Source organism: Xanthomonas hortorum, from assembly GCF_040279205.1.
Taxonomy (GTDB): Bacteria; Pseudomonadota; Gammaproteobacteria; order Xanthomonadales; family Xanthomonadaceae; genus Xanthomonas; species Xanthomonas hortorum_F.
Genome location: NZ_JBEOLS010000010.1, coordinates 56,675 through 110,377 on the forward strand (window position 1 = coordinate 56,675; position 53,703 = coordinate 110,377).

Consider the following 53,703-nt stretch of genomic DNA (forward strand, 5'->3'; position numbering starts at 1 on the left):
GCTCGGCGCGCCCGGGTCGATCTGGTTCTTGATGCCGTCCAGGCCGGCCATCATCAGCGCGGTGAAGGTCAGGTAGCCGGACTGCAACGGATCGGGGAAGCGCATCTCGATGCGGCGTGCCTTCGGGTTGGTGACCCACGGAATGCGGCACGAGGCCGAGCGGTTGCGGGCCGAATAGGCCAGCATCACCGGCGCTTCGTAACCCGGGACCAGACGCTTGTAGCTGTTGGTGCCGGAGTTGGAGAAGGCGTTGATCGCACGGGCGTGCTTGAAGATGCCGCCGATGTACCACAGCGCCATCTGCGACAGGCCGCCGTAGCCGTCGCCGGAGAACAGGTTGACGCCGCCCTTGGTCAACGACTGGTGCACGTGCATGCCCGAGCCGTTGTCGCCCACGATGGGCTTGGGCATGAAGGTCGCGGTCTTGCCGTTACGATAGGCGACGTTCTTGATGATGTACTTCATCGTCAGCAGTTCGTCGGCCTTTTGCACCAGCGAGCTGAACTTGGTGCCGATCTCGCACTGGCCGGCGGTGGCCACTTCGTGGTGGTGCACTTCGGTCTCGATGCCGACCTGTTCCAGCGTCTTGATCATTTCCGCACGCAGGTCGTGCAGCGTGTCGGTCGGCGGAACCGGGAAGTAGCCGCCCTTCACGCCGGGCCGGTAGCCGCTGTTGCCGCCGTCGTACTTGGCGCCGGTGTTCCAGGCGGCCTCTTCCGAGCCGACCTGGAAGAAGGTGTGGCCCATGTCGTTGGCGAAGCGCACCGAATCGAAGATGAAGAATTCCGGCTCCGGGCCGAAGAACGCCTGGTCGGCGGTGCCGGAGGACTTCAGGTAGGCCTCGGCACGCTTGGCGATGCCGCGCGGGTCGCGCTCATAGCTCTGCATGGTGGCCGGATCGAGGATGTCGCAGGTCAGCACGATGGTCGGATCGGCGAAGAACGGATCCAGATAAGCGGTGCCTGCGTCCGGGAGCAGGACCATGTCCGACTCGTTGATGCCCTTCCAACCCGCGATGGAGCTGCCATCGAACATCTTGCCTTCTTCGAACAACGCCGGCTCGATGATATTGGCCGGAAAGGTGATGTGCTGCTGTACACCACGCATATCGACGAAGCGCAGGTCGACGAACTCGACCTTGTTGTCCTTGATCAGCTTTTCAACATTTTCCACGGACATCGGAAGAAACCTCAGGGGAAGTTAAGTGGCTCGTGGGCGGTACTACAGCAGGGACCGTGCCAAGCGTCATACTTTCACAAGTCGTTGATTTTGCTTGCATCGCTAGAGGTCGCTCAGGCTTCAATAGCACCCTGGTGGTGCTAATTGATCGCAATGCGCACCGATATGGTGCATGCCGCAATGCACTATCCTGACGCCTCCCCCACCCTCTCCCCAGTCCGATGTCCGATCTGATCTCCGCCCTGCTGTTGGGCATTCTCGAAGGCTTGACCGAATTCCTGCCGATCTCCAGCACCGGCCACCTGCTGATCGCCGAACAATGGCTCGGCCGCCGTTCTGACTTCTTCAATATCGTCATCCAGGCCGGCGCGATCCTGGCGATCTGCCTGGCGCTGCGGCAGAAGCTGTGGACCCTGGCCACCGGCCTGGGCCAACGCGACAATCGCGACTACGTGCTCAAGATCGGCGTGGCCTTCCTGGTCACTGCAGTAGTCGGGCTGATCGTGCGCAAGGCCGGCTGGCAGCTGCCGGAAACCGTACATCCGGTGGCCTGGGCGCTGCTGATCGGCGGGCTGTGGATGCTGGTGGCCGAGCACTTTGCCGGCAAATTGCCCGAGCGCGACGTGGTGACCTGGAAGGTGGCCATCGCAGTCGGCCTGGCGCAGGTGGTGGCCGGCGTGTTTCCCGGTACCTCGCGCTCGGCCTCGGCGATCTTCCTGGCCATGCTGCTGGGCCTGAGCAAGCGCTCGGCGGCGGCGGATTTCGTGTTCATGGTGGGCATCCCGACCATGTTCGCGGCCAGTGGCTATGCGCTGCTGGAGATGTACAAGGAAGGCGGCTTCGGCAGCGAGAACTGGGCCGATGTGGCGGTGGCCTTCGTGGCGGCGACCATTACCGGTTTTGTGGTGGTGAAGTGGCTGCTGGGCTACATCAAGAAGCATCGCTTCACGGTGTTTGCGGTTTATCGCATCGTGCTTGGCGCAGCCTTGCTGTTGTGGCTGCCGGCTGCGGCCTGACGCCTCAACTGCCGCCGCGCGGCAAGCCTGTTCAAGCGAGCGCGACAGGCGTGGCACGCTCCAGGCAGTGACGCCCGTCATTGCCCTGGCCGCGCGGTGGCGGTATCACTGAGGCATTGATCACCGGGAGCCGCCCATGCGTGCCGTGTTCTTCGCCCCTGCACTGCTGGCGGCGGGCGTGACGGCCTGCGGGTCGGGCGCTTCGCCGGATGCACCCGGCTCCTCCCCCAGCGCTGCCGCGCAGGCCGATGCGGTAGCCGCACCGGCCGCCGACAATGCCCCGCTGCGGGCCGCCCTGCGCGCACAGCACTGGCAGTTGCAGCAGGCCAGCGATGCGCACGGCACCGCGTTGCGCAGCCTGTTTGTCGAGGGCACTGCGCCACTGCAACTGGATTTCAGCGATGAACGCATCCAGGTCAGCCAGACCTGCAATGCGCTGGGCGCCAATTACAGCGTGGCCGAGGCGCAGTTGCAGATCGGCCGGGTGGTGTCGAGCAAACGTCTGTGTGCCGAATCACGGCGGATGGCGCAGGAACGCGCCGCCAGCGAGCTGCTGTCCGGCCGCTTCGCGGTGGCGTTGAATAGCGCGCAGACCGCGCCGCGACTGACCCTGACCCGCAGCGATGGCACCCGCCTGGTCTTCGGTGGCATCGCCACCGCAGACACCCGCTATGGCGGCCCCGGCCAGACGGTGTTGATCGAAGTGGCCGCCGAGACGGTGGCGTGCGCCTCCGACCCGTCGCGCCAATGCCTGCAGCTACGCGAGCAGGATGCAACGGGACAGCCCGTCACCCAGCGCTGGCAAACCTTCGAGGGCAAGATCGAAGGCTTCGAGCACGAAACCGGCATCCGCACCTTGCTGCGGGTCACGCGTTATCCCGCTGCTGCAGGCGCAGACGGCGCACCGGTATATGTGCTCAATCAGATGATCGAAGCCAGCGGTTAGCAGTCGAGTTTTGACTGCGTGGCGTAATCGCGTGATCGCCGATGCGATCAACGCGCGCAGATGCGACGTGCAGATGCAGGCTACTGACAGTAACTACCAACAGATAGCGAGCGGTCGTCAGGTCGGACGCGGACGTCATGCAGGAGTGAAGTGATCGATTGATGGATGCCGCGACCGAGCCGCCGGGCAACGTGTGAACCGGCAGCTCTCCTCGGCAGCGACGGCGCCCGCATGACGACGGCACAGCCGTTGTTAGGCGCTCTTAGCGCAGCGACGGATTCAACGTATAGGTGCCATGCAACGCCGCTTCGGCCAGCACGTGGCCCTGGATCGCCGACAGCACATCGGCCGCGGTGAAGGTCTCGGGCAGGCTGAGCTGCGCAACATCCAGCGCGAAGACGCGGAAAAAATAGCGGTGCACGCGCAAGTCGTTGAACGGCGGATACGGCCCGTCGTAGCCCAGGTAGTTGCCGGCCATGTCGGCACTGCCGGCAAACCATTCGGTGTACGAATTCAGACCCTGACGCGCCCCGGCCGGGCCGGCCGGCTGCGGCTTGCCCTTGGGCACGAAGCCGTCGCTGCAACTGGCTGCGGCGATCTCGTGCACTTCAGCGGGGATGTCGGCCATGGCCCAATGCACAAAATCGGTGCGTGGCTGGTCGACCGGAATCTGCACATCGTCGCGGCCCACGGTTTCCGGCACGGTCGGTACATCCGGGTCCAGGCACAGCAGCGCGAACGAACGCGTGCCTTCGGGCACCTCGCTCCAGGCCAGATGCGGGTTGCGGTTGGGCGCAAAGCCCTCCGGCGTGCCGGCCGCAAACTCCACCGCGATGGGCTTGCCGTTTTCGATGCTGTTGCTGGTCAGGCGCATGCAGGGTCTCCGTGGGAATCGATGCAGCTCAGGGTGCCCGCATCCGCGCAGCAGTGGAAGCCATCGCAATGGAACCCTCTGATGCGCTCGGTTGGGTGTATCGCTGCCGGTTCATCACGCCAGCGAACAATGCCGCGCCCACCCGACAGTGAGCGCAGCCATTTCGGTCGCCGCTCAGTCCTGCGGATAACCGAAGCGCACTGCAATCAGGGTGAGCAGATCGAATTGCGCGCCCAGCACGCTGCGATAGTTGCGCCAGCGGCCCGATGCCAGACGTGCGGGGCCGCGCGGCTCGATCAGCGGGAAGCTCAGCCCGAAGGCCTGTTCCAGCGCGGTGGAAATACCCTGCGGGTCGCTCTCGATGCCGTCCAGGCGGATGATCCGGTGCGGATACAGATCGCGCTCGTGCAGCACGGCGAGCTGCTCCAGCGCCGCCAGCAACCAGTCGGTGGCCTGCTGCGGCGATTGCACGGCCAACGGCGCAGGCGCACCGGCCGACAACCAGTCCAGCAGCATGTCGCGCGGGTCGCGCAGCGCGATTGCCAGCCGGCCTTCGGGCAGGTGCGGGCGCAGTGCAGTGAGTAAGGTGTTGTCCCACCACAGCAGCCAGTCGATGACGTTGCCGTCGTCGATACCGCGCCGCGGCAACTGCGCCTTCCAGCCTTCCACCAGCGCCAGCGGCGCCAGTTCGCCGGAGGCCAGCTGTTCGACGCTGCGATAGCTCTGCAGCGCGTCGGACGGCGGAGTGGTGCCGTAACGGTCGTCGCGCACCAGCGGGGTGGCCGCGCCCATCACTGCGATCAGGCGTTCGACATGCGAGCCGGGCACGCCCCAGACGAACAGCGGGCGCGCGGTGACGGTGTCGGGAATGGTGCCCAGCGCCGGCCACTGCATCGGCTGCTTCGCGGCCTGCGGCGGCAACGGCAGACGGTGCTGGGCCTGCTCGCGCTGGAACTGCATCCAGGTGGCCAGCGCCGCATCGGGCTGGCCGGCGCGGTCCTGCACATTGCCCAGCCACGGCCGCAGCACGGTCTGCTGGTTTTCGGGCAGCGAGTCGATCAGGGATTGGACGCAGGCGATCGCTGCCGGCGGGTCGCGCTCCAGCAGGGCTTCAACGATGCGCTGCTCGCCGCTGATACGACCCGGCTCCACCGCCACGATCTGCCGCGCCACCATTTCGGCTTCTTCGGCATGGCCTTGCATGTCGTGCACACGCATCAGCGCTTCCAGCGCCGGCAGATGCTCGGGCATGCCCAGCAGCCAGCGCTCGATCACCGCCTGCGCCTGCGGTCCGCCGACCGGCTCCACCGCCAGCCGCGCCAGCCATAGATCATGCGCACCGACCGAGGTGGCCAACGCCGCGTCCAGGGTGTCGCGTGCGTCGTCGACCGCGCCCAATCGCTCCCAGGCGGTCAGTAGCGCGTGCAGCGTGCGCCGGTCGGCCGGCCAGTGCGCAAGCGCCAGGCGCAAATGCGCCACGGCCTGGTCGGGGCGACCGGCCTGCAATTCCATTTCGCCCGCGAGCCGGCGCATCGCCGGGATGTCGCCACCGGGCTGGGCGAACACACCCTGCATCGCGGCCAGCGCATCGTCCAGGCGACCCTGCCGCTGGGCCAGCTGGGCGATGAAGGCGCGCAGCGCGGTGCCCGGCGGATTGAGCTCGACCACGCGCTCGAAGGCGCGCTCGGCGAACGCGAAGTGTTCTTTCTGCAGGTACGCAAAGCCCAGCGCGAACAGCACCCGCGGGTCGTCCGGCAACTGCTCGGCGGCACGGGTGAGCAGCGACAGCGCGTGGTCGCTCTGGCCGCGGCGCAGCTCCACCACACCATCGACGGCCAGCAGCTGCGGATGCTCCGGCGCCAACCGCGCTGCGGTGCGGCTCAGCCGCTGCGCATCATCCAGATCGCCGCGCGCCACCGCCAGATGCGCCTGCACCACGTAGGCGTTGAACTGGTTCGGGTCGAGTGCGGTGGTGCGCGACAACGCGGCATCGGCCGCAGACAGATCGCGCGTGGCCAATAGCAAGCCGGCGCGCAGCAGATGCAGGTCGGCATCTTCCGGCGTCAGCGTCAACGCGGTTTCGATACTGGCCAGCGCCAGCGCTGGCTGACCCTGCTGCTGCAGGGCCAGGCCAAGCCAGCGATGGGTGGCGGCATTATCCGGCGCGCTGATGACCCACTCGCGGGCCAGCGCCACCGCATCGTCGGCCGCATTGCGGCGCAGGGCTTGAAGAATGGCGTCTTGCATGGCGGCGGCGTGTCCAGGACAAACGCCTATTGTAACGATGCGCGGCGGGACGCCGACTCGAAGCGGCTATCAACACTGCTGCGCAGCCGCCAGGCGCGCGCGGCCGATGCCCGTTGGCAGGTGCCGCTCGTACACTGCAGTTCGGAGTGCGCCATCCGCGTCCACCTGACGGCTGCTCGCGACGGTTGTCGCCGCTCTCAGGCCTGCGCGGTCAGCCGCTCGGCCACCCAACGTTCGGCGAAGCCATCGCCACGGGCATTTTCCAGAAAGCCGCAGTGGCCGCCCCAACGCGCGATTTCCAGCTGCGCGTGCGCGGGCAGATGCCAACCGGCGAAATCGGCGAACGGAATCACCGGGTCGTCTTCGGCCATCAGGATATGGACCGGCACCTGCAAGCCGGCCAGGCGTTCGCCGGCAATCGAATAACTGTCGAAATACGCCTGCAGCGAGCCGTGCCCGGTGTGCTGCTCGGCCAACCAGGCCATCAAGCCGCGCATGTCCAGCGCCAGGGTGGCATCGTCGTAGCCGTGCTGATCGGGAAACAGCTTGCGTTTGCGCAGCAGCGATTCGCGCCAGCGCCGGCGGAAATACCAATCGTAGAACTGCGGGCCTTTTTCCAGCTGCAGCATGGTGGCGGCCGGATCCAGCAGCGGACACACCGCTGCGACCCGCGCCACCGGCAGGCCGGCCGCCGGCGCGCGCAAGGCGAGCCGCAGTGCGAAATTGCCGCCCAGCGAGTAACCGGCCACCAATAACTGCGGTGCGGGAAAGCGCCGCCACAGATCGCCTGCAGCATTGACCACTTCATCGATGCGATCGGAGTGAAACAGATCCACATTGAGGTGATGGGTGCCGCCGTGGTCGCGGAAATTCAGCCGGAACACCTGATAGCCCAGGCCCAGCAGGCGCGCAGCGGTGAGCCGCATGTAATTGGAATCGGCGCTGCCTTCCCAGCCGTGCAGCAGCAGCACGGTGGCGCGCACCGGTGTATCGCCGGGCGGGATACTCATCCAGCCCTGCAGGCGTACGCCGTCGCCGCCGTCGAGAATATGTTCGCTGGTCACCGCGCCGCTGGCGGCCAGCAACTGGCGGCTACGGATCCGGCGCAACGCACTGCTGCCCAGCAGCGATTGCACATGCGGATTGCGCAACCAGCGGGGCGGCGAATAGTCGGAGACGTTCATGCGCTCATCGGGCCAGGCACTGTCGCGTCGGCCGCAGGAGTGATGAGCATACGCATCGCGGGCTAGGACTCCATGGCCGCAATGATGCGTTGACGCGAGGTGTCGGCCAGGCGGCGACGTCCGTCGATATCCAGCGCGCGGATCGGCTCGAGAAAATGCACTTCGGCCAGCCGCGCCGGCTCGCCGAGCAGACGCACGATGTTGTCGAAGAAGCTCTCGCGCTCGCCGAACGCCACCACCGCCTGCGCATTGCCGCGCTCGCCGTAACGCAACGCCACCGGTTGTACCGGCACGCCGGCCTCGACCGCGGCCTGGAAGATGCGCGCATGGAACGGGCCGACCTCGGTGCCGCCGCGGGTGCGCCCTTCCGGAAACACGCCCACCGGCTTGCCGCTTCGCAGCCGCGCCAGCATTTCCTGCAGCACGCCGCCCAGCGATTCGGTATTGCCGCGCTGATGGAAGATGGTCTGGCCCTTGGCCGCGAGCCAGCCCACCAGCGGCCAGCCGGCGATCTCGCGCTTGGCCACAAAGCCCATCACGCGTTGGCTGTGCAGCATCGAGATGTCGATCCAGCTGACGTGATTGGCGACGAACAGCGCAGCGCCCGGCAGCGGAGTGCCGAAATGACGCAAACGAAATCCGAAGATGCGCATCAGATTGCCCTGCCACCAGCGGATCATCCACTCGTCCAGGGTGTCGTCGTGGCCGGTACGGATGCGCGCCAGCGGCGGCGCCACCACGCACAGCATGGTGATCGGCAGACAGATGCTCAGGTGCACCAGCAGTAGCGGTACCCGATACAGGTACCGGAACCAACGCACGCCGCCAGCATCGCGCGTGGCGTCCAGGGATGACTCGCTCATTGCAGGAACGGGACCGGTACCAGGGGAAGGAAGCGCGACTATTGTGACAGCAGCTTGGCACGCGCGCAGTGCCGGCAGCGGGTGGCGCTGTTCCACCCATGTGCTTGCACGGCGGGCTCAGCCATTGCTGCGCGGGACCACGGCCAAGGTGAGCCGCGAGACGCACACGCGCTTGCCGGCCGGGTTTTCGATGGTGATGTCCCACACCTGCGTACTGCGCCCGATATGTACGGCGCGCGCGGTGCCAGTGACCACGTCCTGATACGCCGCACGCAGATGGTTGGCGTTGATCTCCAACCCCACGCACATCTGGGTGGTCATATCCACGCACAGATTGCCGGCGCTACTGCCCAGGGTTTCGGCCAGCACCACCGACGCACCGCCGTGCAGCAAGCCGTACGGCTGCTTGGTGCGCGAATCCACCGGCATGGTGGCGCGCAACCAATCCTCGCCGGCGTCTGTGAACACGATGCCCAGATGTTCGATCAAGGTGTCGCGGCTGGAGGCGTTGAGGGCGGCTAGATCGACGGGTTCGCGGAAGGTCATAGGCTGGGGATTGGGGATTGGGGATTGGGGATTGGGGATTGGGGATTGGGGATTGGGGATTGGGGATTGGGGATTGGGGATTGGGGATTGGGGATTGGGGATTGGGGATTGGGAATCGGGAATCGGGAATCGGGAATCGGGAATCGGGAATCGGGAATCGGGAATCGGGAATCGCAACAGCATCTGCGCCCGGAGGATCTGGTTCAACTGTCGCTGACTGCCCTGATTGATCCAGGCGCAGTTCCGTCTCCGCGCCAGAGACATATCGTCACGATAGCGGCCAGTGAGCGGCGCGCCTATGCGATCACAGAATCGGCACCAGGCCGGCACCGAAGGCGGTCAGCATCCGCACCAGCAACCACTTCGGGCCGACGTTGACCTCGGGGAAGTCGCCCACCGCCACATAGCACTGCCGGAACTGCGGGTCCTGGCGCTTGAGTGGAAACGGGCAGCCGGGGCCAGGCTGGAATTCGTAATTGGTGGCATAGCGCCAGGGCCAGAAATCCAGCACCGGCAACGATTCGGACACCTTGCCCACGCTGTAGTTCAGTCCGCTCAGCACCGGCGGCTTTTCGCGCGAGGCCACGGTCCAGGCATTTTCCGGGGCGATGTCGCGCTCGATGCTGGCGGCCAGCGCCTGCGCAAAGCGCGCATCGTCGATCACCACCGCCGCTTCGGTGTTGTAGTTCTCGCTGCGCGGGTCGAAGTTGTGCGTGCCGATCACGCCGATGCGCCGGTCCACCACCAACGACTTGGCATGCAGGCCCATGCGCGCGCCGGCGCGGGTGACCGGCAGCGGCTTGTTGACCGCACGTGTGCCCAGGAACGAGGGCCGCGTTTCGGTACGCAGCACACGCCGGTCGACCTCGCTGCCGCCGGGCGCACGCCCCGCGCCACCACCGCTGCCGCGAATGGCACTCCCCGGTGTTCCGCCGCCACTGTTGCTATTGCTGCCACCGCTGCCACGCACCGCGTTGCCAGCCGCACTGCCGCTGATCACGCGATTGATGCTGCTGTCGCCCTCGACCGGCTCGGCGGCCTGCGGATTGAGCGGGTCGGGCACCAGATTGGCGTAGTCCACCGGTGCATTCAGCGGAAATGGCTTGAATTCGTAGATGTTGAAGCCCAGCTCGCGCAGGTTGCGGCGTTTGAACTTGTACGACAGCGCATACACGATCGGGTTGTCGGTAGCCGCCAGGCTATTGCTCGAGACCACGATGCGTGGCGGCTGCGGGCGCGTGCGCAGTGCGCGGAAGATCGCCTGTGCCTCATCGGACAACACCAGATACGGCGTCTGCAGCAGCACTTCCTGCTGCGCACCGGCAATCAGACCGTCCAGCTCCGGCGCGGTGGACACCGCCTTGGCGGCATGTTCCTTGCGGTGTTTCTGCGGCAGATCGGCCACATACAGCACGCGCTGCACTGGCATGGCCGGGGTCACGAACGCATCGCGGATGAATTGCGCATCGCGCGCCTCACGGTCGACGCGCGCCACCCGCTCCGGTCGGCGGATGTCGGCCGGCGGCATTTTCGGCGCGCCTTGCTCCAGCAGCAGGCGGCCGACATCGTTCAAGCGCTCGGCCGGCACGCTGCGCTGCGCGCGCCAGAACGCGTCGAAATTGGCCGCCATCGCACGCACTTCCGGGCCGGCCAGAATCACGTCGCGGTCGCGGAAGTTGTATTCGCTGTCCCAGTCGAAATAGTCGTCCTGGTAGTTGCGGCCGCCGACTACGCCGAGTACATCGTCCACCACCAGCAACTTGTTGTGCATGCGCTGGTTGAAGCGACGGAAACAGCACACCACGCTGCCGGCATAGTCGAAGTAATTGAGTTTGACCTTGCCGAAGGTGGGGTTGTAGATGCGCAGCTGCAGATTTTCATGGGTGCTGGACAGCGCGCCGAGAATCTGCAGATCGGCGATCGCCGACAGCTGGTCGATCAGGATGCGCACCTTGACCCCGCGCTGCGCCGCGTCGATCAGTGCATCCAGCACCATGCGCGCGCTGTCATCCTTGTCGAAGATATAGGTCTGCAGATCGATGCTGCGGGTGGCGCTGCGGATCAGATTCAGCCGCGCGACCAACGACTCTTCGCCACGATCGACGATGGTGGCGTAGTGCCGCGGCGCAGCCGCAGTGGAGCTGGTGATCGCCTCGCCACCCAGCGCGCGCAGCGGCGAGGACAGTGCACAGCGATTGGCCTGGGGGCAGCTCACCAGCGTGCTGCGCGCGGCAGAAGCCACGCCTGCTGCACGGTTGCGCTCGATTTGCGACAGGCCGGCGCATCCGGTGCCGAGCAACAGCGTTGCCAGCACAAGCACCCTCAACAGGAAACTCACGGGCGCCGCGCCTCCTGCAACCGCCCACGCAGAACGAACGTCACCCTGTCGCCCAGGGCCATCTGCCACGCATTCATTCCGTAACGTCCACGCAGCACCGTCCCACGACTGATCACGTCGCAATCATAGCCCGGCCGCGCGCATTCAGCTGGCGCCACATGCAGGGTCTCGATGTGCGTGATTCCGCGAATGGTCAGGTTGCCGGTGATGTCGCCCCCCTGCTTCACGACCGCTTCGGTGTAGGGAAGCGACTCGAATTCCACCACCGGGTACTGGGCGACATCGAAGAAATCCTCGCCGCGCATCCACGCGGTGTAGCGGTCCTTGCCGGGGATTTCCACCTGGGTGGCGTCCAGACGGAAGCGCACCTGCTGGCGTTTGTCGGGCAACTCCACCAGTTCACCGCGAAAACGCGGGAAGAACCCCTCGATCTTCATGCCGAAGCGCGTTCTGATCTCGAACCCGAAGCGCGATTGCACCGGGTCGATGGAATGCACCTTCTGCTGCGCCATACAGGGCAGAGCGACCCAGAGCGCGAGCCAGGCGTACCAGCGCAGCGACGATGACACGGATCAAGGCCACCAGAAGGCGGTCAGGCGGGCGATTCCCGGTTCGATGGCGGCCTCCAGCGGCAGCGCCAGCAAAGCGATCGCGGCGGTGGGCATGCCACGGTAGTCGCCGGTCTGGCCGCTGTGCATCAGCGCTGCCAACCGCTCCAGCCCGGGGTTGTGGCCCACCAGCAATAAGCGCTCAGCGTCGCGGTGTTCGTCCACCAGGCTGGCCAGGGTGCCGGGCGTCGCTTCGTAGATGCGCTCGTCCAGGCGTTGTTCGATATAGCCGGTGAGCTCCAATACCGCTTCCAGCGTCTCGCGGGCGCGCCGGGCCGGCGAGCACAGCACGCGGTCGGGCACCAGGCGCTGCTCGCGCAGCCAGCGGCCGGCCGATTCCGCCTCGGCAATGCCGTGCGGGGACAGCGGGCGGTCCAGATCGGCCTGGCCAGTATCGGCCGGCTCGGCGTGGGCGTGTCGCAACAAGATCAATTCGCGCATAGAAACTATCCGGTTTAGGCCTTCTTGAGCCACTTGAACAGCGGCTCCCAGTCCTGTTGATGGTCGCGCACCTGCGCCGAGCGGTAATCGAACAAGCTGCGCCCCAGCCCGGCCATGACCACGTAGGCCTGGGTGTCGCGCAGCTGGGTCACCAGCGGATACGGCCAGGTGCCGATCATCTCGGCAGCCTGTTGCGAGGTCTGGGTCCACGGACGGGCGCGATTGAGCACCAGGCCCACCGGCAATTTGCGCTGGTGCACGCGCGGCACCTTGGCCAGCGTGTTGAGAAAGCCCACCACCGCTTCGATATCCAGTGCCGAGGACAGCACCGGCACCACGATGGCATCGACGTGGTCCAGAAATCCGCTCAGGTCGTCGGCCATTGCCCCGGCCGGGGCATCGATGATCAGCTGATCGGTGCCATCGGGCACTGCGGCCTGCCAGTTGCGACGGCGGGTGGCGTCGATCGGCAGCACCGCACTTTCCAGACTGGCGCGACGCTGCGCCCAGCGCGTGGACGAGCCCTGCGGATCGGCATCTGCCAGCACGGTGCGCTGGCCCTGCAAGGCCGCATGTGCGGCCAGATTGGTGGCGATCGTGGTCTTGCCTACGCCGCCTTTGGAGCCGGCCACCAGGACTGTCTTCATGCACGCCTCGCTTCCGGGAGCAAGCCGGCAGCGTACACCGCGACACGGTGAGGAAGTAGTCGAAAGACGTTAAACCGCTCGACTGCCAGCCGGGCGATCTTCCAACAGCCGTGATCCATGCTCGGAAAATCCCTGTGCTGCGCGCGCGTGCAGCAGCTTCTGCACGCCCTGCGCCTGCGTCATGACCTCGCGCGCTGTGGTGTCGATTGGCGGCTCTGCATGCAGCGCATTGTCATCGCACTGCAGCATTGGCTGCGAGGCTAACGCGGGTGCGCGTTGAACCTGCGATGCGGCAGTGCCGCAGTGGCAGCGCGAGTTCGCGCCTGGCATCACGCCACCAGACGTGCCAGCAACCAGGCCCAGGCAGGCAATGTCAGCAGCGACAGCAGGATGCTATAGCCGACCATCGCTGCGGCCAGGCGCGGTGCCAGCCGATGCGAGATGGCCAATGCGGCGGCAGTGATCATGGTGGGCATGGCCGATTCGAGGACGTTGGTCTGCAACATCGCCCCATGCAAGCCGAGCGCCCAGGACAATGGCAGCGCCAGGACCGGCATCAACGCAAGTTTGAAGACCAGCCCCACTGCCAGCGGTTTTAACTCGTCCGCAGGCAAGCGCAACTGCAGCGAAAAGCCGACCGCCAGCATCACCAGCGGCAGCATCGCATCGGCCAGACTCTTCAATCCCGAACCGATCCAGGTCGGCGGCTGCTCCGGCATCAACGTCAGTGCGAACAGCAGCGCCCACAGCGGCGGAAACCGCAGCACCCGCAGCAGGATCATCCGCGCGGTAGGCGGGGTGTCGCCGCTGTAGCGCGCCAGCACATACAACCCAAACGTGGACAGCAGCACGAAAGTACCGAACTGGTCGTAGACCACCGCATACGGCAGCGCGTGATCGCCGATCAACGCGCGCACCATCGGAAAGCCGATGAAGCTGGAGTTGGTGAAGACCACGCACATCAGCAGCGCGGCATATTCCTCGCGTTTGAATCCAAACACACGGCTACAGCCCCACAGCAGCGGCACGATGATCGCGGTCAACACCCACGGCGTGGCGATCACCCCACCCAGCGAGGCATCCAGATGCAGGCGCGGCACATAGGTCAGCACCGAGGCCGGCAGGCAGATATACAACACGATGCGATTGAGCACGTCGGCGCTGTTGTCCGGCAGCACCCGCAAGCGGGCGAACAGCAGACCCAGCCCCAGCATCGCCAGAATCAACGCAAATGCATCCACCGCCATGGCGTGATCGTGTCCGTTGGAAAGCGATGCACAGGATCGCATAGCGCGCAGCACAGGCATCGGCGGAGGGCTGGCTTGGCATCGCGCTAACCCGAAGCAGCGAAACTTCCATCGTTTGCCTATCCGAAACCAGTGTGTCGAGTGCGCGGTGTCCTCGCCAGAAATTTTGCCGGCTGTTTTATTGAAAACCATGCACACCAGCCCACTCGACTGGTCCTTGCCCGCTCACCGTCGCGGGACCTTACGCGGCATGGATGCCGCGTAAGAGCTTACAAGGACGTACTTGCAGCGTGTCCCGCGATGGTGAGCGGGCAAGGGCCCTGCAACCAAGCCACAGATCAGCAGAACAGCCGCACTACACCTGATCTATCCGCACTGTTCAAGCCCTCGAAGACAAGCAAAACTTCGCGTCATAGCGCTGTTTCGATGCAGTCGAAAACCTGGTCAGTCGAGCACGGGCTGCTTCTATGCAAATGCAGCCATCACCAGCGATGGCCTGTCGCAGATTCGGCTAATGCAGGGCATCGTGCTGCGGCGGTTAACTGCAGCGCGATGCCAAGACTCACGGAAACGCCGGCGGGTTCGCCTGCCAGGCGGCGAAAACCTCGGCCAGGCTGGCACGCTCTGCTTCGCGCCAGTCCGGCAGCAGGCTGGCGTAGTTGGCGGTGCTGCTCCAGCGTTCAGGCCAGGTGCGCACGGCGGCGGCATACCACTCGACCGCTTCCTGCTTGCGCCCGGCACGCCACAGCGCCAGCGCCGCCGTCGTGGGCAGCCATTGCGGCGCGGCCGGACGGCCGTTGGCCAGGTTGGCCCACAGCTGCAAGGCCTTGTCGGCCTTGTCGGCACGCAACAGATCCCAGCCGTAGTTCCAGGTGATGGCGCGATATTGCTGGCTACCACTGGAAACCAGGCCCAACGCCCCCTGGTAAAGCTCGTCGCCTAACTGGGTGCGCCCACCGGCATAGGCCAGCGAGGCCAGTTGCGCGCGCGGCTCGGCGGCACGTGCGTCACGCTGCACCATCGCGGCCAGACGGTCGACCACCGCATCGCCCTGCCCCTGCACGGCGACCACGGCTTTGGTGGTGCCGCGGTCTTCGTCGAAATAGAACTCCTTGGGCTTGGGCAGGCTCTGCGCTTGCGCCAACGACCACACGCTCCCGAGCAGGGCCAACGCAATGGCCCATGCGAACTTCGTTCTCACTGGTTTTTCCCCTTGCGACACACGACAAACCCCAACCCTGTCCCATCCTAACCTCAGTGTCGCTGCGATGCACACCCGGTGTGCCAAGCATGTGAATAGCGGCTGTTACAATTATTAGGCCGTTTTGGAGCCCTGGGTTCCAGCCACCCTTTCCGGGCAAGCCATGACCAGTACTGCTGCACTCTCTTCCCCCGACTCTGCCAACACGCCGGAGCTCGGCCAGGTGGATGCGGATTACACGCTGGAGCACAAGTACACGCGCGCCGATGGCCGCATCTACTTGTCAGGCGTGCAGGCGCTGGTGCGGCTGCCGTTGATGCAACGCCTGCGCGATGACGCCGCCGGCCTTGCGACTGCCGGCTTCATCAGCGGCTATCGCGGCAGCCCGCTGGGCGGTTTCGATCTGGAGCTGTGGCGCGCGCGCAAGCATCTGGACGCGGCCAAGGTGACCTTCACCCCCGGCCTCAATGAAGACCTGGCCGCCACCATGGTCTGGGGCACCCAGCAGACCAATCTGTTCCCCGGTGCCAAGGTGCAGGGCGTGTACGGCATGTGGTACGGCAAGGGCCCGGGCGTAGACCGCAGCGGCGACGTGTTCAAGCACGGCAACGCCGCCGGAACTTCGCCATTTGGCGGCGTGCTGGCGCTGGCCGCCGACGACCATGCCTGCCGCAGCTCGACCCTGCCGCACGGTTCGGAAGAAGAATTCGTCAGCGCGATGATGCCGATCCTCAACCCGGCCGGGGTGCAGGACATCCTGGACATGGGCCTGCTCGGCTGGGCGATGAGCCGCTATACCGGGCGCTGGATCGGCTTCAAGACCATTGCCGAGACGGTGGAGTCTTCCGCCTCGGTGGATGTGGATCCGTTCGCACGCACCATCGTGCTGCCAGAGGACTTCGCGTTGCCGCCAGGGGGGTTGAGCATCCGCTGGCCTGATCCGCCGGTGGATCAGGAAATGCGTCTGCACCGCTACGCGATCGCCGCCGCGCAGGCATTCGCGCGCGCCAATCACATCGACCGCGTCGTGCTGAATTCGCCGCACGCACGCTTGGGTATCGTCACGACCGGCAAGAGCTATCTGGACGTGCTGCAGGCGCTGGAATACCTGGGCCTGGATGCGCAGGCGTGCGCGCAGATCGGCATCCGCGTCTACAAGGTCGGCATGATCTGGCCGCTGGAGCCGGTGGGCATCAGCGCGTTTGCGCAGGGGCTCGAAGACATCTTGGTGGTGGAGGAGAAGAAAGCCTTCATCGAGCGCCAGATGAAAGAGTTGTTCTACAACTGGCCGGCCAGCGCCGGTGCGCGGCCGAGCATCGTCGGCAAATACGACGAGCACGGCGCGTGGATTTTGCCCTCCACCGGCGAGCTGACGCCGGCCACGATTGCGGCGGTGATCGGCAAGCGTATCCAGCGATTTGCGCTTCCATCCAGCGCGATGACCGACTCGATCGAACAGCGGCTGCGCTGGATGGACAGCAAGGAAGCCGAAATGGCCTTGCCGCGCGCGCTGTTTCCGCGCGTGCCGCATTACTGCTCCGGCTGCCCGCACAACACCTCCACGGCGGTGCCGGAAGGCTCGCGTGCGCTGGGCGGCATCGGTTGCCATTACATGGTGACCTGGATGAACCGCTCCACCGACACCTTCACCCACATGGGCGGCGAAGGCGTGACCTGGTCGGGGCAGGCGCCGTTCACCGAGACGCCGCATGTGTTCCAGAACCTGGGCGATGGCACGTATTTCCACAGCGGCTCATTGGCGATCCGCCAATCGGTCGCCACCGGCGTCAACATCACATACAAGATCCTCTACAACGATGCGGTGGCGATGACCGGCGGCCAGCCGGTGGACGGCACGCTCACCGTGCCGGACATCGCCCATCAACTGCGCGCCGAAGGTATCCACGCCATTGCGGTGGTCAGCGACGACATCGGCAAGTGGACGCGGCGACGCGATCTGTTTCCTGCCGATGTCGCCTTTCATGACCGTGGCGAACTGGACGCGGTGCAGCAGCAGTTGCGCACCATCAAGGGCGTATCGATCCTGATCTTCGATCAGACCTGCGCCACCGAAAAACGCCGCCGGCGCAAGCGCGGCAAGCTGGTCGACCCACCCAAGCGCGTCATGATCAATTCGCTGGTCTGCGAAGGTTGCGGCGATTGCGGCGAAAAGAGCTTCTGCGTGTCGGTGCTGCCCAAGGAAACCGAATTCGGACGCAAGCGGCAGATCGACCAATCCAACTGCAACAAGGATTATTCCTGCGTGTCGGGCTTTTGCCCGAGCTTTGTCACCGTGCATGGCGGCAAGCCGCGCAAGGGCAAACAACGCGATGCCACCGCGCTGTTCGACACGCTGCCCGCGCCGCCACAACGCACCACGCTTGAACAGCCCTGGAACATTCTGATCACCGGCGTCGGCGGCACCGGCGTGGTGACCATCGGTGCGTTGCTTGGCATGGCCGGGCACCTGGAAGGTAAAGGCGCCACCGTGCTGGATCAGACCGGCCTGGCGCAGAAGGGCGGCGCGGTGACCACGCATATCCGCATCGCACGCCAGCCCGGCGATATCCACGCGGTGCGCATCGCTGCCGGCGAAGCGGATCTGGTGCTGGGCTGCGACATGGTGGTGGTCAACGATTACTGGGCCTTGTCCAAGGTGCGCGATGGCCGCACCCAGGTGGTGCTCAACACCTATGAGGCAATGCCGGGCAACTTCACCACCCAGCCGGACCTGCAATTCCCCGCCGCCGAGATCATCGCCGGCGTGCGTACCGCATTGGGCGGCCAGGAGCCGTTACTGCTGGATGCCACGCAACTGGCCACCGCGCTGCTGGGCGATGCGATCGCCAGCAACCTGTTCGTGCTCGGCTATGCCTGGCAACACGGGCTGGTGCCGTTGTCGCATGCGGCGCTGATGCGCGCGATCGAGCTCAACGGTGCGGCTGTGGCGATGAATCAGCAGGCGTTCGCGTGGGGGCGATTGGCCGCGGTCGATCTGCCGGCAGTGCGGCGTGCTTCGGGCTTGCCGAGCGTGGGCGACTCGGCCATCGCGCATGGCGATGCGCCGCAAGCGCGTGCGCCCGGCAATTGGGAAGACCACGATCTCAGCGGTCAGAGCGCGCCACGTGCGTTGGCGCAAAGCACGGGCAATACGCTGCATGGCGATGTCGATGCGCCGACGCATCCGCTTGACGACGAGCAGCTGGCGCAGTCGCTGGATGAAGCCATCGCGCGCCGCGTCGGCTTTCTGACCGACTATCAGGATGCCGCCTACGCGCAGCGCTATCGCGCCCTGGTCGAACGCGTACGCACGCACGAGGCGCAACGTGCGCCAGGCAGCAGCGCATTGAGCGAAGCGGTTGCGCGTTATTTCTTCAAGCTGATGGCCTACAAGGACGAATACGAAGTGGCGCGGCTGTACACGCGCGGCGACTTCCAGCGCCGGCTGCAGCAACAGTTCGAAGGCGACTACACGCTGCGCTTCCACCTGGCGCCGCCGTTGCTGGCAAAGAAGGACGCGCACGGCAACCCGATCAAGCGCGAATACGGGCCGTGGATGTTCAACGCCTTCAAGCTGCTGGCGCGGTTGAAGTTCCTGCGTGGCGGCACGCTCGATGTGTTCGGCTACAGCGCCGAACGGCGCGGCGAACGTCAGCTGATTGCCGACTACGTAGCGACAGTGGACACGCTGCTGCAACGGCTGGATGCCGACAACGTCGGCCTGGCCGCGCAGATCGCCAGCATTCCCGAACATATCCGCGGCTATGGCCATATCAAGCACGCGCATCTGCACGAGGCCAAGGCACGCGAGGCTGCACTGCTGGTGCAGTGGCGCAATCCCAAGGCGCTGCATGTGGTGCAGGCGGCTTGATCAGACGCAGAGCCTGGTCTGTGCCTCTCCAGACAGGCAACTCATAGGTTGCTTTTATAAAAAGCAACTTATAGATTGCGCTTTCATAAAGAAAGCCATAGATTGCTTAATCCGACGATCAATACGCCAGCAACGATGGCTACCACTGTTTTTCCCATCCAGACGACGCAGCAACTGGGTCCTCTGCTCAAGGCGCTACGCAAGCAGCAAGGCCTAACCCAGGATCAGTTGGCCGAGCAGTTGGGCATCACCCGCCAAGCGGTCAGCGCACTGGAGCGCAAGCCTGAGGTCGCCACATTCGAACGCTTGATGCGGGTATGGGCGATTCTAAACGTTGAGGTTTCGCTGAACCTGCGCAACGACGGCACCGCGAATGCTTCCGAAGAGGCTTGGTGAGCCATGGCCGAACTGTGCGTATGGATGAATGGTTTGCGCGTCGCTCTTTGGCGAGAGGATATGCAGGGAGCGCGGCTGACCTACCTCTCCGAATGGCTCCACTCGCCCCAGGCGCGGCCACTGTCCCTATCACTTCCCTTGTTGCCCGAAGGGCAATCGCATCGCGGCGATGTAGTCACCCATTATTTCGACAATCTGCTGCCCGATAGCTCGGACATCCGTCGTCGTATGCGGGAACGTTTCAAAACCGACTCGGCCAGCACGTTTGACCTGCTTCAGGCTGTCGGCCGCGATTGCGTCGGCGCAATCCAGTTGCTTGCAATTGATGCCGAACCCGAGCATCTGCGCAGCATTCAGAACAGAGCACTGACCGATAACGAGGTTGCCGATGTGCTGCGCGGCGTCACCGCGCCCCTGCTACCCGGCCAGCATGGCGATAACGACAACTTTCGGCTGTCATTGGCAGGCGCTCAGGAAAAAACCGCGCTATTACATCATCAGCATCAGTGGTGCGTACCCATGGGGAGCACCCCGAGTACTCACATTTTCAAGCTACCGCTGGGGCTGGTCGGCAACATGCGCGCGGACATGCAGGCTTCAGTAGAAAACGAATGGCTGTGTGCGCAACTGCTCGCCGCATTTGGTATTCCCGTGGCTGTCACCACAATGGGAAGATTCCAAGAGCAGCGCGCCCTGATTGTTGAACGTTTCGATCGGCGTCTATCGCCGGACGGACAGTGGTGGATGCGCCTTCCCCAGGAAGACCTGTGCCAAGCATTCGGTGTGTCTTCGTCGAAAAAGTACGAGAGCGACGGCGGCCCCGGCATCGTGGCGATCATGGAGCTACTAAGGCAGTCGAGCCAGCCTTCCGACCGCGAAATCTTCTTCAAGACGCAGATCCTGTTCTGGCTGATCGCCGCGACTGACGGACATGCCAAGAATTTCAGTTTGATGATTGAGCCCGGCGGACGTTTCCGCATGACGCCGCTCTACGAGCGTTTTATCTGTTTATCCCATCCTTGGGCGCGGCGCACAGCAGCTGGATCCACATCGCGCGGCACTGGCGATGGCCGTGGTTGGCAAAAATCGGCATCGTCGCTTGAAAGATATTCGCCGCCGCCATTGGAACGACACTGCGCGTGCCTGTGGGGTACGTGCTGGTGCCGAACCCTGGATCGAAGAATTATTGGAACAGCTGGAAAGCGCATTGGATTTTGTTGCAAACACGCTTCCAGCAGAGTTCCCGATGTCCCTGGCAGATACCGTCTTCAGCGGCATGAGACAAGCGGCCAAGCATCTGCGTGAGATGCCACCGGATCGCTGATCGCAGCCGAACACGCCTTTGGTTGTTCAGACCTTGCGCTGCAACCTTACAACGGCCGCAACAAGCGAAGCCCGAACCAGTCCTTCGCATCGTTCCAACCATGCGTAACTTTCAATCCGGCCGCCGCAGCAAGTTCAGCGAAGCGGGCGTCGGTGTATTTGTAGCTGTATTCGACCTGCATCGCTTCGCCTTCGGCGAAGTCGAAGTGTTTGCCGCCAACGTGTACGCGCTGTGTGCGTTGGCTGATCAGGAAGGTTTCAATGCGGCCACGTTCACGCGCATAGACCGCGTGGTGGTGGAAGCCATCCAGATCGAAATCGCTACTGATCTCGCGATTTAACCGCGCCAGCAGGTTCAAGGTGAATTCGGCAGTGACACCGGCTGCATCGTTATAGGCAGCCTCGATCAAGGCAGCATCCTTGTCCAGGTCGATACCAATCAACGCGCAACCATCGCTACCCATGGTCTGGCGCATCGCGTCCATGAGTTCGATGGCAGCGGCGTCGGTGAAGTTACCCAGCGTGGAACCGGGGAAGAACACCAGATGCCGACGCGCCGGGCGCTGCGCATCGGGCAACCGCAATGGCTTGGTGAAGTCGGTGCACACCGGCAACATCTGAATCTGCGGAAATTGCTGGGCCAGCCGCGCGGTGCTGTCGAGCAAGGCGCTGCGCGAGATTTCCAGCGGGGTATAGGCCACCACATCGCGCAGGCCCTGCAGCAGCAACTCGGTCTTGCGGCCACTGCCGCTACCGTATTCGACCACATGCACCTCGGGGCCGATCGCCTGCGCGATCGCCGGCATGCTGGCTTCCAGCAGACGCAATTCTGTGCCGGTGAGGTAATACTCCGGCTGCTGAGTGATGGCTTCGAACAACTGCGAACCGCGCGCGTCGTAAAAATACTTGGACGGCAGCGTCTTGGGCGTCTGGGCCAAACCCGCCAGCGCATCGGCGGTGATGTCGTCCGGTTGCGGTTGCAGATCGGTCAGCGCGGCGTGGGCGCGTTGGGTGGCGTGGGCGGCGGCGTTCAAGGCAGATCCTTGGCAAGGCGCACGCCGGCAAACTGCCAACGCGCATCGGATGGGAAAAAGTTGCGGTAACTGGCGCGAATATGGCTGGCCGGTGTGGCACAACTGCCACCGCGCAGCACCCATTGCGCATTCATGAATTTGCCGTTGTATTCGCCCAGCGATCCGGGCCACGGCGCGAAACCCGGATACGGCAGATACGCACTGCCGGTCCATTCCCAGACATCGCCGAACAACTGCTGCAGGCCGGTATCCACCGCTTCGGCGCCACGTGGATGCAGCGCGTCGGTATCGACGAAGTTGCCTTGCACCGGCACACCGGTGGCGGCTTGCTCCCACTCGGCCTCGGTGGGCAGACGCGCGCCGGCCCAACGTGCAAAGGCATCGGCTTCGAAGAGACTCAGATGGCACACCGGTGCATGTGCATCGCGCGCGCGCCAGCCATCAAGCGTGAACTCGCGTCCATCTGCATCCCAGTACAACGGACGCTGCCAGCCCTGCGCCTGCACCATCGCCCAGCCATCGCTGAGCCAGGCGCCGGCGCTGCGATAACCACCGGCGTCGATGAATTCCTGAAATTCGGCGTTGCTGACCACGCGATTGGCCAGCGCATGCGCGCCGACCAGAACACGGTGACGCGGCGATTCGTTGTCGTAGGCAAACGCTTCGGATTGCGGCCACGCGGCTGCACCGATCTCCACGATCTGCTCGTCGCGCGCATGCCAGCGCAGCGTGCTGGCAATGGCGGCGGGCGGTGCGGGCGCATCGCGATAGGCCGGCTGCAACGGATTGCTCCACAGCGCATGCTTGATGTCGGTGAGCAGCAACTCCTGATGCTGCTGCTCATGCTGGATCCCGAGTTGCACGATGGTGCAGGCCTGGGCGTCTAATTGCCCATCGCGCAAGCGCTGCTGCATCTGTGCATCGACCGCAGCGCGGTAATCGCGCACCTGCTGCAATGAGGGCCGCGACAGCACACCGCGGCGTGCGCGCGCATGCATCGGGCCCACACTTTGGTAGTAGCTGTTGAACAAGAAATCCCAGGACGGATCGAACACGCGGTACGCAGGATCTGTCTGCAACACGAAGCGTTCGAAGAACCAAGTGGTATGCGCCAGATGCCATTTGCTGGGGCTGGCGTCGGGCATGCTCTGCACCATCGCGTCTTCGGCGCTCAGCGGTGCGGCGAGGCGATCGCTCAACGCGCGGGTCTGCGCGAAGCGTTCCAGCAGGGTCAGCTGCTGTTGCTGGTGGTCGACCAGCACGGGGGAGATTGCAGACATGGGCATATGCTTGAGGAGCGACCGTGAACGCGCCGTGTCGGCAGCGTGGCAGCCAGCGGTAAGCTGTAGTCATGTCCACGTCTTCCCTGTCCAGCCTGCTCCCCGCCCCCATCGATTGGGCACATCGGCAGCAGGCATTCGCGTTGCCTATCGACATCACGTATCTGGATGCCGCCTCGCGCGGGCCGCTATTGCGCGCCGTGCAAACGGTGGCGCATCAGGCCATCGACGCAATGGCCACACCCTGGCAGCTGCCGTTCGATGCGTGGCTGCACGACATCGAATGTTTGCGCGTGCTTGCCGCTGGCTTGTTCGACCACGACACCGATGGCGTGGCGATGCTGCCCTCGGCCGCGCATGGGCTGGCCACTGCCGCACGCAACCTGCCGCTGCAACGCGGCGAGGCGGTGTTGCTGCTGGAGGGACAATTCCCGTCCAACTTGCTGATCTGGCAACGGCGCTGTGTGGAAGTCGGTGCGCATATCGTGGCGGTGCCGACGGCTAGCGGCGACGCACTCACCGACGCGGTATTGCAGGCGATTGCCGACACCCCTGCATTACGCATCGTGACGCTGCCGCATGCGTACTGGCTGGATGGGCGGCAACTGGACCTGGACCGGATCAGCGCAGCGGTGCATGCATGCGGCGCGGCATTGGTGCTGGATCTGAGCCAGAGCCTGGGCGTGCTGCCGACCGATCTACCGCGCTGGCAACCGGATTTTGTGGTCAGTGTCGGCCACAAATGGCTGCTCGGGCCGATGGGATTGGCCTGGCTGTGGGTGGCACCGCAGTGGCGTGCGCACGGCGTGCCGATCGAAGAACACTGGATCGGCCGCGATGCGGGCAGCAGTTGGGACTTTCCGGTCGCCAAAGCGCCACCGTACCGCAGCGGTGCACGACGGTTCGATGCCGGCGGCGTTACCGATCCCTTGCGGATCGCGATGGCGACGGCGGCATTGCAGCAGGTTGCTGCATGGCAACCGGCACGTATTGGGCAGGCGCTTGGTGCGCTCACTGCGCAGTGGGACGCGGCCTTGCACGCACGTGGTCTGGGCGGCTGGTGCACGCCTGGGCATGCACCGCATCTCACGGCCTTGCAGCCGCCAGCAGATCAGCTGGATGCAGTGGCGGCAACGTTCAGCAAACTTGGGGCGATCTGCACACGGCGGCATGGACGTTTACGTATCGCACCGCACATGAGCGCCACCGAGAATGCGCTTTCACGCTTGATTGCGGCGCTGCCGGATGAGGCGGTAAGCCAGCGCTTGTAGGAGCGGACCTGGCCGCGAAGGGGCGTTACCGGGGTAATGCCTCATCGCGGCCAGGTCCGCTCCTAAGCGCTCAACCGCGCTGGCTGAGCCGCAACCCACGCGGCGTGACCCAGCGCTCCAGGCCTTCGAACGCCGCCTGCACCAGCAGTGCAAGCACCGCCGCAGGAATCGCGCCTTCCAGAATCAAGCCGATGTCGTCCAGGCGAATACCGGTGAGGATCGGCTGGCCGTAACCGCCAGCACCGATCAATGCGCCCAGCGTGGCGGTGCCGACGTTGATCACCGCTGCGGTCTGGATACCTGCCACGATCGTGCGGCGCGCCAGCGGCAACTCCACGCGCCACAAGCGCGTCCACGCTGGTAGCCCGATTGCCTGAGCGGTCTGGCGCAGCTCGCGTGGGATCGAGGTCAGCCCGGCGTGGGTGTTGCGCACGATCGGCAGCAGGCTGTAGAGAAACAACGCGGCAATCGCCGGTTTGGCACCGATGCCGAACAGCGGAATCATGAAGACGAACACCGCCAGCGATGGCAGTGTCTGCAACACGCCGGTCAACGACAGCACCACCTGACCGAGCCGTGGCCGCCGTGCCGCCAGCACGCCCAGCGGCAACGCAATCACCAACGCAAAGCCCAACGAGATGCCGACCAGGGCCAGATGTTCGCGCGTGTGCCGCAGCAGGCGCTTAATACGCGAATCGGCTTCGGATGCAGGCGTGACGCCCAGCCATTGCGCGGCCACCGCCGCCTCGGACTGACGCTCCAGCTTCACCTGCGCGTTGAGCCGCTGCATGGTCGCCTCGTCGATGCGGCCTTGCAGCCCCTGCAATGTCTTCAACATCGCCGGTGCGCGTTGCGCCAGGTCCTTGCGATACAGAAACACGGCCTGGTACTCGGGGAAATACCGGCGGTCGTCGCGCAGCACCTGCAACTGGTAATACGGAATTTCCGCATCGGTGCTGTACAGATCGGTGACTTCGATCGCCCCGCTCTGCAGCGCGCGATAGGCCAGATCGTGATCCAGCCCGATTGCGGTCTGCGGCAGCGCATACGCCGCGCGCACGCCCGGCCAGCCATCGGCGCGTTGCATGAATTCGTTGCTCAGGCCGATGGTGAGCGTTGGATGCCGGGCCAGATCCGACATCGTCGCGATACCGAGCGCCTGTGCGCGTTCGGCACGCATGCCGAAGGCATAGGTGTTCTGGAAGCCGAGCGAGTCGGTCATCGCCAGGCCGCGTGCATCGAGTGCGGCGCGCAATTCGGCCTGGCTGGCCTTGGGCAGCTGCAGCAGTTCCTGCGCCAGCGTGCCGGTGTATTCGGCATAGGCATCGATCTGCCCGGTCTCCAGCGCGCGCCACAGGATGCGGGTGCCACCGAGCTGCGCGCGGTGCTGCACCTCCACACCATCTCTCTGGCCGGCGGCAGTGGCGATCTCGCCCAGCAGGACCGCCTCGGTGAAGTTCTTCGAGCCGATCGTCACCTGCGCGGCATGCGCGCCGGCACTGCAGATCAGCACACATAGTGCGAGCAACACGCGCGCGATCATGCCGCCTCGCCGATGCTGCGTTGCGCAGTGAGAAAGCGTTGCACGAACGGATCGGCCGGATGTTCGAGCAAGCTGCGTGCACTGCCCTGCTGCACCACGCGGCCGGCGCGCATCAGCACCAGGGTGTCAGCCAGATACGCCGCTTCGGCCACGTCATGCGTCACCAGCACCACGGTCTTGCCGAGCTGGGCGAACAGTTCGCGCATCTGCGCTTGCAGGTCGTAGCGCACGATGGGGTCGAGCGCGCCGAGCGGTTCGTCCAGCAGCAAGGCCGGTGGATCCAGCATCAAGGCGCGGATCAAGCCCACGCGCTGGCGCTGTCCGCCGGACAGCTCGGCCGGATAGCGCTTCAATAATTCAGGCGGCAACTGGCACAGCGCGCACAAGATCTCCAGGCGCTCATCGATGCGTTGCCGCGTCCAGCCCAGCGTCTGCGCCAGCAACACCACATTGCTGCGCGCATCCAGATGCGGAAACAACCCGCCTTCCTGGATCACATAACCGATGCGTTGCCGCTGCGCCTGCAGGCTGGCGCGTTGCAGCGGCGTGCCGTCGAAGGCGACCGTGCCGCTGTCGGGCCATTCCAGCCCCACCAGCATGCGCAGCACGGTGGACTTGCCGGCGCCACTGGGGCCGATCAAGGCGGTGGTGATCCCGCTGGCGAATGTCAGCGTGACTGCATCGAGGGCAATGGCCTGGCCGTAGCGGCGGCTGACCTGGTCGAGAGTGAACATGTGCGCGAGCTTGCCGGGCCTGGCGTCAGGCGAGCGCGAAGGCAAGCGTGCCGGCGCACATCAGCGCGGCGGTGCCAGCAACTCACGCGCGCTCAGAGAGCCATCGCTGTTGGCATCCTGCCGTGCGAAGCGCTCGATCAGCGTGGCGCGATGGGCCGCGCGGGTGATCGGCTTGCCGCGACGACCCGGCAGTTCATCGCCCTGCAGCACGCCGTCGTGATCCAGATCGCGTTGGTCGAAGGCGTAACTCATCCAGACCAGATATTCGTCGCGACTGACCCGCCCATCGCCATCGGTGTCCATGCGTTGCAGATACTGCTGGCTGTCCTGTACCTGGGCCTGCGCGACAACCGCCGGAATGCACACACCACATGCCATCAGCATGCTGCGCATAATCGAACCATGCGATCCACGCGTACGCACATCGGCACGCGTGCCACTACGCTTAAGACCCACTCAGCGCATAACCCTTGAGCCTTGCCGCATACGCCTGCAAAGCGGCATTGCCGCTGGCTTCGGCCTCGTGACACCACTGCTGCAAGTGCTTGAGCCGTTCGGAGGCATCATGGCTGCGCGCCTCCAGCACGGCGGTCAAGCGCGCGCGGTACTCGACCAGCGTGCGCATGCGCGGGCGCTCGGCCACCCAGCGCTGCAACTGTTCGCGCGCGTCGGGCTTGAGCCAGCGCCCGTCGTCGACCAGGCCCTTGCGCAGGCGCCGTGGCAGCAACTGCCGCAACTTCGCGCCGGTGGCGGCAGCTTCTTCGCGCAATGCCGGCTTGAGCACGTTGCGCTGGTAGTCGGTCATGGCCTGGAAGCGATGCGACAGCAATGCCTTGAGTGTGTCGGCATCGGGCACGGCGATGTTGGGGCGGATATCCAGCGACGGCGCCACGCGCAGCACCTTGGCCAGGCCCAAGGCCTGCAAACCGCGAATGGCGACCCAGCCGATATCCAGCTCCCAGCGCCGCATCGAAAACCGCGCCGAGCTGGGGAACGCATGATGGTTGTTGTGCAGTTCTTCGCCACCGATCCACAACGCCCACGGCGTGAGGTTGGTGGAGGTGTCGGCGGATTCGAAATTGCGATAGCCCCACCAGTGGCCAAGACCATTGACCACGCCAGCGGCCCAGAACGGGATCCACGCCATCTGGATCGCCCACAACGCAATGCCCGGCAGACCGAACAGCACTGAATTGATGACCAGCAACGCGATCGGGCCGGCATTGGCATGCGGGGTGTACAGGTGACGCTCGATCCAGTCGGTGGGTGCGCCCTTGCCGTACTGCTCGATATCGGCACGCTGCGCGCGCGCTTCGCGGTACAGCTCCACGCCGCGCCAGAACACCTGGCCGATGCCCTTGGTCTGCGGGCTGTGCGGGTCTTCCTCGGTCTCGACCTTGGCGTGATGCTTGCGATGGATCGCCACCCATTCACGGGTGATCATCGAGGTGGTCAGCCAGGTCCAGAAACGGAAGACGTGCGCAACGAGCGGATGAAAATCCACACCCCGGTGCGCCTGGCTGCGATGCAGGTACAAGGTCACCGCAAAGATGGTGAGCTGGGTGAACACCAGCAGCACTGCCAGCATGCCCCACACGCCCAACCCGGCCACGCCGGAGGTCAGGAAGTCGATGATCGGATCAGACAACATCGGCAGTTCCACAGCGGCGCCATTTCTTTGGTCGATGCAGACATGATGGGGGCGATGGCGGCAAACTTCACCCTTCGGATGCGTAGGGTGCGCCCTGCATTCCTAAAGCGGTTCACACGTCTCCTTTCCCCACCTGGTTGATGTCATCCGTATGACTGTTGCTGCCGGTTTTTCTGCGACTTCTGCTATTGAAAATGCCGTCCCGTTGATCGAACTCGACCATGCCAGCGTGATGCGTGGCCAGGTGCGCGTGCTGCACGCCTTGAGCCTGCGCATTGCACTGGGGCAACACACCGCCATCCTGGGACCCAATGGCTGCGGCAAATCCTCCTTCATCAAACTGATCACGCGCGAGCTGTACCCGCTGGTGCGTGCCGACGGCCAACCGGCGGTGAAAGTGCTGGGCCAGACGCGCTGGCAAGTGGATCGGTTGCGCTCGCAGCTGGGCATCGTCACCGGCGATCTGAGCGTCAACCTGGCCGACATGCCGGGGCTGGATGTGGAAAGCGCGGTGCTGTCCGGCTTCTTCGCCAGCTACGTAGTGTCGCCGCATCGCGACGTCAGCGACGACATGCGCGCGCGGGCACGTGAGGCGCTTGCACTAGCGCGCGCACTGCCGCTGCTGGATCGGCAATTTGCCGAGTTGTCGGCAGGCGAAACCCGCCGCGTGCTGATCGCGCGGGCGTTGGTGAACCGGCCGCAGGCGCTGCTGCTGGACGAGCCCTCCACCGGTCTGGATCTGGTCGCGCGGCAGCATCTGCTCGACACCATGCGTCACCTCGCCCAGCAAGGCATCACGCTGGTGCTGGTGACCCACCACATCGAAGAGATCGTGCCGGAGATCGCACGAGTGATCCTGCTACGCGGCGGCAGCGTGGTGGCCGATGGCACGCGCGATGCGCTGCTCACCGACGCCAGCCTGTCGGCGGTGTTCGACGGCCCGGTGCGGGTGCAGCGCGACGGCGAGCGTTATTGGGCGACGGTTGGGGAAGGCTGAGTTGCGGGCACGTGTGGGCTTGGCTAGGGACATATATCGGGGAGACGTGCTCGAACCTTCATGAGATCAAGCACCTCTCCTTGCGGGAGAGGGGTTGGGGTGAGGGTACGGGGCGAAGCCACACTTGGAACGAGATGACGCGCGGCTTCGTCCGTACCCTCATCCGCCCCTGTGGGGCACCTTCTCCCGTGGGGAGAAGGAACAGCGGTTGATCGCGCGACGCGTGTATTCTCCCTCGCCATCCATCCAACATCCCGTCGCCATGACCGCGCTCCGCCGCCCACGCTTTCTCGCCCTGATGTCGTTGCTCGGTCTGCTTTCGGCCTGCGGCGGTGAACCGCGTCCTGCCATGCCGGCACCTGTCGTGCAGGCGCCATCTGCCAGCACTGCCAAGCCGGTGAAAATCGGCGTTGCGCTCGGTGGCGGTGCGGCCAAGGGCTTTGCGCATATTGGTGTAATCAAGATGCTCGAAGCCAACGGCTTTGCGCCGGTGGTGGTGTCGGGCACCAGCGCCGGCAGCGTGGTCGGGGCGCTGTATGCCAGCGGCATGGATGCGTTCCAGATGCAGGAAAAGGCCGTCGCGCTCGACCAGACCAGCATCCGCGATGTGCGGATCTTCTCCGGCGGCCTGGTGCAGGGCCAGAAGCTGCAGGACTACGTCAACGAGCAGCTAGGCGGCAAACCGATCGACAAATTGCGCAAGCCCTTCGCCGCAGTCGCCACGCGCCTGGAAGACGGCGAACGCACGGTATTCGTGCGCGGCAATGCCGGCCAGGCGGTACGCGCATCCAGCAGTATTCCCGGCGTGTTCGAGCCGGTGACCATCGGCCAATACCACTATGTGGACGGCGGCGTGGTCAGCCCGGTGCCGGTGGATGCGGCGCGCCAGCTCGGTGCGGAATTCGTGGTGGCGGTGGATATTTCCAGCAAGGCCAGCGGCAAGAATCCTGGCGATCTGCTGGGCACCGTCAATCAATCGATCTCGATCATGGGCCAGCGCCTGGGCGAGGCCGAACTCAAACGTGCCGATGTGGTGATCCGCCCCAAGGTCAGCGACATCGGTTCGGCCGATTTCAACCAGCGTGGCGCGGCCATCCTGGAAGGCGAGCGCGCCGCGATGGCGGCGATGCCGCAGATCCGCGCCAAGATCGCGCAGTTGCAGGCGCAGCGTAGTAGCGCTACCCGCACCGCCGCCGATCAGGCTGCCGCAGCGAAAGCAGAAGCGTATCGGCGCTGTCTGGAAGAGCGCTCGCGCTGGGAGAAATTGCGCGGCAAGGACGAGGCCTGCGTGGCGCCGTGATGCGGACAAGACCGCTCTTGTAGGAGCGGCCTTGGCCGCGATGCGTTACCTGTAACGCATCAGCATCATCGGCAACGCCTCAATACCGCCAACGCAACGACACGCTGACAAACCGCGGCTCGCCGTAATTCTGGTAATCCAGATTGGCCCAATAGGTTTTATCGAAGGCGTTGCGTACCGCCAGCGTGGCAGTCCACTGATCGCTGATGCGGTAGTTGGCGTTGAAGTGCACCAAGGCGTATGCGTTCTGCACCACGGTGACCGGTGTGGTGGCACCGCTGCCGTCGCCGGTGGGGCGCTCGATATTGAAACCGCGTACTGCGCTCTGCCAACTGACGCCACCGCCGATACTCAGGCGCTCCCAGGCGCCGGGCAAGCGCAGCTGCGTGGACAGCTGCAGATAATCCTCGGGCAGGTTGGCGTAGATCGCATCGGTGGGCGGGCGCGTCACCTTGACGTGGGTAAAGCCGGCATTGACGGTCCAGCCGGGCAGGATCTCGCCGTTGATATCCATTTCCCAACCACGGCTCTTGGTGCCGTTGATGCCGATGTAGGCCGAATTGCCGTCCGGCAGCGAGGATTCCGGCTGGGTCATGTCGCGCACGGCGAAGTTGTCCTGCTTGGCCTCGAACACGGCGGCGGTGGCCATCGCATGGCCGTCGAACAACTGCGCCTTGATGCCGGCTTCCAGGTTGGAGCCTTCCACCGGGGCGAGCAGGTTATTGTCCTTGTCGCGGTAGTTCTGCGGATTGAAGATTTCGGTGTAGCTGGCGTAGAGCGACACATCCGGCACGATGTCGTAGACCAGGCCCACGTACGGGGTGACTTCGTCGCTCACTTCATAGCGGCCGCTGGTGCCGGTATAGGTGCCGCTGGCGTCGAAGGCCTGGGTGCGGGTTTCCCAGGAACTCAGGCGTGCGCCGGCGATCACCGACAGCGGATCGGCCAGACGAAACCGGGTGGAGGCATACACGCCGCGCTGGGTGGTGCGCGCTTCGCTGCGCCGGCCGGTGCGCGCATAGGTCACTTCGGACGCATTGCCATCCCAGTTGCGGATGTTGGGAATGAAATAGCAGCGCTCGGGTGGGCCAAAGTCGTTGGGGCAGGTCGCCCAGTCGTCGGGATAGGTCTGCGCCACGCCATACGAGGTGGATTGCAGATCCTGCCAGCTGCCGCCAACCACCACATCGTGCTGGCGGCCGAACAGCGAGAAACCACCGGACAGATACACATCCACGCTGTCGCGGGTGTCTTCGGTGTCGCCAGCGCCGGTGCGCAGAAACATGCCGCTGCCATCGGCGGCCGGATAGCCGGTGCCGTACACGCGCAGGCTCTGCACATTGCCCTTGGTGTGCGCGGTGTTGACGCGCAACAGCCAGTCCTCGCCGAAGCGTTGTTCCAGGTTGGCGAAGGCGGTACTGGTTTCGCGCTGCCAGCGGGTCCACTCCGGCGCCAGGTTGGTGGAGCGCGACAGGTTGGCCAGCGAGCCATCGGCGGCGAAGAACGGCACTGTGCCCCAGGTCGAGCCGACCGGGCTGTTGTCCTGGCGCTGGTAACCGACGGTGAGCGTGGTGCTGTCGGTCAGATCGCCTTCCAGCACCGCCATGCCCGACATCTTGTTGTCGTGGTAGCGGTCGTAGTAGTAATCGCGATCCTGCCAGGCCGCCACCACGCGGCTGCGCCAGCGCCCATCTTCGGTCAGCGGTGCGTTGACGTCGGCCTGCATGCGGCGGAAATCCCAGGTGCCCGCGCTCACCGCGAACGAGGCATCGAACTCCTTACCGGGCCGCTTGCGCAGCAGATTGACCGTGGCCGAGGGAATGCCCGCGCCGGTGAGCAGGCCATTGGCGCCGCGGATCACTTCGATGCGGTCGTAAAAGACCGTGTCGTATTCCTGGTTGGTGGAACCGCTGTAGGTGGGCAAGCCGTCGACCTGGAAGTCGGTGATCTGGAAGCCGCGCGCGAAGTACAGCGGACGCTGGGTGTCGTAGAACGACACGTTGACGCCGGTGACGTTGCGCATCACATCGTCGATGCTGAAAAGCGACTCGTCTTCCAGCCGCTGCAGCCCGATCACGCTCACCGACTGCGGCGTTTCCTGCAAGGTCAGCGGCAGGCGCGTGGTGGTGGCCGGCTGCGCGCGGCTCACCGCACCGTTGACGTTGACCTGGTCCAGCGTCTTGGCGTTGCTTGCATCGGCGGCGGCACTGTCGGCACGGGCAGCGCAGGGCGTCAGCGCCAACGCGCATAGCAAGGCAGCGGACAACGTGGCCAGGGGGGCGGAAATCGCGGGCATTGGAGGGTTCTCGTCGATCGGTGCGGGACGCGCGGCGTCACCGGGCAAAAAAAGCGCAGGCATGCGCGGCGCGTCCCACTCGGGCGACGAGCTGGCTGGCCCTGCCGGGCTGGCGGATCGACGAGGAGACATGCCGGACGCGGCCGGATGTTACGCAAATGTAAATCGTTATCGTTTGAGAGGCAAGTCACAGCGCACGCGTGCCTGCCTCACAGCCCGCCGGATCAGCCCAGATGCGAGAGCGGCAAGCCTTCCGGCGCCTTCACCGTGCGCAGCACGAAGCTGGAATTGACGTCGGACACGCCGGTGGCGTTGAGCAGGCGGTCGAGCAGAAACCGCGAGAAATGCTCCAGATCGCGCACCTGGACCTGCAGCAGGTAATCCATGTCGCCGGTGAGCGCCCAGCAAGCCACCACCTCGTCCCAGCCGCGCACGCCCTCGGCGAAATGCTCGATATCGGCCTGGCCGTGCTGTTCCAACTGCACGCGCACGAACGCCTGCAGTCCCAGTCCCAGCGCCTTGGCATCCAGGCGCGCGCCGTAGCCGGCGATGATGCCGGCCGCCTCCAACCGTTGGGTGCGGCGCAAGCAGGCCGATGCCGACAGATTGACCTGCACCGCCAACTCCGCATTGCTGCTGCGCCCCTGCGTCTGCAGCAGGGCGAGCAGGCGCAGATCGGTGCGGTCCAGGGCGATGGGCTGATCCATATATTGCGCAGCAGCAGAAGATGACGCACGAATCTTGCGCCATCTGGCATTGACCGCGCAAGATTCGCAATCCCGTTGCGCGGCCATCGAGCTAAGGTGAGCGCTGATCATCGGGAACTGCCGCCGCATGAACATCGCACCGCAACGCGTCGAGAATCAGCTCACCGACAAGGGTTATGTGCCGGTCTACACCACCGCCGTGGTCGAGCAGCCGTGGGACAGCTACAGCGCCGACGACCATGCCACCTGGGGCAGCTTGTATCGGCGCCAGCGCGAGCTGCTGGTCGGGCGCGCCTGCGACGAATTCCTGCAGGCGCAGGATGCGATGGGCATGGGCGATACCCACATCCCGCGGTTCGATGCGCTCAACGCCGTGCTGCAGTCGGCTACCGGCTGGACCCTGGTCGGCGTACAAGGCCTGCTGCCGGAGCTGGATTTCTTCGAGCATCTGGCCAACAAGCGCTTCCCGGTGACGTGGTGGATCCGCCGCCCCGAGCAGATCGATTACATCGCCGAACCGGATTTGTTCCATGACCTGTTCGGGCACGTGCCGCTGCTGATGAACCCGCTGTTTGCCGACTTCATGCAGGCCTACGGCCGTGGGGGGGTCAAGGCGCACGGCATCGGGCCGGACGCGCTGCAGAATCTCACCCGCCTGTACTGGTACACGGTGGAATTCGGCCTGATCGCAACGCCGCAAGGGTTGCGCATCTTCGGTGCCGGCATCGTGTCGTCGAAGGGCGAATCGCTGCATTCGCTGGAATCGCCAGCGCCCAACCGGATCGGCTTCGACCTGCAACGCATCATGCGCACGCGCTACCGCATCGACAGCTTTCAAAAGACCTATTTCGTCATCGACAGCTTCGCGCAATTGATGGACGCCACCGCGCCGGATTTCACCCCGATCTATGCCGATCTTGCGCAGCAGGCGCAGGTGCCTGCCGGCGATGTACTTGTGACAGATCGAGTACTCCAGCGCGGTACCGGCGAAGGTTGGAGTTGCGAGGGCGATGTGTGAGCGGTGCCGGGGTGGCGCGAGATCGCTGCAACGACTCGACAGCACTGCCCACGCGGACTAAGGTCAAACCTCCCCACACCGCCTTCGCTCAATGGACCTGACGCAGCTACGCATCCGGCGCTTGGAGCTGGACGACACCCGCCTGCTGTTCACCCTGGCCAATGGCATCCGTATCGATGAGCCCATCAAGGCGCATCGGCTGTTGTTCAAGGCGGCGCCGCCGCAGCGCGCGCAGTGGCAGATTACCGAAGACGGTTTTGGGGTGAACTGGCCCGCCGTCGCGCCGCCTACCCCGGAGGGCCTGCTCAACATGCCCGAGCTGTTGTGGCGCCGCCGCAGTGCGCGCGCGCAGACCAAACTGACCACGCTGCGTGGCCACCTGGATGCGCTGACACCCGGCGAGCGCGAGCTGGTTGCACTGGCACGGCTGGACGCGGACATGGTCGAAAGCGGCTACGCGCGCTATTTCGACCGCTGGGACGCCAGCACGCGCACTTACGCGCTGCAGGCGCTGGCGGCGATGGGTGCGGCGCAGACACGCCAGGCGATCGAAGGCCTGGGCGCCGTGTTCGAACGCCTGGAAGAAGACCCGAATCTGCTCAGCATCGAAGACATCCTCGACGCCATGAACGAGACCGACCGCCAGCGCGTGGATGGCTGGGAAGAAGTCTATTACCGCCGCTCCGGCGAACTGGCGCGATTGGGGCTGACTCACTACGGGGTGGACAAGGCCTGAGGGGTGCAGGTACCAGCGCTTACGACAAGGCATAAAACCCTAACAAGCAGACCAGCCGAATACAAAATTAAGTTGCTTTTATACTGCTAAAGAGTAATTTAATTTGTTATGGCTAAACGCGTCCCTCCCACCATGCCGCGTGCCCAGCGCCAGATCGAGGCGCTGGGAGAACGCTTGCGCACCGCACGACTGCGTCGCGAGATGACCCAGCGCGAGCTGGCAACCCGCGTCGGCGTCAGCGTGCCGACCCTGGCAAAGCTGGAAAATGGCGACCCCTCGACCAGTTTGGCGACCGTTCTCCGCGTGCTGACGGTGCTTGGCCTGGACAAGGACATCGATCTCCTGGCGCAGGCAGATCCGCTGGGAAGGGAGCTGCAGGACAGCCGCCTGCGGAAGCCGGGGCCCTCTTCCATCAGGGGCGAGCCATGAGTTCGCCCTCCCCCGCGCGTGACATCAACAAGGTCGAGGTATGGCTGGAAGATCGATCACTGGGTGATAACGCGTTGGTTGGGTATCTGACACGCCAACACAGCCGCCGTGGCGAGACACTACAGTTCGAATACGCCGCCGGCTGGTTGGCAAGCGAGACAACTGTTCGCGCGTTCGCACTCGACCCGCAGCTACCGCTCTATGCGGGCGCATCGATTGCACGCGCCGGAGCGTCCGAGTTGACCGGTGCCTTTCTGGATTGTTCGCCCGATCGCTGGGGCAAACTGCTGATGAAGCGCAGAGAAGTGATCATGGCGCGCGAACAAGGCCGAAAGGTTCGTGCACTGCGTCCCTGGGATTATCTGATGGGCGTCAACGATGCGTCCCGCATGGGCGCGCTGAGGTTGCGCGACAGCACGACCGGCCGATACCTCGACGACCATGCATTGAGCGCGCCGCCCATGACCGAATTGCGCGAATTGGAAGCGATTGCTCGCCGCCTTGAGCGCGATGACATGGATGACAGCGACACGGACCTCACGTGGGTCAAGCAACTGATCGCGCCTGGCGCCTCGCTTGGTGGCGCCAGACCCAAGGCCAGTGTCCAAGAGTCTGACGGTTCTCTCTGGCTGGCGAAATTTCCTTCCACCGACGACCTCTACGACGTGGGCCGATGGGAATACATCACCTACCGTCTGTCGCTGGCGGCAGGCATCAGCATGCCTGCCGCCAAGCCACTGCAGCTTTCCAAGCATGGCACCACGTTCGCAGTACAACGCTTTGATCGCACTGCGCATAGCCGTCGTGCGTATGCCTCGGCATTTACGCTGCTGGATGTGGAACACAGCGAAGCATCGTCCTACGTCGATATTGCACATGCCATCGAAGTCGTCGGCGCAGCACATGCCATTCAACAGGATCTGCATCAGTTATTCCGCCGCGTCGCCTTCAACGTGCTGATCGGCAACCGCGACGATCACTTGCGCAATCATGGATTCCTGCGTGAGCACGACGGCTGGCGTTTGGCACCTGCGTTCGACGTCAATCCAAACCAGGACAAAGACGTGCACGTGCTGACCATCAGTCTTGACGACACCACACCCGATACGGCGCTATTGATGGAAACGCACGATTATTATCGGCTGACCAGAGCGCAGGCATTGGCCATCATCGAAGAAGTACGCACGGCGGTTGCGCGGTGGCAACAGGAAGCTGTGCGATGCAACGCCAGCCGCACCGAGATAGTGGCGATGGAGTCGGTGATTGATCCGATGCGATAGGCTTGATTTCAAGGCTTATCGTGAGCATCGCAACCGGGAGATCGATGATACGTATCAGTGACGTGTGGCTTATCTCTTCGGCGCCACCGTGTATGCCAGCAATACAACCAACGGTTCTTCCCCGGTTTGCTGCAACGCATGCGTGCTTCCCGGTCGCGTCAGTAGCGCATCGCCTGCGTTGACTTCGTATTGCTTGCCATCCAGTGCATACACCCCGCGGCCGCTGACGATGTAGTAGATCTCATCCTTGTCGTGCAGGTGCAGGCCGATGCCGGCACCCTTGTGCAGCACGCGTTTGCGCAGCACGAATTTCAGCTCCGGTGCGTCGGCAAAGAAGGGATACGCCGTGGTGGGTCCGGCGCCGCCGTGCGGGCCGGGTTGCGCGCGGGCGAGGTCGCGTTCGTGCACCACCAGCGAGGGGTGCGCCTGCGCGGCGCGTTGTGCGGCGGTACCGGGGGCTGCGCCGCAATCGGCGTCGCGGCGGAGTTGCGGTTTCAGCGCTGGCTGCAGTTTCACCCAGCCATGCACAACCAGGCAGGCGATTGCGGTGGCACCGGGGCGGCTGAAGTGAGTGCCATCGGCTTTGCCTTGTTCGGGCACGAACAGGAAATACGGTTTGGCTGCTTGTTCGCCGAGTGCGCGAATCCAGTCGCTGGAGCTGGCGTTGAGATCGATGAGGGCAACGTGTTCTTGCGCCGCAAGTTGCTGCATGGCCAGCGTATAGCGGCCGTGGGTGTCGAGCAGCGCGCCGAAGTCGTAGAGCAGTCGCGCGGCGGGAGTGATCAGGATCGGCGTGGCGCCCTTGTCGCGCGCGACGGCGATATAGCGGCGCAAGAACTGCTGATAGTCGCTGTGCGCGTCGGTGTAGCGGGTCGGGTCTTCGTGTTTGGCGTCGTTGTGGCCGAACTGGATCAGCAGAATGTCGCCGCGTTGCAGTTGGTTGGCGATGGCGTCCAGGCGCCCTTCTGCGATGAAACTGCGGGTGCTGCGGCCGCCCTTGGCGTGGTTGCGGACCTGCCATTGCGCAGGGTCGAACCAGTCTTGCAGCAGTTGGCCCCAGCCGGCCTGCGGCGCGCGCTCCGGGCCGTATTCGGCGGCAGTGGAATCGCCGGCGATGAAGATGCGGTGTGGATTGGCGCGGGCGAGGTTTGCGGAGAGCAGCAGCAGCAACGATGCGAACAGAAGCAGACGCATGGTGGCTCCGGGGAAGAGTGTTTAGGACAGCGCGGTGTCCCTTCTCCCATCGGGAGAAGGTGCCCGAAGGGCGGATGAGGGTGCGGCGGCATCGGAAATGTTGGACGGCCGTACTGTCGTCTCAAGCCTTTCAAGCCTTTTCCGTTTAGGCCAGCTGTCTTCCGCCGTACCCTCACCCCAACCCCTCTCCCGGCGGGAGAGGGGCTAAAACGCATTGGCTAATCACGCAGCTGCGGCAGCAGCGGCTTCCGGCTTGCCCAGTACGCCGGCGACGAAGGCGCGGATCTCGGCGTCCTGGGCGTTGTCGAAGAAGCACTGCTGGAAGCGCTCGCCGCCCACGGCCTGCTTGATCAGTTCCGGGTCGATGGCGCGCAGGCCGTCGATGTACGACTTGGCGGTGGCCTGCTTGAGCTGGGTGAGGATGCCGGCGTTGGCGGCCTGCGATTCGCGACGCTCGGCCGGGTAGCCCAAGCCACGCTCGCCGCTGAAGGCCTTTTCGAAGATGTAGCGCACGTTGATTTCCGCGCCCCAGCCGTAACCCTTGGCGAATGCCAGCGACAACGCATTGCCATTGTTGACCTGGGCGAACAGGTAAGCGTCGGTCGGCTCGATGCAATAGCCGCAGAACACGCCAGGGTGTGCGTTGAGCGACATCATGGCGCCCTGGCCGGTGCCGCAGCCGGCGACGACGAAGTCGACCGCCTTGGAGTTCAACAGCAGGCTGGCGACGATGCCCAGGTGGATGTAGGTCAGGCGGTGGTCGTTGTCGCCGTTCATGCCGACGTTGAACACGCTGTGGCCCTGCTCGCTGGCGACGTCGTTGAGCTGCTGCAGGATCACCGGGTTCTTGCCGGCCTGACTGAACTCATTCATGAGTGCGATTTTCATGGGGTGCTCCGATTGGTTTGGGGAAGTGGTTTGGAATGTGGTTGATGCGTGCTTGAGTGGCGGACGTCATGAATCTCGGGTTTTGTGCGCGTGCATACCGACCCTCATCCGCCCTTCGGGCACCTTCTCCCGGAGGAAGAAGGGAACGACGCGTTTTTCTCAGCGTGCCAGCCAGCCGCCGTCGACCGGGATGATGGCGCCGTTGACGTAATCCGAGGCGCTGCTGGCCAGAAACACCGCTGTGCCGCCGAGGTCGGCCGGTACGCCCCACCGCGCGGCCGGGATGCGGTCCAGGATGGACTTGTTGCGCGCTTCGTCGGCACGCAGCTGGGCGGTGTTGTCGGTGGCCATGTAGCCGGGCGCAATGGCGTTGGTGGTCACGCCCTTGCTGCCCCACTCGTTGGCCAGCAGGCGGGTGATGCCGGCGATGCCGGACTTGCTGGCGGTGTACGACGGCACGCGGATACCACCCTGGAACGACAGCATCGAGGCGATGTTGATGATCTTTCCGCTGCCCTGGGCGATGAAATGACGGCCGGCGGCCTGGGCCATGAAGAAGGCCGATTTCAGATTGACGTTCATCACGTCGTCCCAATCCTGCTCGCTGAAATCCACCGCGTCGGTGCGGCGGATCAGGCCGGCATTGTTGACCAGGATATCCAGGCGCCCCAGGCCGTCCAGGGTTTCCTTGAGGATGCGCTCGACTGGCTCGAGGCTGATCAGGTTGGCCTGGATGGCGATGAAGCGGCGGCCCAGGCCCTTGACCAGTTCTTCGGTCTCGGTCGGCGCCTGGATGCCGGCGGCGGCGATGTCGGCGCCGGCCTGCGCCAGTGCCAGCGCGATGCCCTGGCCCAGGCCAGTATTGGCACCGGTGACCAGTGCGACCTTGCCTTCGAGACTGAACGGATTGCTCATTACCTTATCGCTCCTGCTGGGTGATGTGATGCCACGTTGGATGAGTGCGTTGCGTCCGCGCGCTGCGCGGCCACGCATTGATGGAGCTATCGCATTAACTTGGCTGGTGAATCGCATTAACCGAGTTATTGCGCGGATTAAGTATTGCCTTGCAAGCGCCAGCGTCATTTGAGCTGGCAGATGTCCAGCACGTGCATGTCGGTGTAATCCAGGTTTTCGCCGCCCATCGCCCAGATGAAGGCGTAATTGCTGGTGCCGGCACCCATGTGGATCGACCACGGCGGCGACACCACCGCTTCGTTGTTCTGGATCACGATGTGGCGCTGCGCGTCCGGCTCGCCCATGAAGTGATAGACGCGGTCGTTGGCGCCAAGATCGAAGTAGAAATACACCTCGCTGCGGCGGTCGTGCAGATGCGGCGGCATGGTGTTCCAGACGCTGCCCGGCTTGAGCACGGTCAGGCCCAACAGCAACTGCGAGGACTGGCAGGTGGCCGGCACGATGTACTGGTAGATGGTGCGCTCGTTGCTGGTTTCCAGCGCGCCACGCTCCAGTGCCACCGCATCCTTGATCGAGAGTTGCTTGGTCTCGAAGCGCGCGTGCGCCGGCGTGGAGGCCAGGTAGAACTTGGCCGGGTTGGCGGCATCGTCCGAGGCAAAGCTGACATCGGTACTGCCCATGGCCACGTACAGGCCGTCCTTCTGCCCAAGCGTGTAGGCGGTGCCGTCCACGGTCACGGTGCCAGGACCGGCGCCGACGTTGAGGATGCCCAGCTCACGGCGCTCCAGGAACGGATGGCCGGCAGCGGAAGCAGGTTCGGTCTGCTTGGGCAGCTCCAGCGTTTTGCCGAGCGGAGCGGCGCCACCGAGCACGAAGCGCTCGTAGTGGGTGTATTTGAGGGTCACCGCATCGTCGATAAACAAGCCGTCGAGCAGATAGAGCTCGCGCAGGTCGTCGTTGCTGGCGCCCTTGATGGCGTCGGGATGGGTGGCGTAGTGGGTCTTGCAGTACAGGGACATGCGCGATCTCCGGTAGCAAGCAAGGGGGATATTGGCTTGCACCGGCATAGTCTACCGGCTCTGGTTAACCGGTGTCATTGCGCAGTGCACGAATTTTCTGATGCACTCTGTCCGGCGGAATCATGCGCCGCCGTACTCCTGAGATTCGATTGTCATGGGTACTGGATCGCGGGCGGGAGCTAAAGGCGTGGCTCAGCGGGCCGCGACGAGCGAACGGGTCGCCGCGATGATCTGCTGCGCCTGAACCGTGCGGGCGGTGCCAGCGACACCCAACTCATCGGCGATCCGTTCTGCCCGCGTGAGCAGGTCGGCACTGGCCGGAGACGTGTCGAGTTGCGCGCGGACGCGGCCGGCAAAGGCATCGTTCAGTACATGCTGTTCGCACCAATCTCCGATGCCGGACGGCAGGAGCGAATCGATGAACGCGACAAAGCGCGCACTGAAAGTCACGCCCTGATTGATCCGCCGCTGCACTTCGGCGGGACCCTTGGCACGCATCTCAAGGATAACGTCGTTGGTTGCGATGCGGGCATCGCGTCCATTGGCTGCATCTAGTTGCACATGACTCCGCAACTGCTCGCGCCTGGCTGCGAATCTCGAATCGGGCGCAAGAACGGCCGGCCCCGTAGACCACCCGTCCATCACGATGGTGCTTGAGCCTGTCGCATCTTCGGCCGGCAAGCGCGCTTCGGCCCAGGAATGGTTTCTTCCACTAACGTAATGCACCGTCTCCTGGGCACCCAGCCGACTGCTGTGATACACGCTTGTGGTGCTCGCATATTCACCGCAGTTACCTGAGCCGAACACGACAGCGGCCGCAGCCGAGTGGCGCATTTGCTCGGCGTGTTCAACGAACCGTCCGCCGCTGCGCATGTAGAGTTCATCCTTGAGCTGGCGCGCAGCTTTCGTGCGCCAGCCGCTTTCGTTGTGGGTGTCGCGCAAATCGGTGTCGACATTGCCGCGCCCGAACCGGAGCAACTGCCGCGTATTGCCGATGCTGTCATTCGCCTTACGCAAGCGGCTCACATCCGCTGTGGGAACGCGGCGCCCATCCATATCGCGGGCAAGTAGGTATGCGGCAAGAGCAAGGTCGTTGCTGGACAAAGCCGCGTTGGATGCAACAGATGCTGATGACGAGGCGGAGCTGGCCCGGTTCGGACGCGGCCGGCGCAATCCATCGAGCAGGCTCGTATCGGAGGGCCGCACATCGACGTCGACCTGCCGCGTGGATGCCTGTCGGGAGGATGTCGACGTTACAGTTGATGGAGCGGACGGCGAGCTGCGATTGAGTTTGGGAAACATACGGAACTCCCATTTGATCCGCTGCGTGATGCGTTGTTCTCAAGCAAAGCCTCAGCACGTCATTTCCAGTGATCGGTGTTTGGGTCTCTCTCCGATCAGCGACAGGACGCTGGACTTGATCGGCAACAGCGTGTGAAGGTCCTCACGACCGTTGCGTCATGCCTATCGTCGGCCATTCTGTCCTCGGCCACAGCAGCAGGGCGAAGAGCACGCACGCATCTGCGAAGCCAAGCATGGGAGAGCTTGGCGCGGTCGTTTCACGATCGGCCAATGGTAATCAGCGTCCGACTTGCGGCAAGGCACCATGCACCCTGGTCGAATCAATCTTCCGGCGGCTGGCAGGAATCGCGCACGATCAGGTGCGGGCGCACGCTGGCGGTGGGGAGTTGCGGGGCGTTGTCGGGCTGGATCAGCATCGCGGCGGCGGTGCGGCCGGTGTCGCGGGTGTGGCGGCGCACCGAGGTCAGCGGCGGCCATAGCCGCGAGGCAAGCGAGCTGTCGTCGTAGCCGATCACCGAAAGCTGGCGCGGGATATTGATACCGGCGCGCAGGGCGACCTTGTAGATACCGGCAGCCATTTCGTCGTTACCGGTGAAGATGGCGGTGGGGCGCTTCTTGCCCAGCAGCAGCTTTTCGGCCGCGGCCACGCCCGATTCGAAGGTGTAGCCGGCCTCCACAATCCGCTCGGGCGGCAGTTCGATGCCGCGCCGGGTCAGCGCGTCGGCAAAGCCCGAGGTGCGCTCGATCGAGGAGCGGTAGGCGCTGGGGCCGGTGACCAGGGCGATGTCGCGGTGGCCGAGCGAGAGCAGGTAATCGGCCGCCTCGGCGGCGCCGTCGCGGTCGTGGGTGATCACCGTCTGCGAGGTGGTGTCCAGCGCCACCGAAGCGATACGCGTGTAGCGGCAGCCGATCTCGGCCAGCATGTCGGCCAGCGCCTGGTCCTCGGAGGCGCGCGGCACCAGGATCACCCCGTGCAGCTTCTGCGCCTGGGCGAAGCGGCGCACACCTTCGATGTAGCCGGGGCTGCGGCTGTCGCAGGGGTGCACCACCAGCTCGAAACTGGAGCCGCGCAGCGCGTCTAGCGCGCCGTACTGCATGTCCACGATGTACTGCGCAGTGGGGTTGTCGTAGACCATGCCGATCAGGAACGAACGCCGGAACGCCAGCCCGCGCGCGAGCGGATCGGGCGAGTAGCCGACCTCGCGCATCAGCGCTTCGACCTTCTCGCGGGTGTCCTGGCGGACCAGCGGCGAATTGTTGATGATCCGCGAGACGGTCTTCTTGGACACCCCGGACATCCGGGCGATGTCGTTGATCGTGGCTACCTTGCCCTTCGGCAGGCCGGGCATTCCCTCTTCAGGCATCTTGCGGGCGGGCATAGCGGTCAACCAGTGAAGTTGATTGGATTCTACCGGCCAGCGGGCCGGCAAGCCTTCGCAGGCTTGCCGATGTCCCGAATCCGCCATGACCAGGGCGCCGTGGCGTGATGCGCCACAGCATGCCCGGCAGTGCAGAACGGTCAGTCCAGGGCGCGGTAGCGGAAGTTGCGGAACTCCACCTGGCCTTGGCCGGACGCATATAGCGCCGGTTTCAGTGCCAGGAACTTGCCGGCCACGTTGTGGTGGTAGCCGGACACTTCCATCTGCACCGGGTACTTGGTCCAGGTGGTGCCGTCGGTGCTGCTGTGGATGGTGACGATGTGGCGGTTGTTGGTGACGCGCAGCCATAGCGCGCCGCCCTTGCCGCTGGGCGCCAGCCTGGCCGGGCGTTCTTCGCCGTAGCGGTGCATGACGAAGTTCTCGCCGTTGCTCCCCACCCCGGCGTAGAGCTTGTCGCTGTAGAACAGCAGCGCCCCGCCCTGCCCGCCCGGTGCCACGGTCATCTGCACCTCGAACTGATAGGCCTGGTCGGGCGCGATCAGGGTCAGCGGCGAGGCGTCGCGCGGGGCGCTGCCCTTGCCCTGCAGGCGCAACACGCCATCGCCTACTTGCAGGCGCTTGGCTTCGTCGGCGGCCGGGTTGAAGAACGACCACTGCGGGCCGAGCGTGTTGGCGCGGAAGTCGTCCGACAACCTCAGGCCGTGCGGCAAGACCTGCCCGCTGGGCTTTTTCAACGGCGTGCCCAGGTCGCCGCCCTTGGCGACGAACCAGCCATCCGCGGTCCACTCGATCGGGTCGAGCAAGGCCTGCCGGCCCAGCGTCCAGTAGCCGTGTTCGTAGCCGTGGTAGAGCATCCACCAACGCTGGTCGGTGCCTTCCACCAGGGTGGCATGGCCGCGCGACCACCACGGCTCGTCGGCGCTCTTGGTGCGGGTGATCGGGTTGTTGGGCGCGTTCTGCCAGGGGCCGTGGATCGAGCGCGAGCGCGCGGTGATCACCATATGCCCGGTCGGCGGGCCGGCGGTGCCGCCGACCGCGGTGGTCATGTAGTACCAGCCGTTGTGGCGGGTGATCTTGGGGCCTTCCTGCGCGTAGCCTTCCACGTCCCAGCTTTCCGGGTACTTCCAGCCGTCGTAGACGTGCTTGGGGGTGCCGACCACCTTGAAGCCATCGTCGGAGAGTTGCACGTAATCGCCGCCGCTCAGGAACAGATAGCGCTTGCCGTCTTCGCCCACTGCATGGCCGGGGTCGATGTACTTGCCCAGGCCGATGTCGATCGGCTTGCTCCACGGGCCGGTGATGTCATCGGCCCAGACCACGAAGTTGCTGCGCCCGCCCTGGTCGCCGCGGCGCGCCGGGAAGTAGATGTAATAGCGCTTGCCGTGCTTGATCAGATCCGGCGCCCAGATCGCGCCGACGTTCTGGGTGATCGCATGGCCCAGCGGTTGCCAGTTGACCAGATCGCGCGAATGCCAGATCGGCAGGCCCGGATACGCGTCGAACGAGGACAGCGTGAGGTAGTAGTCGTCGCCATCCTTGAGCACCGACGGATCGGGGTGATCGCCGGCCAGCACCGGGTTGAGGAAGGTGCCGTTGCCCTGGTCGGCAATGCGCTGCTGTTCGATACCGCGCTTCCAGTCGGCTGCGGCAGCGAGGCCGGAACACAGCAGCAGGCCGCCGGCCAGCAACCAACGCAGCGGGGTTGAAGCGATACGCACACGCATGCTTGCTCCTAGTCCCCGCAGGGCGGGGCGATGCGGCGGCCCACGCCTGGAGCGTCGGCCGCCTGGATGAGGGCGGAACTACCTGCCAGCAGCGACGCCGGGCAGAGTGCCGGTAGCGTCGCCAGGCGTTTGTCGGGCGAGGCGCGGCGCGCGGACATCGCATTGCACGCGCTGCGCAGCCCAATGCCACGCACCGACGACGCCCGCCTGACGGACGCAGTCGGGATCGCGGTCGCCTAGGCGCGCAGCGCGCGTGGCAACCACAGCGACAGTTCGGGGAAGAACGCCACGATCAGCAGCACACCCAAGGCCGCCAGCCAGAACGGCCAGATGGTGCGCATGCTTTGGGCCACGGTGATTTCACCGATCGAGGTACCAATGAACAACACCGAGCCGATCGGCGGGGTGATCAAGCCGATACCGCCGGCCAGCACCATCACCAGACCGAAGTGGATCGGGTCGATGCCGTAGGCCTTGACCACCGGCAGGAAGATCGGCGTGCAGATCAGGATCTTCGGTGCCAGGTCCATGAACATGCCCAGCAGCAACAGCATCACCACGATCATCAGCAGCACGGTGTTCTTGCTGTCGGCGATGGCCTGCAGGAACTTCACTGCGGCCGCCGGCACCTGCAGGTACGCAAGCAACCAACCGAACACTGCCGCCGTGGCGATCACGAACAGGATCACGCCGGTGGTGCGCGCGGCATGCGTGACCGCCGCGAAGAACTCGGCCCAACGCAACTGGCGATACAGCAGCGCGGTGACGATCAACGCATACACCACCGCAATCGCGGCGCTCTCCACTGCGGTGAAGATGCCGGCGCGAATACCGATGAAGATCAGCGCCACCAACCCCAGGCCCGGCAATGCGCCAAACAGGCGCAGCGCCACTGCGCGCCAACCGGGGAACGGCTCGGTACCGTAGCCGCGATGGCGCGCCACCGCATAGCCGGTGACCATCATCGCCGCAGTCATCAACAGCGCGGGGAAGATGCCGGCGGCGAACAGATCGGCAATCGAGATACCGCCGCCCGCCGCTGCGGAGAACAGGATCAGGTTATGCGAGGGCGGCACCAGCAGCGCCACCAGCGCGGCGGTCATGCTCACATTGACCGCGTAATCGCGGTCGTAACCGCGCTTGATCATCTGCGGAATCATGGTTCCGCCGACCGCCGAGACGTCGGCAATCGCCGAGCCGGACACGCCGCCGAAGAACAGCGACGACAACACGCTGACCTGGCCCAGGCCGCCACGCACACGCCCCACCAGCGACGAGGCCAACGCGATCAAGCGTTCGGAAATACCACCGCGCAGCATCAACTCGCCAGCGAAGATAAACAGCGGAATGGCGATCAACGAGGCCGAGCCGCTACCGGCGGAAATCTGCTGCACCAGCACCACCGTGGGCAGGTCCAGATACAGCAGCGTGGCCAGCGCGGCCGCGCCCAGCGCATAGGCCACCGGCACGCCGATCAGCAGCAGCACCACGAAGGTTCCCAACAACATGGCGATGCCCATCAGCGCACTCCTCCGGTGTGGATCGGGCGCAGCACACGCCACAGCTTGTACAAGGCGAACACCACCATCAGCGCGCCGCCGATCGACAGCGGCAGGTAGTTGATGCTCTGCGGCATCTGCGCGCCGGCCATCTTGATGTCCAGGCCATCGAGCAGCAGCGCCGCACTCCAGCGCGCCAGCACCGCACCGATGGCGATGATCATCAGCGGGCGGATCAGATCGAACACCTTGCGCACCAGCGGCGGCACGTGTTCGCCCAGCAGATAGAAGCCGAAATGACGGTTGGTGTGCACGCCAGCGGCAGCGCCCAGGCTCAGCGCGGTGCTGAGCAGCAGCAGCGTCACCGGCTCGGTCCAGCTGGGCGAGTCGTTGAGCACGTAGCGGGTGAACACCTGCCAGCCCTGTACGACCACCAGGCCCAGCAAGGCCAGCGATGCCACGCCAACGGCGGTGTCGGAAACGCGGTCCAGCGCGCGCTGCAACGGCGCGACCGGGACGGCGAGAGTCTCGGGTTCGGTCATTGGATCACCTCTATGCGAAATCGCGGATGCGGCGGTACAACGCTTCGATCTCCGGCTGCTTGCGGTATTCGGCCAGCAGCGGGGCGGAGGCGGCGCGGAACGCCGGCATGTCGACCTGATTGAGCTTGACGCCGTAGTCGATCACCTGCTTGCGCGCGATCACCTCCGAGGCATCCCACAGGTTGCGCATTACCGGCACCGAGGCGCGCGCCAGTTCCACCACCAGGCCGCGGTCGGCCGGGCTCAGCGATTCGAAACTCTTGCGCGACATCACCAGGATGTCCGGCGCGTAGGAATGCTCGCTCTGCGACCAGTAGTGCGCCGCTTCGAAATGGCGGCTGGACTGGAAGCTGCGCATGTTGTTTTCCGCACCGTCGATCATGTGCGTTTCCATCGCCGAGAACGTCTCGCCCAGCGACATCGGGGTGGGATTGGCGCCCAGCATGCGCATCAGCTTGAGGAAGATGTCCGACGAGGCCACACGCAATTTCAGGCCCTTGAGATCTTCCGGGCGGTGCAGCGGATGCTTGGTGTTGTAGAAGCAACGTGCACCCGAATCGTAGATCGCCAGGCCCACCAGATCGCGCTGCTCGAAGCTGCGCAGCACGCTGTCGCCCACATGCCCGTCGATGGCGCGGCGCAGATGCGGCACCGAGTCGAACACGTACGGCAGGCACAGCGCTTGTGTGAGCGGAAAGGTGTTGTTCAACGCGCCCGAATACACCCGGGTGATGTCGATGGCACCGAAGCGCGCCATATCGATCGCCTCCGACTCGCGGCCCAGCTGGCCGGAGTGGTACTGGCGCAGCTTGAGCCGGCCATTGGTGCGTGCTTCGAGCTGCTTGCCGAACCACCGCACCGCTTCCACGGTGGGGTAGTCGCCGATATGCACGTCGGTGGCGGTCAACAACTGCCCGCCGGGGATCGGCGTGGTGGCACCGGCGCCCAACCAGGGGCCGGCCGCGGCGGCACCGAGCCCGGCACCGAGGAAATGTCTGCGTGTGATCATTGGCGCCCTCCCAAGCGTCTGGTCACTGGGTCCGAATCAGGTAGCGGACACAGCCGTGCAGGAAATGTCGCCGATGCCGGCGAAGCGAATCAGGGCACGCTGTCCCACTTCGATGTCATGGATACCGGTGGCATTGCCCGTGGCAATGAGATCACCGCGCTTGAGCGGACGCCCGCGCTGGGCCGAACGACTGAGCGCAAACGCGTAGGCGGCGCGCAATCCACCCGGCAACGTGGTGGCTCCACCGGTACCGACAACCTGGTCGTCGATCAGCGTTTCGGCGGTCAGCGCAGACTCGTCGCGCGCCAGCCAATCGGTCACTTCCGGGCCTAGAATCAGGCCGTTATTGTTGCCGAAGTCGGAAATCACCACGCGCGGGCCCAGCTTGTTGATGGTCGCCAACGGGCTGCTGGCGATCTCCACGCCGATGAACAACGTGGCCGGCAGCTGCGCCGCCTGCTCCGGGGTGAAATGGGTCTGCTCGGCGGGAGCGTCCGCTTCCAGGCGCAGCACATACTCGGCCTCTACCGCACCGAAGCCGCCCTGGTAGATCGGGAACTGGGTTGTTCCACCGGTAGCATTCCAGAGCTTGTGCGAGAAGATCGGGCCCAGCAGGCGGTCGTCGCCGGAGGCGTCGCGGCGCTCGGCGGCGATATAACCCACCTTCCAGCCGACCACCTGGTCGTCCCACTGGCTGATGGCGATGTCCTGCACCTGATAGGCAGTGACCAGATCCTCAGGGATCTGCCCGGGAAAGTCGGGCAGCGATGCCCCTGCACGGCGTGCCTCCACAAACTGCTGGGCGATCTGCGACAACATGGATGTGGACGATGGCGGGGTGGCGGCGTCGTTGCTCAAGGGTGTCTCCCTGCTAGTGTTTTTGTTGCACTGCCAATCGACAGTGGCACGGTGTGCTGTATATGGTAAACCGGTGTCATTGGCAATGTGCAGTGCGGCAAAGTTGGCCTTAAAAGCGAAGCAACCCTGGGAGGGGTGGATGAAACAGACAAGCCAAACGCGTGTTTTTACTGCGTTTTCAGGTGCTATGCGGCGGTGCCTGCCGCTGCTGTTGCTGGCGACCTCAGTATTGATCGGGCCAGTGGTTGCGGCCGAGGTGCCCAGTGCCGATACCACGGCCGAGCAAGCCAGCCGGATCGCGCTGTGGCCCAGCGGGATGGCACCGGGAGACAATGCACTGAAGCAGCCGCAGCGCATCATCGAGCGCAGCAGCGACCCTGCCCTGCCCGATCGCTACATCCAGCAGATCAGCACGCCTTACCTGGTGGTCTACCGGCCCAAGCAGCCAAACGGCACTGCCCTGCTGGTCACCCCCGGCGGCGGCTACCAGCGCATCGTGCTGGACAACGAAGGCAGCGCGCTGGTGCCCAGCTTCGTCGACCAGGCCGGGATCACGCTGTTCGTGCTGCGCTACCGCCTGCCCGGCGAAGGCCATCCGCACGCGGCCGACGTGCCATTGGCCGATGCACAGCGCGCGCTGCGGCTGATCCGCGCCAACGCCGCCCGCTACGGCATCGACACGCAGCGCGTTGGGGTGATGGGGTTCTCGGCCGGCGGTCACGTCGCCGCCAGCCTGGGCACCCGCTATGCCTCGCAGGTGTACCCGAAGCTGGATGCGGCCGATGCGCTGAGCGCGCGGCCGGATTTCGAGCTGCTGATCTACCCGGTGATCGACATGGACAGCGCCAACGCGCACGCGGGCTCGCGCGAGCGCCTGCTCGGCAGCAGTCCGAGCGATGCGCAGGTGCGCGCGTACTCGCCGCAATTGCATGTGGATGCACGCACCCCGCCGACCTTTCTGCTGCATGCGCAGGACGACACGGTGGTGTCGGTGCGCAACGGCCTGCTGATGCATGACGCGTTGCTGCGTGCCGGCGTGCCCAGCGAGCTGCATGTGTTTCCACAGGGCGGGCATGGCTTCGGTACCGCCAGCGGCACCGGCTTGACCGTGGCCGCGTGGCCGCAGCTGGCGCAGGCCTGGATTGCGCATGTCAGCAAGGTGCAAACGCCCTCGACTGCATCTGCGACGACTGCGAATGCATCTGTCGCTGCACCTGCACCCGCATCTGTACCGGCGCAGGACGCCGCGCGATGACGTCACCATCCACGCCCGACGCGGGGCGGCGCACGCTGCTGCGTGGTGGCTTGTTAGCCACGGCTGCAGCCGCGCTGCCGGGTTTCGTCGGCGCGGCCGCAACAGCGCCTGCGCGCGACGACAGTACGCCGCTGGCACACGTGCGTGGCGGCGCACTGCGCGGTTATCGCGACCAGGGTGTCTGCGTGTTCAAGGGCATCCCGTACGGCGGCGACACCGCAGCGCGGCGCTTTCAGGCGCCGGTGCCGGAAACGCCCTGGCAGGGCGTGCGCGATGCCAGCGCCTTCGGTGCAGCCGCACCGCAACCCAAAGCCAGCGAACCCACCAGCGAGGAGTGCCTGTTCCTCAACGTGTGGACGCCGGGCCTGCACGATGGCGGCAAGCGACCGATCCTGTTCTATATCCACGGCGGCGGCTACACCACCGGCTCCGGCAGCGACCCGCTCTACGACGGCGTGCGTCTGTGCAAACGCGGCGACGTGGTGGTGATCACCGTCAATCACCGGCTCAACCTGTTCGGCTATCTGTCGCTGGCGCAGCTGGGCGATGCGAGTTTTGCCGACTCCGGCAATGCCGGGCAGCTGGACCTGATCCAGGCACTGCAGTGGGTGCGCCAGCACGCGGCCGAATTCGGCGGCGATGCCGGCAATGTCACCGTGTTCGGCCAGTCCGGTGGCGGCGCCAAGATCGCCACCTTGATGGCGATGCCCGCCGCACGCGGCCTGTTTCATCGCGCGTGGACCATGAGCGGGCAGCAGGTCACTGTGGCCGGCCCGCGCGCGGCCACTCAGCGCGCGCAACTGCTGCTGGATGCATTGAAACTTGCGCCCGGCGCGCTTGCGCGCATCCGCACGCTACCAAGTGAGCAGCTGCTGGCTGCCGCGCAAGTGCGCGATCCCTCGCGGGTGGAAAACAGCGCGTTGTATTTCGGCCCGGTGCTGGATGCGCGCAACGTGCCGGTGCACCCGTTCTGGCCGACCGCCCCGCTGCAATCGGCGAAGATTCCGCTGGTGATCGGCAATACCCGCGATGAAACGCGCGCGTTTCTCGGCAACGATGCGAAGAACTTCGCGCTGAGCTGGGACGAGCTGCCGGCCAGGCTGGAAACCCAGCAATACGTGGATCTGCTGCCGCAGGTGGTGATTGCCGAATACCGCCGGCTGTATCCGCAGTATTCGCCATCGGAGGTGTTCTTCGCGGCCACCACCGCAGGGCGCTCGTGGCGCGGCGCGGTCGAAGAAGCCGAGGCACGCGCACGTCAAGGCGCACCCACCTGGGTCTATCAACTGGATTGGGGCTCGCCACTGGATGGCGGCAAGTTCGGCGCCTTCCACACGCTGGATATTCCGCTGGTCTTCGACACCACTGCGCAACCGGGTTCGCGCACCGGCGATGGCGCCGATGCGCAGCGCATGGCCGAGCAGATGAGCGAGGCGTTGATTGCATTCGCGCGCAGCGGCGACCCGAATCATCGTGGTCTGCCGCGTTGGCGACAGTATTCGTTGCAGCAGCGCGAGACGCTGCTGTTCGATACACCCAGCCGGCTCGACCACGATCCGCGCGGTGGTGAGCGCAAGCTGTATCAGCAAGCGCCTTTCATTCAACGCGGTACGTTTTGACTGACTTTCGTGGTCAAGGTCGAGGTCGAGCGTGGTCGGATTGCACTCCGCGGCGGCACGGCGTGGCGTGCGTGTAGGTGCCCATCAGCGCGCGGCTCGGGTCATCGTGCTTGCGCTCTTCTGCCTGCCTGCGGTCTTCTGATCACCTTTCGCCTTCTGACTACCTTTCGTTTTCTGATTGCTTTCCTCATTGGTGATTCATGCGTTTTTCGTCTCTTGTACCGTTGGTTTTGCTGGCAGCAATTGCTGCACCTGTTGCGTACGCTGCAGATGCCTCACCGGTTGATGCATCAACTGCAAGCGTGCCAGCGTCTAACGTAGCCGCTGGCGGCAAGCACTTTGCCGCCAGCAAGATCGTGCTGGTCGGCGACTCCACCACGGCTGTGCAAGGTGGCTGGGGGCCGAGCTTTTGCGCGCAGCATGTGACCTCGTTCCTGAGCTGCCTCAATCTGGCGCGCGGTGGCCGCAGCACGTCCAACTATCGCGCCGAAGGCTCATGGGAGATCGCACTGAAGGAGCTGCGCAGCGGCGGCTATCGACAGGTGTATGTGTTGATCCAGTTCGGGCACAACGATCAACCCGGCAAACCGGGGCGTTCCACCGAATTGGCGACCGAATTCCCGGCGAATCTTCGCCGTTATGTCGCCGACGCACGTGCCGCCGGTGCGATCCCCGTGTTGGTCACGCCATTGACGCGGCGGCAATTCGAACGCGGCCAATTAATCGACGACTTGGCGCCGTGGGCGGAGACAACACGCGCAGTTGCACGCGCGTTACAGGTGCCGTTGATCGACCTGCATGCGCGCAGCCGTGCGCTGGTGCAGGGCATGGGCCCGGTGTTGGCGATGCGGCTGGCGCAGCGGCCTGCCGATCCGGAACAAGTGATTGCCGCGCAGTCGGGCACCACGATTGGCAAGACACCGGCGCAGGCATTGCATGCGCCGGTGTCGGCGTCGTCAAAGATCGCGGCAGCGGCCAGCGTCCCCGCCGCCGCACAGGACAATGCCAGCGCCGAGCCGATGGGTCAGGCCAAACTCGCATTCGACTACACGCATCTTGGTGCGGACGGCGCAGATCTGTTCGCGGCGATTGTCGCCGACGAGTTGGCACAGCAGGTGCCTGCGTTGCGGCCGCTGTTGATTCCTTGATGCGTCATTGTATCTGATCAACTAGGGCCTGTTAACACATCCGAAGCCCATCAACGACTAGGACGAAGCTGAGGAATCCAAGGAACATGACATCCAGCTTGTCGAAGCGCGAGAAAATCCGGCGGTAGCCTTTCAAGCGACGGAACAGT

General features: G+C 64.8%; 46 protein-coding genes, 1 other RNA gene and 1 pseudogene (1 of these 48 running past the window's edge). 16 read left to right on the forward strand and 32 right to left on the reverse strand.

Features of this window, described 5'->3' with window-relative positions; translation table 11 throughout:
- Nucleotides 1–1,179: the 5' portion of a type I glutamate--ammonia ligase gene (gene glnA, locus ABS769_RS06500; RefSeq protein WP_006449210.1), read on the reverse strand. It extends 231 nt beyond the left edge of the window; 1,179 of the gene's 1,410 nt are visible here — the first part of the coding sequence; its start codon is at nt 1,177–1,179; its stop codon lies beyond the left edge, outside the window.
- 221 nt (nt 1,180–1,400) lie between these two features.
- On the opposite strand from glnA, the gene ABS769_RS06505 reads away from it, so the two are divergent.
- Nucleotides 1,401–2,195, forward strand: coding sequence for an undecaprenyl-diphosphate phosphatase (locus ABS769_RS06505; RefSeq protein ID WP_043888822.1), 795 nt, complete (start codon nt 1,401–1,403; stop codon nt 2,193–2,195).
- A 136-nt stretch (nt 2,196–2,331) separates the two neighbouring features.
- The gene (locus ABS769_RS06510) at nt 2,332–3,141 is read left to right on the forward strand and encodes an META domain-containing protein (protein ID WP_317060852.1); all 810 of its coding nucleotides are present in this window, start codon (nt 2,332–2,334) and stop codon (nt 3,139–3,141) included.
- A gap of 262 nt (nt 3,142–3,403) precedes the next feature.
- Here ABS769_RS06510 and ABS769_RS06515 read toward each other — a convergent pair whose 3' ends face one another.
- Both ABS769_RS06515 and ABS769_RS06520 read right to left on the reverse strand, forming a co-directional pair.
- Nucleotides 3,404–4,015 (reverse strand): YbhB/YbcL family Raf kinase inhibitor-like protein, encoded by a 612-nt coding sequence (locus ABS769_RS06515; RefSeq protein ID WP_317060853.1) that lies wholly within the window; start codon nt 4,013–4,015, stop codon nt 3,404–3,406.
- Between the two features lie 174 nt (nt 4,016–4,189).
- The gene (locus ABS769_RS06520) at nt 4,190–6,262 is read right to left on the reverse strand and encodes a tetratricopeptide repeat protein (RefSeq protein ID WP_317060854.1); all 2,073 of its coding nucleotides are present in this window, start codon (nt 6,260–6,262) and stop codon (nt 4,190–4,192) included.
- A gap of 118 nt (nt 6,263–6,380) precedes the next feature.
- On the opposite strand from ABS769_RS06520, the gene ABS769_RS06525 reads away from it, so the two are divergent.
- A non-coding RNA gene (locus ABS769_RS06525) (sX9 sRNA) lies at nt 6,381–6,455 on the forward strand.
- A gap of 4 nt (nt 6,456–6,459) precedes the next feature.
- On the opposite strand, the gene ABS769_RS06530 is transcribed toward ABS769_RS06525, so the two are convergent.
- The 9 genes from ABS769_RS06530 to ABS769_RS06570 all read right to left on the reverse strand — a co-directional run bounded on the left by ABS769_RS06530 (nt 6,460) and on the right by ABS769_RS06570 (nt 15,337).
- The gene (locus tag ABS769_RS06530) at nt 6,460–7,446 is read right to left on the reverse strand and encodes a YheT family hydrolase (RefSeq protein WP_317060855.1); all 987 of its coding nucleotides are present in this window, start codon (nt 7,444–7,446) and stop codon (nt 6,460–6,462) included.
- Between the two features lie 62 nt (nt 7,447–7,508).
- Nucleotides 7,509–8,405, reverse strand: a complete 897-nt coding sequence (locus tag ABS769_RS06535; protein ID WP_317060856.1) for a lysophospholipid acyltransferase family protein — start codon at nt 8,403–8,405, stop codon at nt 7,509–7,511.
- Nucleotides 8,406–8,426: 21 nt separating this feature from the next.
- Nucleotides 8,427–8,855, reverse strand: coding sequence for a hotdog fold thioesterase (locus tag ABS769_RS06540; protein WP_317060857.1), 429 nt, complete (start codon nt 8,853–8,855; stop codon nt 8,427–8,429).
- A gap of 304 nt (nt 8,856–9,159) precedes the next feature.
- Nucleotides 9,160–11,193, reverse strand: coding sequence for a phospholipase D family protein (locus tag ABS769_RS06545; RefSeq protein WP_350498124.1), 2,034 nt, complete (start codon nt 11,191–11,193; stop codon nt 9,160–9,162).
- Entirely contained in the window at nt 11,190–11,762 is a 573-nt protein-coding gene (locus ABS769_RS06550) for a YceI family protein (protein ID WP_023902099.1), read from the reverse strand. The genes ABS769_RS06545 and ABS769_RS06550 overlap by 4 nt, the downstream gene beginning before the upstream one ends.
- Nucleotides 11,763–11,765: 3 nt before the next feature.
- Complete coding sequence (locus ABS769_RS06555; protein WP_023902098.1) at nt 11,766–12,242, reverse strand: SixA phosphatase family protein; 477 nt, start codon at nt 12,240–12,242, stop codon at nt 11,766–11,768.
- A gap of 14 nt (nt 12,243–12,256) precedes the next feature.
- On the reverse strand, nt 12,257–12,889 hold the full coding sequence (locus ABS769_RS06560) for a ParA family protein (RefSeq protein WP_006449221.1): 633 nt from the start codon (nt 12,887–12,889) through the stop codon (nt 12,257–12,259).
- Nucleotides 12,890–13,218: 329 nt separating this feature from the next.
- On the reverse strand, nt 13,219–14,136 hold the full coding sequence (locus tag ABS769_RS06565; protein WP_006449222.1) for an AEC family transporter: 918 nt from the start codon (nt 14,134–14,136) through the stop codon (nt 13,219–13,221).
- A gap of 562 nt (nt 14,137–14,698) precedes the next feature.
- Complete coding sequence (locus ABS769_RS06570) at nt 14,699–15,337, reverse strand: tetratricopeptide repeat protein (RefSeq protein WP_317060859.1); 639 nt, start codon at nt 15,335–15,337, stop codon at nt 14,699–14,701.
- Nucleotides 15,338–15,500: 163 nt separating this feature from the next.
- On the opposite strand from ABS769_RS06570, the gene ABS769_RS06575 reads away from it, so the two are divergent.
- The 3 genes from ABS769_RS06575 to ABS769_RS06585 all read left to right on the forward strand — a co-directional run bounded on the left by ABS769_RS06575 (nt 15,501) and on the right by ABS769_RS06585 (nt 20,909).
- Nucleotides 15,501–19,208 (forward strand): indolepyruvate ferredoxin oxidoreductase family protein, encoded by a 3,708-nt coding sequence (locus ABS769_RS06575; protein ID WP_317060860.1) that lies wholly within the window; start codon nt 15,501–15,503, stop codon nt 19,206–19,208.
- Between the two features lie 75 nt (nt 19,209–19,283).
- Nucleotides 19,284–19,604: a helix-turn-helix domain-containing protein gene (locus ABS769_RS06580; RefSeq protein ID WP_317060861.1), complete on the forward strand. Its 321-nt coding sequence runs from the start codon at nt 19,284–19,286 to the stop codon at nt 19,602–19,604.
- 3 nt (nt 19,605–19,607) lie between these two features.
- Nucleotides 19,608–20,909 carry a HipA domain-containing protein gene (locus ABS769_RS06585; protein WP_317060862.1) on the forward strand — a complete coding sequence of 434 codons (1,302 nt, stop codon included), beginning with the start codon at nt 19,608–19,610 and terminating at the stop codon, nt 20,907–20,909.
- 65 nt (nt 20,910–20,974) lie between these two features.
- Here the strand turns inward: ABS769_RS06585 and egtD are convergent, their stop codons facing one another.
- A complete protein-coding gene (egtD, locus tag ABS769_RS06590; RefSeq protein WP_317060863.1) occupies nt 20,975–21,961 on the reverse strand; it encodes an L-histidine N(alpha)-methyltransferase in 987 nt (328 codons plus the stop codon).
- The gene (egtB, locus tag ABS769_RS06595) at nt 21,958–23,247 is read right to left on the reverse strand and encodes an ergothioneine biosynthesis protein EgtB (protein ID WP_317060864.1); all 1,290 of its coding nucleotides are present in this window, start codon (nt 23,245–23,247) and stop codon (nt 21,958–21,960) included. Before egtB ends, egtD begins: the two co-directional genes overlap by 4 nt.
- 65 nt (nt 23,248–23,312) lie before the next feature.
- On the opposite strand from egtB, the gene ABS769_RS06600 reads away from it, so the two are divergent.
- Nucleotides 23,313–24,512, forward strand: coding sequence for an aminotransferase class V-fold PLP-dependent enzyme (locus ABS769_RS06600; RefSeq protein ID WP_317060865.1), 1,200 nt, complete (start codon nt 23,313–23,315; stop codon nt 24,510–24,512).
- 70 nt (nt 24,513–24,582) lie between these two features.
- Here the strand turns inward: ABS769_RS06600 and ABS769_RS06605 are convergent, their stop codons facing one another.
- The 4 genes from ABS769_RS06605 to ABS769_RS06620 form a co-directional block, all read right to left on the reverse strand.
- Nucleotides 24,583–26,055, reverse strand: a complete 1,473-nt coding sequence (locus ABS769_RS06605; RefSeq protein ID WP_317060866.1) for an ABC transporter permease/substrate-binding protein — start codon at nt 26,053–26,055, stop codon at nt 24,583–24,585.
- Nucleotides 26,052–26,789 carry an ATP-binding cassette domain-containing protein gene (locus ABS769_RS06610; protein ID WP_115037034.1) on the reverse strand — a complete coding sequence of 246 codons (738 nt, stop codon included), beginning with the start codon at nt 26,787–26,789 and terminating at the stop codon, nt 26,052–26,054. The genes ABS769_RS06605 and ABS769_RS06610 overlap by 4 nt, the downstream gene beginning before the upstream one ends.
- A 60-nt stretch (nt 26,790–26,849) precedes the next feature.
- Nucleotides 26,850–27,173 carry a calcium-dependent protein kinase 21 gene (locus ABS769_RS06615; RefSeq protein ID WP_430544140.1) on the reverse strand — a complete coding sequence of 108 codons (324 nt, stop codon included), beginning with the start codon at nt 27,171–27,173 and terminating at the stop codon, nt 26,850–26,852.
- 61 nt (nt 27,174–27,234) lie between these two features.
- Nucleotides 27,235–28,440, reverse strand: a complete 1,206-nt coding sequence (locus tag ABS769_RS06620; protein WP_317060868.1) for a DesA family fatty acid desaturase — start codon at nt 28,438–28,440, stop codon at nt 27,235–27,237.
- Nucleotides 28,441–28,591: 151 nt separating this feature from the next.
- Between ABS769_RS06620 and ABS769_RS06625 the strand changes: the two genes are divergently transcribed.
- The gene (locus ABS769_RS06625; RefSeq protein ID WP_317060869.1) at nt 28,592–29,437 is read left to right on the forward strand and encodes an ABC transporter ATP-binding protein; all 846 of its coding nucleotides are present in this window, start codon (nt 28,592–28,594) and stop codon (nt 29,435–29,437) included.
- A gap of 262 nt (nt 29,438–29,699) precedes the next feature.
- The gene (locus tag ABS769_RS06630; protein ID WP_043888917.1) at nt 29,700–30,737 is read left to right on the forward strand and encodes a patatin-like phospholipase family protein; all 1,038 of its coding nucleotides are present in this window, start codon (nt 29,700–29,702) and stop codon (nt 30,735–30,737) included.
- Between the two features lie 79 nt (nt 30,738–30,816).
- Here ABS769_RS06630 and ABS769_RS06635 read toward each other — a convergent pair whose 3' ends face one another.
- Together ABS769_RS06635 and ABS769_RS06640 are read right to left on the reverse strand one after the other, a co-directional pair.
- Nucleotides 30,817–33,033, reverse strand: coding sequence for a TonB-dependent siderophore receptor (locus ABS769_RS06635; RefSeq protein WP_317060870.1), 2,217 nt, complete (start codon nt 33,031–33,033; stop codon nt 30,817–30,819).
- A gap of 224 nt (nt 33,034–33,257) precedes the next feature.
- Nucleotides 33,258–33,740 carry an Lrp/AsnC family transcriptional regulator gene (locus ABS769_RS06640; protein WP_039814299.1) on the reverse strand — a complete coding sequence of 161 codons (483 nt, stop codon included), beginning with the start codon at nt 33,738–33,740 and terminating at the stop codon, nt 33,258–33,260.
- Between the two features lie 127 nt (nt 33,741–33,867).
- Here ABS769_RS06640 and phhA point away from each other — a divergent pair, with 127 nt between their 5' ends.
- The 4 genes from phhA (at nt 33,868) to ABS769_RS06660 (ending at nt 37,203) form a co-directional block, all read left to right on the forward strand.
- On the forward strand, nt 33,868–34,758 hold the full coding sequence (phhA, locus tag ABS769_RS06645) for a phenylalanine 4-monooxygenase (RefSeq protein WP_317060871.1): 891 nt from the start codon (nt 33,868–33,870) through the stop codon (nt 34,756–34,758).
- A gap of 91 nt (nt 34,759–34,849) precedes the next feature.
- Entirely contained in the window at nt 34,850–35,494 is a 645-nt protein-coding gene (locus tag ABS769_RS06650) for a DMP19 family protein (protein WP_317060872.1), read from the forward strand.
- A gap of 132 nt (nt 35,495–35,626) precedes the next feature.
- Nucleotides 35,627–35,923, forward strand: a complete 297-nt coding sequence (locus ABS769_RS06655) for a helix-turn-helix domain-containing protein (RefSeq protein WP_317060873.1) — start codon at nt 35,627–35,629, stop codon at nt 35,921–35,923.
- Nucleotides 35,920–37,203: a type II toxin-antitoxin system HipA family toxin gene (locus ABS769_RS06660; RefSeq protein ID WP_317060874.1), complete on the forward strand. Its 1,284-nt coding sequence runs from the start codon at nt 35,920–35,922 to the stop codon at nt 37,201–37,203. The genes ABS769_RS06655 and ABS769_RS06660 overlap by 4 nt, the downstream gene beginning before the upstream one ends.
- A 69-nt stretch (nt 37,204–37,272) precedes the next feature.
- Here the strand turns inward: ABS769_RS06660 and ABS769_RS06665 are convergent, their stop codons facing one another.
- The 11 genes from ABS769_RS06665 to ABS769_RS06715 form a co-directional block, all read right to left on the reverse strand.
- On the reverse strand, nt 37,273–38,397 hold the full coding sequence (locus ABS769_RS06665) for a GDSL-type esterase/lipase family protein (RefSeq protein WP_317060875.1): 1,125 nt from the start codon (nt 38,395–38,397) through the stop codon (nt 37,273–37,275).
- Between the two features lie 222 nt (nt 38,398–38,619).
- Nucleotides 38,620–39,285, reverse strand: a complete 666-nt coding sequence (locus ABS769_RS06670; protein WP_317060876.1) for an RpiB/LacA/LacB family sugar-phosphate isomerase — start codon at nt 39,283–39,285, stop codon at nt 38,620–38,622.
- 159 nt (nt 39,286–39,444) lie between these two features.
- Nucleotides 39,445–40,200: a 2-dehydro-3-deoxy-D-gluconate 5-dehydrogenase KduD gene (gene kduD / locus ABS769_RS06675; RefSeq protein WP_023902094.1), complete on the reverse strand. Its 756-nt coding sequence runs from the start codon at nt 40,198–40,200 to the stop codon at nt 39,445–39,447.
- A gap of 164 nt (nt 40,201–40,364) precedes the next feature.
- The gene (kduI, locus tag ABS769_RS06680) at nt 40,365–41,219 is read right to left on the reverse strand and encodes a 5-dehydro-4-deoxy-D-glucuronate isomerase (RefSeq protein WP_317060877.1); all 855 of its coding nucleotides are present in this window, start codon (nt 41,217–41,219) and stop codon (nt 40,365–40,367) included.
- A gap of 192 nt (nt 41,220–41,411) precedes the next feature.
- Nucleotides 41,412–42,521 carry a type III effector HopX1 gene (locus tag ABS769_RS06685; RefSeq protein ID WP_317060878.1) on the reverse strand — a complete coding sequence of 370 codons (1,110 nt, stop codon included), beginning with the start codon at nt 42,519–42,521 and terminating at the stop codon, nt 41,412–41,414.
- Nucleotides 42,522–42,841: 320 nt separating this feature from the next.
- Nucleotides 42,842–43,900 (reverse strand): LacI family DNA-binding transcriptional regulator, encoded by a 1,059-nt coding sequence (locus ABS769_RS06690; RefSeq protein WP_317060879.1) that lies wholly within the window; start codon nt 43,898–43,900, stop codon nt 42,842–42,844.
- A 140-nt stretch (nt 43,901–44,040) separates the two neighbouring features.
- Nucleotides 44,041–45,624, reverse strand: coding sequence for a family 43 glycosylhydrolase (locus ABS769_RS06695; protein ID WP_317060880.1), 1,584 nt, complete (start codon nt 45,622–45,624; stop codon nt 44,041–44,043).
- Nucleotides 45,625–45,860: 236 nt separating this feature from the next.
- Nucleotides 45,861–47,144, reverse strand: a complete 1,284-nt coding sequence (locus ABS769_RS06700) for a TRAP transporter large permease (RefSeq protein ID WP_317060881.1) — start codon at nt 47,142–47,144, stop codon at nt 45,861–45,863.
- Nucleotides 47,144–47,665, reverse strand: coding sequence for a TRAP transporter small permease (locus ABS769_RS06705; RefSeq protein ID WP_006452153.1), 522 nt, complete (start codon nt 47,663–47,665; stop codon nt 47,144–47,146). The genes ABS769_RS06700 and ABS769_RS06705 overlap by 1 nt, the downstream gene beginning before the upstream one ends.
- A gap of 10 nt (nt 47,666–47,675) precedes the next feature.
- Complete coding sequence (locus tag ABS769_RS06710) at nt 47,676–48,674, reverse strand: TRAP transporter substrate-binding protein (RefSeq protein ID WP_006452154.1); 999 nt, start codon at nt 48,672–48,674, stop codon at nt 47,676–47,678.
- Between the two features lie 36 nt (nt 48,675–48,710).
- Entirely contained in the window at nt 48,711–49,532 is an 822-nt protein-coding gene (locus tag ABS769_RS06715; protein ID WP_023902089.1) for a 2-keto-4-pentenoate hydratase, read from the reverse strand.
- A 139-nt stretch (nt 49,533–49,671) separates the two neighbouring features.
- Here ABS769_RS06715 and ABS769_RS06720 point away from each other — a divergent pair, with 139 nt between their 5' ends.
- The 3 genes from ABS769_RS06720 to ABS769_RS06730 all read left to right on the forward strand — a co-directional run bounded on the left by ABS769_RS06720 (nt 49,672) and on the right by ABS769_RS06730 (nt 53,554).
- Nucleotides 49,672–50,787, forward strand: a complete 1,116-nt coding sequence (locus ABS769_RS06720; RefSeq protein ID WP_317060882.1) for an alpha/beta hydrolase — start codon at nt 49,672–49,674, stop codon at nt 50,785–50,787.
- Nucleotides 50,784–52,406, forward strand: a complete 1,623-nt coding sequence (locus tag ABS769_RS06725; RefSeq protein WP_317060883.1) for a carboxylesterase/lipase family protein — start codon at nt 50,784–50,786, stop codon at nt 52,404–52,406. The genes ABS769_RS06720 and ABS769_RS06725 overlap by 4 nt, the downstream gene beginning before the upstream one ends.
- A gap of 200 nt (nt 52,407–52,606) precedes the next feature.
- A complete protein-coding gene (locus ABS769_RS06730; protein ID WP_317060884.1) occupies nt 52,607–53,554 on the forward strand; it encodes a rhamnogalacturonan acetylesterase in 948 nt (315 codons plus the stop codon).
- Between the two features lie 31 nt (nt 53,555–53,585).
- Here the strand turns inward: ABS769_RS06730 and ABS769_RS06735 are convergent.
- Nucleotides 53,586–53,703 (reverse strand): annotated as a pseudogene (locus ABS769_RS06735) (IS5-like element ISCARN85 family transposase); the annotation flags it as partial.

What these genes read in the sequence shown, in the direction of transcription:
- ABS769_RS06505 (WP_043888822.1), top strand. Translation starts at nt 1,401, where the DNA reads ATGTCCGATCTGATCTCCGCCCTGCTGTTGGGCATTCTCGAAGGCTTG.
- ABS769_RS06510 (WP_317060852.1), top strand. Translation starts at nt 2,332, where the DNA reads ATGCGTGCCGTGTTCTTCGCCCCTGCACTGCTGGCGGCGGGCGTGACG.
- ABS769_RS06515 (WP_317060853.1), bottom strand. Translation starts at nt 4,015, where the DNA reads ATGCGCCTGACCAGCAACAGCATCGAAAACGGCAAGCCCATCGCGGTG.
- ABS769_RS06520 (WP_317060854.1), bottom strand. Translation starts at nt 6,262, where the DNA reads ATGCAAGACGCCATTCTTCAAGCCCTGCGCCGCAATGCGGCCGACGAT.
- ABS769_RS06530 (WP_317060855.1), bottom strand. Translation starts at nt 7,446, where the DNA reads ATGAACGTCTCCGACTATTCGCCGCCCCGCTGGTTGCGCAATCCGCAT.
- ABS769_RS06540 (WP_317060857.1), bottom strand. Translation starts at nt 8,855, where the DNA reads ATGACCTTCCGCGAACCCGTCGATCTAGCCGCCCTCAACGCCTCCAGC.
- ABS769_RS06555 (WP_023902098.1), bottom strand. Translation starts at nt 12,242, where the DNA reads ATGCGCGAATTGATCTTGTTGCGACACGCCCACGCCGAGCCGGCCGAT.
- ABS769_RS06560 (WP_006449221.1), bottom strand. Translation starts at nt 12,889, where the DNA reads ATGAAGACAGTCCTGGTGGCCGGCTCCAAAGGCGGCGTAGGCAAGACC.
- ABS769_RS06565 (WP_006449222.1), bottom strand. Translation starts at nt 14,136, where the DNA reads ATGGCGGTGGATGCATTTGCGTTGATTCTGGCGATGCTGGGGCTGGGT.
- ABS769_RS06575 (WP_317060860.1), top strand. Translation starts at nt 15,501, where the DNA reads ATGACCAGTACTGCTGCACTCTCTTCCCCCGACTCTGCCAACACGCCG.
- ABS769_RS06585 (WP_317060862.1), top strand. Translation starts at nt 19,608, where the DNA reads ATGGCCGAACTGTGCGTATGGATGAATGGTTTGCGCGTCGCTCTTTGG.
- egtB (WP_317060864.1), bottom strand. Translation starts at nt 23,247, where the DNA reads ATGCCCATGTCTGCAATCTCCCCCGTGCTGGTCGACCACCAGCAACAG.
- ABS769_RS06600 (WP_317060865.1), top strand. Translation starts at nt 23,313, where the DNA reads ATGTCCACGTCTTCCCTGTCCAGCCTGCTCCCCGCCCCCATCGATTGG.
- ABS769_RS06605 (WP_317060866.1), bottom strand. Translation starts at nt 26,055, where the DNA reads ATGATCGCGCGCGTGTTGCTCGCACTATGTGTGCTGATCTGCAGTGCC.
- ABS769_RS06610 (WP_115037034.1), bottom strand. Translation starts at nt 26,789, where the DNA reads ATGTTCACTCTCGACCAGGTCAGCCGCCGCTACGGCCAGGCCATTGCC.
- ABS769_RS06615 (WP_430544140.1), bottom strand. Translation starts at nt 27,173, where the DNA reads ATGCTGATGGCATGTGGTGTGTGCATTCCGGCGGTTGTCGCGCAGGCC.
- ABS769_RS06620 (WP_317060868.1), bottom strand. Translation starts at nt 28,440, where the DNA reads ATGTTGTCTGATCCGATCATCGACTTCCTGACCTCCGGCGTGGCCGGG.
- ABS769_RS06625 (WP_317060869.1), top strand. Translation starts at nt 28,592, where the DNA reads ATGACTGTTGCTGCCGGTTTTTCTGCGACTTCTGCTATTGAAAATGCC.
- ABS769_RS06630 (WP_043888917.1), top strand. Translation starts at nt 29,700, where the DNA reads ATGACCGCGCTCCGCCGCCCACGCTTTCTCGCCCTGATGTCGTTGCTC.
- ABS769_RS06635 (WP_317060870.1), bottom strand. Translation starts at nt 33,033, where the DNA reads ATGCCCGCGATTTCCGCCCCCCTGGCCACGTTGTCCGCTGCCTTGCTA.
- ABS769_RS06640 (WP_039814299.1), bottom strand. Translation starts at nt 33,740, where the DNA reads ATGGATCAGCCCATCGCCCTGGACCGCACCGATCTGCGCCTGCTCGCC.
- phhA (WP_317060871.1), top strand. Translation starts at nt 33,868, where the DNA reads ATGAACATCGCACCGCAACGCGTCGAGAATCAGCTCACCGACAAGGGT.
- ABS769_RS06650 (WP_317060872.1), top strand. Translation starts at nt 34,850, where the DNA reads ATGGACCTGACGCAGCTACGCATCCGGCGCTTGGAGCTGGACGACACC.
- ABS769_RS06655 (WP_317060873.1), top strand. Translation starts at nt 35,627, where the DNA reads ATGCCGCGTGCCCAGCGCCAGATCGAGGCGCTGGGAGAACGCTTGCGC.
- ABS769_RS06660 (WP_317060874.1), top strand. Translation starts at nt 35,920, where the DNA reads ATGAGTTCGCCCTCCCCCGCGCGTGACATCAACAAGGTCGAGGTATGG.
- ABS769_RS06665 (WP_317060875.1), bottom strand. Translation starts at nt 38,397, where the DNA reads ATGCGTCTGCTTCTGTTCGCATCGTTGCTGCTGCTGCTCTCCGCAAAC.
- ABS769_RS06670 (WP_317060876.1), bottom strand. Translation starts at nt 39,285, where the DNA reads ATGAAAATCGCACTCATGAATGAGTTCAGTCAGGCCGGCAAGAACCCG.
- kduD (WP_023902094.1), bottom strand. Translation starts at nt 40,200, where the DNA reads ATGAGCAATCCGTTCAGTCTCGAAGGCAAGGTCGCACTGGTCACCGGT.
- kduI (WP_317060877.1), bottom strand. Translation starts at nt 41,219, where the DNA reads ATGTCCCTGTACTGCAAGACCCACTACGCCACCCATCCCGACGCCATC.
- ABS769_RS06685 (WP_317060878.1), bottom strand. Translation starts at nt 42,521, where the DNA reads ATGTTTCCCAAACTCAATCGCAGCTCGCCGTCCGCTCCATCAACTGTA.
- ABS769_RS06690 (WP_317060879.1), bottom strand. Translation starts at nt 43,900, where the DNA reads ATGCCCGCCCGCAAGATGCCTGAAGAGGGAATGCCCGGCCTGCCGAAG.
- ABS769_RS06695 (WP_317060880.1), bottom strand. Translation starts at nt 45,624, where the DNA reads ATGCGTGTGCGTATCGCTTCAACCCCGCTGCGTTGGTTGCTGGCCGGC.
- ABS769_RS06700 (WP_317060881.1), bottom strand. Translation starts at nt 47,144, where the DNA reads ATGGGCATCGCCATGTTGTTGGGAACCTTCGTGGTGCTGCTGCTGATC.
- ABS769_RS06705 (WP_006452153.1), bottom strand. Translation starts at nt 47,665, where the DNA reads ATGACCGAACCCGAGACTCTCGCCGTCCCGGTCGCGCCGTTGCAGCGC.
- ABS769_RS06710 (WP_006452154.1), bottom strand. Translation starts at nt 48,674, where the DNA reads ATGATCACACGCAGACATTTCCTCGGTGCCGGGCTCGGTGCCGCCGCG.
- ABS769_RS06720 (WP_317060882.1), top strand. Translation starts at nt 49,672, where the DNA reads ATGAAACAGACAAGCCAAACGCGTGTTTTTACTGCGTTTTCAGGTGCT.
- ABS769_RS06725 (WP_317060883.1), top strand. Translation starts at nt 50,784, where the DNA reads ATGACGTCACCATCCACGCCCGACGCGGGGCGGCGCACGCTGCTGCGT.
- ABS769_RS06730 (WP_317060884.1), top strand. Translation starts at nt 52,607, where the DNA reads ATGCGTTTTTCGTCTCTTGTACCGTTGGTTTTGCTGGCAGCAATTGCT.